This window comes from Streptomyces sp. NBC_00090, from assembly GCF_045160815.1.
GTDB lineage: Bacteria > Actinomycetota > Actinomycetes > Streptomycetales > Streptomycetaceae > Streptomyces.
Window position 1 is genome coordinate 7,991,830 of sequence record NZ_CP108224.1, and the last position, 57,671, is coordinate 8,049,500.

A 57,671-nucleotide genomic window follows, 5' to 3' on the forward strand; every position below is an offset into this window, starting at 1 on the left:
GCGCTCTTCCACCCGCGCGGCACCACCGACGAGGACCTCGACGCGTTCGAGGCGGCGGCAGCGGAGTTCGCGGACGACCGGCTGCGCGTCGGCCCGCTCAAGCTGTACATCGACGACGTCGTCGAACCCCGCACGGCCGCCCTCCTGGAGCCGTACGCCGGCTGCTCCCACCACCGCGGGGACACCTTCTACCCGGCCGAGGAGTTCGCCGGGCTGCTCACCCGCCTCGACGCGCGCGGCTTCCAGTGCTTCGTCCACGCCACCGGCGACCGGGGCATCCGCACCGTCCTCGACGCCGTCGCCGTCGCCCGCGCCGCCAACGGGCCGCGCGACGCCCGCCACCAGGTCGTCCACGTCGAGTGCCTCGACCCGGCCGACACGCCCCGCTTCGCCGAGCTCGGCGTCGTCGCCTGCATGCAGCCCCGGCACGCCGCCCCCGACATCGCGGGCCCCGGCAAGGACTGGGCCGAGAACGTCGGCCCCGAACGCTGGCACAAGGCCTGGCCCCTGCGCAGCCTGCGCGCGGCGGGGGCGGTCCTCGCGCTCTCCAGCGACTGGAACGTCGCGGAGATGGATCCCATGGTGGGCATCCACGCGGCCGTCACCCGCCGCCCGCTCGGCGGCGGGGAGCCCTGGACGGCGGGCGAGACGATCGACGTCGTCGCCGCCGTCGAGGGCTACACGATGGGCTCCGCCTACGCCAGCTTCCTGGAGGACGAACGGGGTTCGCTGACGGTCGGCAAGCTCGCCGACTTCGTCGTCCTCTCCCGCGACATCCTCCGCATCGCGCCCGAGGAGATCCCGGGCACGGTGGCGGAGGCGGTCGTGGTCGGCGGCGAGGTGGTGGTGGAGCGCCGCCAGGGGTGAGGCCGTGCGGGCGCCGGCGGGCCGGCGGGTAGGCGGACGCCGGTGGGTAGGCGGGGCGCCCGGTGGGCCGGTGGGTAGGCGGGCGCCGTGGGCCGGCTCAGTGGCCGTCGGACCCGGAGGTCACCGTGACCCGCCGTTCGAAGGTCCGCCCGCCGTCCCGCGACTCGTACACCCCGTCCTGGGTGGCGGCGAGCAGCCGGCGGGCGTCCACGACCGTGAGCGCCTGCGGCGCCCCGCCGGGGACCACGGAGACCCGGGCCCAGCGGATGCCCGCGCCCGGCCCCGTATCCGTACCGCGGAAGAGGACGCCGCTCGGATCGACGCCGAACAGGGCGTCGGGAGCGCCCCAGGAGACGTACGAGAGGAGCCGGCCATCGGCGGCGGCGAAGGTCCTGCCGCCGTCCGTGCTGCGGGCCACCCCGGTCTCGGTGGTGGCGAGGACCGTACCCGGGGCGGCGGGCGAGACGGCGATGTCGAGGGCGCGCAGCGCGGCGCGGTCCTCCCAGGTGACGCCGTCGGGGCTGACCCGCAGGAGGCCGTTCGCGCTGTCGTATCCGTAGACCGTGGAATCGGGGGCGGTGTCGAGGGAGTGGAAGTCCACCTCGCCGCCGAGGGACTTCTCGCGCCAGGTCAGGCCGGAGTCCGTCGACTCGACGAGGCCGAGGTCGGCCGGTCCGCCGGCGCCGGGAGCCGGGTGTCCGCTCGCGAGGAAGGTGCCCGTGGCGGTGATCGTGAAGCCCATGAAGTCGTCCCGCCGGTCGCCGACCCGCACCGGTCGGCCGGTGGCGTCCGGGGTATGGACGCCGTCGTGGGTGGCGACGTAGAGCGTGTCGCCGCGCGCGCCGAGGCCGTGGATGTGGCTGAGGGCGCCGCCGGGGGAGCCGTCGCGGGAGTCGTCGGCGGGTGCCTCCTGGGAGCAGGCGGTCAGGGTGAGGGCGAGGGAGAGGGCGGTGACGGCGGCGGTGGCCGCGGGCCCGGGGAAGTACTTCTTCATCGTTCTTTCGCCGGAGGGTGGAAGGGTACGGGTCGGCCGGCCGGCCCCGGGAAGGGCCGGCCGGCCGCGGTGCGCGGGGAAGGAACCGGGATCAGAGCCGGTCGAGGATCTTCCGCAGCTCGGCGATCTCGGTGGACTGGGTCCGGACGACGTCGTCGGCGAGCTGCTTCGCCGTGGCGTTGCGGCCGTTCTTCTGCTCTTCCTTCGCCATGGCGACGGCGCCGTCGTGGTGGGCGATCATCAGCTCGGCGAACTTCCGGTCGAAGGCCTTGCCCTTGGTGGCGGCCAGCTCCTTCATGTCCTGCTCGGACATCATCCCGGCCATGCCGTGGCCGCCCCCGCCGCCGGCACCGTGACCGGCGGACTCGGGCCTGCCCCAGCCCTTGAGCCAGGACTTCATCTTCCGGATCTCCGGGTCCTGGGCCTGCTCGATCGCGGCGACGAGCTTCTTGACCCCGGGGTCCTCGGCCCGGCCGTCGGCGAGCTCCGCCATCTCCAGGGCCTGCTCGTGGTGGGGAATCATCATCTGGGCGAACATGACGTCCGCGTCGTTGAAGGCGCCGGGGGCGGCGGCGGGCGCGGGGGCCGACGGGGAGGTGGAGCCGTCGGCGGGCGCGGAGGCCGAGGCCGTGGCGGGAGCCGAGGCCGAGGCGGAGGTGCCGCCGTGGCCCATGCCGCTCATGCCGTCGTCCGTCCCGCAGGCGGAGAGCAGGAGCCCGGTGGCGGCGACGGCGCCGACGAGGGCGAACTTCTTGGCGGTGCGGTGCGTGAAGGTGCGCATAGGGGAGATACCTCGTGTGCTGTCCGTACGGTACGGGTGTTCGTACGTACGGGTGGAAGCGGAAAATGACGGGTCGAAGGCGTTCACGGGCAGCGCGAGGCGCCCGCGGTGGCGATTCGGCCTAGATCCGCAGCACGGACAGCAGGGTGAGGTCGGGGGGCCGGCGCGGCGGCGCGTGCGGTCCCAGCGCGGGGACGAGCCGCGCGAGGAGGACGGCCAGCCAGTCGGGGCGCCGGGCCAGGGCGGCGCGGACGAGCCCGGCGAGCAGCCAGGCGCCGAGGACGGCCACGCAGAGTGTCGTCATGTCCATCCCGGCGCCGGGATCGTGCCGGGCGTCGGAGCCGTCGGTGTCGGCGGAGCCGTGGGCGCCGTGGGCGTCAGGGGAACCCTGGGCGCCGGGGGAGTCCTGGGGAGCATTCGAGTGCGCGCCCGTGGTCGTGTGTCCCGCGGCCGAGGCCGTGCCCGTCGTCGTCCCGCCCGAGCCCTCCGGGTGGCCGACGGCATGCATCAGGAACACCCCGAGCGCGAGTACGACGACGAGCAGAAGGTGCGCCAGGGCACCTCCTGCTCGCATTCCGCGTACCGCTCGGCGTGTGCGCAAGGCCAGGACCTCCTGGCCCCGACCATACCGTGCAGGGGTATCAGAGCGGCGTCAGGACAGGGTCTCGCCCGTCATCGCGGCGGCCATCCGGAGGTGCGGCGCGGCCTCGTCCGCGCGCCCCTGGCGCTCCAGCGTGCGCCCGAGCATCAACCGGGCGTAGTGCTCGACCGGGTCGCGCTCCAGGATGGCCCGCAACTCGGTCTCGGCCCGGGAGAGCTGGGCGGAGTGGTAGTAGGCGCGCGCCAGGAGGAGCCGCTGCGCCGTCTGCTCCGGGTGCTCGGCGACGAGGCCGCCGAGGATGCGGATGGCGGTCCGGTACTCCTTCGCGTCGAAGAACAGCCGAGCGCGGTCCCAGCGCTCCCCGGCCGTTCCGAACTCGTAGTACGTGTCGCTCACTTGCTCTTCCTCTCCGGGGTCCCGGATCTGCCACTCTGGGTGACGGTCGACCAGGTCAACAAGCCTGGATGGTTGAACATTCCACAATGATAGGTTGAGCGTCATGAGCAATCTTGATCGTCAGGCCGCGCTCACGGTGTGCGGCGGCCGGGGCTTCGTCGTCGCCGAGCCCGTACGGGAGCTCCTCAGCCCCCGGCACGTCCGGCTCGGCGAGTCGACCGAGGTCCGCCGACTGCTCCCGAACCTGGGCCGCCGGATGGTCGGCGCCTGGGCCTTCGTCGACCACTACGGCCCCGACGACATCGCCGACGAGCCGGGCATGCAGGTCCCGCCCCACCCGCACATGGGGCTCCAGACCGTGAGCTGGCTCCACGAGGGCGAGGTCCTGCACCGCGACTCCACCGGCAGTCTCCAGACGATCCGCCCGCGCGAGCTGGGCCTCATGACCTCCGGCCGGGCGATCTCCCACTCGGAGGAGAGCCCCCGGCCGCACGCCCGTTTCCTCCACGGAGCGCAGCTCTGGGTCGCGCTCCCCGAAGCGCACCGGCACGTGGAGCCCCACTTCCAGCACCACGCGGACCTCCCCCGGGTCACGGCTCCGGGCCTCACCGCCACGGTGATCCTCGGCGCCCTCGACGGAGCCGCCTCGCCCGGCACCACGTACACCCCCCTCGTCGGTGCCGACCTGGCCCTGACGGCCGGCGCCGAGACGAGCCTCCCGCTGGAGCCCGACTTCGAGTACGCGGTCCTCTCCATGTCGGGCGAGGCTCAGGTCGACGGCGTCACCGTCCTGCCCGGCTCCATGCTGTACCTCGGCTGCGGCCGCACCGAACTCCCCCTCCGCGCCCTCTCGGACGCGGGCCTGATGCTCCTCGGCGGCGAGCCCTTCGAGGAGGAGATCGTGATGTGGTGGAACTTCGTGGGCCGCACGGACGAGGAGATCCGCCAGGCGAGGGAGGACTGGATGACCACCACCCGCTTCGGCGAGGTCAAGGGCTACGACGGAGGCCGACTGTCCGCCCCGGAGCTCCCCGCCACCCCGCTGAAGCCGCGCGGGCGAGTGCGCTGACCTTGGGAAACGTGTGACGGGACGGGTCGCGCTCGACTGGTGGCCGCTGTGCGGAACCCTTGATCGACTGCCGTCCTTTCGGCCGTGGGTCAAGGGTCCGCTGGGCTCGGGAGGGGTTGAGTGGATTCTCAGGTTCAGATGCGTACGGCAGGGCCTACTCGGACCGATGCCGACCTTTTGCTGACCTTTTCTGGCGCATAATCAACACACGGTTCCGGGTGCTGTCGTTGCAGGCAGGGATTCGACGCTTGTGGCTGGGGGCGAACGGTTTCACGGTCCGGGCTGGTCCCCGTGGTCGCCGACGGTACGGGGCCAGGTCCAGGCGTACCGCACGATGAGGGCGAGAAGGATCAATTCCAGTGCGATGCCAAGGCCGTAGAAGTACAGCCAGGACGCGCCCACCGCGTTGAACGCCGTGACGGGGACGTAGAGCGAGGCCACGATGAGGTTCGTGATGCGGTTCGCCCGGGCGGGCAGCGTCGTCGACAGGACGACCATAAAGATTGGGATGGCCATGAGGGCCAGCGCCGTGGTCGAAAAGGTCTGGGAGAGGTCGAACTCGAAGACCTTGCCGTCGAGGATGTCCTTGATGACGCCGGGCGTGAAGAAGTTGAGAATGTCCACGTAGGCGTAGAGGAACATGAAGGCTGTCCACGTCGCGGCGAGCTTGGCTCTCAGCGGGATCCGCTGGTCTTCCAGTGTGGCGCTGGTGGGTTGACGTGTTCTCATGGTGGGCTCCGTTGTTGCGGTGAGGATCGGTAGGTCCACGATCGCTGAGCCCGGCGGCGGGCGCCTCGGCCCGGGGGCTTGGGTTCGCCTGGCCGATGGCATGGTCTCTCTCTCGTTCTTTCGGCGGATACGCCGAGTCGCGACGATGCCTAGGCTGGAGCCATGGTCACTTTTCGGCGCTCCGTCTGGCATGAGCCGCGGCCTGCTGACGCCCCACCCATCGGTCGTCTGGACTGGCTGCTGGTGGGCGTGTTCACGGCCGCCGCCTTGGTCGAGGGCATCGTTCGGCCGGGCTTGGCCTGGCGACCACTTGTGACGGTGCTCGCCCTGGCGCTGATGCCTGCCCTGCTCTGGCGGCGGGGCCGCCCCCTCATGGCCGTCCTGGTCGGGTGGGGGGTCGCCGGGCTGCTCTCGGTCCTCCAGCTGACTGCGCACGCCGGGGACCTCGGCCTCTACTCCATGATGGCCGCCGTGATCCTGCTCTACTCCCTGGTGCGGTGGGGCTCGGGACGGGAGATCGTCTTGGGGACGGCGTTCGTGACAGTCGTTGTCGCGCTGGGGATGTACGCCACCTCCGCGGGCTGGGCCGACGTTTTCGGCGGGAGCGTCCTCTTGCTGTTGTTCGTCGCCCTCGCGGTGGTGTTCCGCTACCGCGCGGACCTCTGGCATCGCCAACAGCGCGAGATCCGCAATCAGGAGCGGGTGGCGCTGGCGCGAGAGCTGCACGACACCGTGGCCCACCACGTCTCGGCCATCGCGGTGCAGGCGCAGGCCGGTGGCGTGGTCGCCGGCATCCAGCCCGAGAAGGCTGCCGAGGTCCTGGCCGCGATCGAGTCTGAAGCGTCGCGAACCCTGGAGGAGATGAGATCCATGGTTCGGGTGCTGCGTGAGGAGGAAGCCGTCGCCTACTCACCGCAGCTGGGTGTCGCGGACCTGCCCGCTCTGGCGCGCGCCCACACGACGCCTACCGTCGAGGTCTCGCTGGACGGTTCGTTTGCCCGGCTGGCGCGCCCCGTGGACGCCGCGCTCTACCGGCTCGCGCAGGAGTCGCTGACCAACGCCGTACGGCACGCCCGGAGCGCGACCCGCGTCGCGATCGACGTACGCCGGGAGGGCGACGCCGTCAGGCTGCGTGTCAGCGACGATGGACAGACCGATCCGGGGCCGGCCCCGGAGCCTGGGTTCGGCCTGCTGGGCATGGCCGAACGCGCCCAGCTCCTCGGCGGATCGCTCTCCGCGGGGCCGGGGCCCGAGGGTGGCTGGGTGGTCGAGGCCGTGCTGCCGATGGCGGCGTTGGCATGAGCATCCGTGTTGTCGTAGCCGACGACCAGGACTTGGTCCGGACCGGGCTGGTGATGATCCTCGGCGCGCAACCCGACCTCGAGGTCGTGGGGGAGGCGGCAGACGGGCTCGCAGCGCTCGACCTGGCGACCCGGCTGCGTCCCGATGTCCTCCTCGTCGACATCCGGATGCCCGGGCTCGACGGCGTCGAGGTGACGCGGCGCCTGGCCGGGCCAGACGTGACGGACCCGATGGCGGTCGTCGTGATCACCACCTTCGACCTCGATGAGTACGTCCTCGGCGCCCTACGCGCCGGCGCCCGCGGCTTCCTGCTCAAGAACGCCGGGCCGGAGCTCCTCGTGCAGGCCATCCACGCGGCGGCCAACGGGGACGCGCTGATCGCCCCCAACGTCACCCGCCGGCTGCTGGCGACCTTCGCCGACCAGGCGCCGGTGGTACCGGTCCAGCCGAGCAACCCGCTCACCGAGCGCGAGGAGGAGGTGCTCGCGCTGGTGGCACGAGGCCGGACCAACGCCGAGATCGCCACCGAGCTCTTCGTCAGCCTGAGCACGGTCAAGACCCACGTCGCATCGTTGATGACCAAGCTCGGCGCACGCAACCGCGTCGAGATCGCGATGTGGGCACACGACACCAGACGCGTGAGAGGCGATTAGCGCGGATCGCAGCGTAGGCACCTGGGGTTCGAGCCCAGCGATGAGCGCGGCCGGTCGTGGTCGTACTCCTCCTTCCAGTCGCCGATGGTGACCCTGGCGTGGGTCAGGGACCAGAACAGGTGGACGTTGAGGCATTCGTCGCGCAGGCGACCGTTGAAGGACTCGATGAACTCGATGAAGGGGTTGCGCCACGGCTCCCCGGGTGGGATGAACAGGCAGCCGCGCACGCTCTCCGGCCTCCTGTCGGACCGCACCGCGCTGCGCGCGCGGTTCGAGCTCGTCAGATTGCAGACGCAGACGCAGACGCAGACGCAGACCCGCGACACGTTCACCGTGGTGCGGTCGTCCCCGAGGCTGACCGAGACCGGACGGTTCCTCGTGGACATGAGGGGCGACACGATCGCGGAGTGGACCGACGACGAGAACGTCCACGACGCCGTGGCCGCCCTGGCGACGGAGGCGGCCGTGGCCCACCGCCTGCGCTGGCGGCTGCGCCATCTGCGGCGCTGCCGCTGTGGCTGTGGTCCTCCGCCACCGACATGACCGCCGCCGGCGTCGATCCGCGCTGGCGGGCGTTCCTGCGACGCTTCGACTCGTCGCGCACGCCCACCTGCGGCTCGCCAGGCCGCTTGCCGAGGACATTCGCCGGCCTTGGGACCGACCGCTGGAACCGAGCAGGCTCACCCCGGCCCGGGTCCGCCGAGGTGGTGGCCATGTTGGTTGACTCCCGGGCGTCTTGCTGACCCTTTGCTGACCTCGGATGGTGGATCGGGCCTCTGAGCTGGGATGAAACGGCAATCCCGTGCTATGTGGTGGAACTTCGTGGGCCGCACGGACGAGGAGATCCACACGGCCCGCGAGGAGTGGATGACCAGCGACCGCTTCGGCGAGGTCAAGGGCTACGACGGCGACCGCCTCGCGGCCCCGGATGTCCCGGCGACTCAGCTGAAGGCCCGGGGGCGGGTGCGCTGAACCGGGGTTTCGCGTGACGCCCTAGGTCAGGGAGCCGCGTGGTAGTAGCGCACACAGGTGCGGACCATCCCGTCCGGGGCGATGGTGAACACGTCGACGAAGCGGTGGTCCGCCGTGTCCGGCACGGCCGCCGCCGGCGCCGGGACCCGGCGGCCCGTGGCGATCACCGTACGGTCCCGCGCCACCAGCTGATCGACCTCGTGACGGGCCGCCGGCAGCACGTGCCCCACGTGCGCCCGTACCGCCTCGCTGCGGCCCCGGGCGGGCGGCAGACCCGGCAGCTCGAAGATCACGGTGTCGTGCAGCAGGGACGCGCAGCCGTCCAGATCGCCCGCGTCGAGGTAGTCGTAGACCAGCCGTACGTGGTCGATCCCCGCGGCGGTCACCAGATCCACCGCCCCCGTCCCGTCGGCCCACACGGTCCTCTGGTCGTCATGGTTGTTCAACGGTGCCAACCCCCTTCACTCTCGCTCCAGGATTCTGCGGCGCCTCCCCAACTCCGCGTTATCGCCTCCCTATCCCCGACCGGGATCTTCACGGCATGGACAGGGCGGGAAGAGATGTGGAGACTGTCCTCACTTGAACCTGACATCTTGGCGTGGTCCGGTCTGGTCCTGGCGTGTCGACTCTTCTTGTTGGGTGGGGGATCAGTGGCTGCTGCTGCCGCCGGTGGGTTAGCGGACGAGGACGTCCAGGGCGGGCCGCGCCTGACCTTCCGGGTGCTGGGGCCACTCCAGGTTCAGGGAGCCACCGGGCCGCTGCGCGTCCCGCCGGGCCGGCAGGAGGTGATCCTCGCCGCGCTGCTCCTGGAGAGCAACCGGGTGGTGAGCACCAGTCAGCTCGTGGACCTCATCTGGGAGGACAACCCGCCGGAGACCGCCCGTACCCAGGTGCAGATCTGCGTGTCCCGGCTGCGCAAGCTGCTCGCCGGCGCCGAGGGTGAGGTCACCCTGGTGACCCGGCCCCCGGGCTACGTGCTGCACACCAACGCCGGGAACGTCGACGCCGCCCTCTTCACCAGCCTCGTCCAGCGCGCCCGCGCGCTGCGCGAGAGCGGTGACGCCGAGGAGGCCGTCGGCCTCCTCAGGTCCGCCGTCACCCTCTGGCAGGGCGAATGCCTCACCGGACTCGACAGCGGCCCGCTCGCCAACAAGGCCCGCCAGCTCAACGAGGAACGCCTCGCCGCCGTCGAGCTCCGCATCCGCATCGAGCTCGAACTCGGCCGCCACGACCGGCTCGTGGGCGAACTCCAGCGCCTCACCCACGAACACCCGCTCCGCGAGAAGCTCCACGGGCAGCTCATCCAGGCCCTCTACTGGTCCGGACGCCAGGCCGAGGCCCTCGAAGCCTTCCGCACCGCCCGCCGCTACCTCGCCGACGAGCTCGGACTTGAACCCAGCCGCGAACTCCGCGACCTCGAAGCCGCCATCCTCGCGGGCGAACTCCCTCCGCCGAACGCCGCCGCGCCTTCCGCCGTGCCCGCCGCGAGACCCGCCGAACCGGCCCCCGAGGCACGCGCGGAGCAGACCTCGACATCCGCCGAGACCCCCGCGACGCCCGCTGCTGAAACGGTTCGCCAGGACACCATCCCGCACCAACTGCCCGCCGACATCGCCGACTTCGTCGCCGACGGACAGCGCCTCGCCGCCCTGGAGAAGGCCCTCGCCGGTGGCGACGGACGCGGCACCGTCCCGCTCGCCGCGATCACCGGCAAGCCCGGCACCGGCAAGTCCACCCTCGCCGTGCACGTCGCCCACGCCCTCGCCGAGACCGGCTTCCCCGACGGACAGCTCTACTGCGACCTGCGCGGCACCACCGGCGCCCCCGCCACCCCCGTCGAGGTCCTCGGGCGCTTCCTGCGCGCCCTCGGCATCCCGGGCCAGCTCATCCCCGAATCCCTCGACGAGCGCGCCGAGATGTACCGCACCAGGCTCGCCTCCCGCCGCGTCCTCGTCGTCCTCGACGACGCCGCCGGAGAGGGCCAGGTCCTGCCGCTGCTCCCCGGCAGCCGGGGCTGCGCCGTCCTCGTCACCAGCCGCGCCCGCCTCACCGCGCTGCCCGGCGCCCACCGCGTCGAGCTCGACGTGCTCGACGAGGACCGCGCGCTGGAGCTGCTCTCCCGCATCATCGGGGAGGACCGCGTCACCGGCGAGGCCGTCGCCGCCGAAGCCCTCGTCCGCACCGTCGGGCAGCTCCCGCTCGCCCTGCGCATCGTCGCCGCCCGCCTCGCCGCCCGACCCCACTGGACCCTCGCGTCCATGGTCCACCGGCTCGCCAACGAACGGCACCGGCTCGACGAACTCGCCCACGGCGAGATGACCATGCGCGCCAGCCTCTCTCTCACCTACGAGGGACTCGCACCCGGCGACCGGGGCCTGCTGCGGCTCCTCAGCATGGCCCAGGCGCCCACCCTGCCGAGCTGGCTCGCCGGCGCCCTCCTCGACGACCACCGGCCCTTCCCCTCGGACCTCCTCGAACCCCTCGTCGACGTGCAGATGCTCGACGTCGCCGGCATGGAGACCGGAGGCTTCCGCTACCGCTTCCACGAGATCATCCGCGTCTACGCCCGCGAGCAGCTCGCCGTCCAGCACCCGCCCGAGGAGCGGAAGGCCGCCTTCGCCCGCATGGCCGGCGGCTGGATGCACCTCGCCCAGCAGGCCCACCGCAAGGTGTACGGGGGTGACTTCACCGTCCTGCACGGCGACGCACCCCGCTGGGAACCCCCGGCCGCCTACACCGACGAGGCGCTCGCCGACCCGCTCGCCTGGCTCGACGCCGAACAGGGCGCCCTCTGCGGCATGGTCGAGCACGCCGCCGACGAGGGCCTCCACGACCTCAGCTGGGACCTCGCCACCTCACTCGTCACCCTCTTCGAGGTGCGCGGCCACTACGACCTCTGGGAGCGGACCCACCGCATCGCTCTCGCCGCCGTCCGCAAGGCCGGAAACCTGCGCGGCACCGCCGCGATCCGCGCCTCGCTCGGCTCGCTCTACATGAGCCGCAACCAGTACGACACCGCCCGCCAGGCCCTGTACTCGGCCCTCGACGTCTTCCAGGCCCTCGACGACCCCATGGGCGAGGCCCTCTGCCGCCGCGACATGGCGCTCATCGCGCGCACCGGCGGCGACGACACCACCGCACTGGAGCTCTACGGGCGCTCCCTCGTCGACTTCGACCGCGCCGGCGACGTCGTCGGCCGCGCGATCGTCCTCACCCAGAGCGCCCACATCCGCATGCGTCAGGGCGAGATCGACACCGCACAGCGACAGCTCGACGAGGCGCTCGACATCTACGAGGGCATCGGCTACACCGGCGGCCGCGCACGCACCCTGCGGCGCGTCGGCCAGCTCCTCCTCGAACAGGGCCGGAGCGAGCTGGCGGTCCTCACCTTCACCGAAGTGCTCGAACTCTGCCGGGACTCCGGCGACGTCATCGGGGAAGGGCACCTGCTGCGGGACCTCGGCCACGCCTTCACCGTCATGGGACGGCCGGACCGGGCCAGGGACTTCTTCGACCGCGCCGTGTCGGCGCGGGAGCAGATCATGGATTTTAGCGGGGGCGCGCTCGCGCGCCTTGACCTCGCACGGCTCCTGACGACGGAGCCGGGACGCTCACGGGAGCTGCTCACTCCGGCGGTCGAGGTCTTCCGGGACCGTCGCATGGCCCGGGAACTCACGGAGGCGGAGCGGCTGCTCGGCGCCTGCTGAGGGGCGACGCCCCTCGTCGTACGGGGTCAGTCCCAGGGGTTGTTCTCGGTGCAGGTGGGGGTGCCGGTGGTGCCCGTGCCGGTGGTGCCCGTGCCCGTGGTGCCGGTCGGGTCGCAGTCCTCGGGGGTGGTGCCGGTGGTGCCCGCCGTGGCGGAGGTGCCCGGGGTGCCCGTCGCCGGGACCGGCTCGTCGGCCCAGCTGGTCTGGAGGCCGGCGCCCGTCACCAGGACGATCAGCGCGGAAGTGACGGCGGCGCGGAGGGCGGTACGGGTGGCGGCGGCGGTCTTCGACATCGGTCTCTCCGTCTCGTTCGGGGCTGGCGTTTCCTTGTGAACACCAACTTAGGAACGAGCGGATTCACCGCACCGGCCGCAGCCTTATCACCCCGCTATCACCGGACCGCAACCCCTATCACGCCCCCGCCGCGCTATCACGGGCACCTCCCGGACGCCCGACCCGCCCCCGATGCCGGTTAGCGGCGGGATGCCCCACGGATAGGCGGATTCGGAGGATGGTTCCCAGCAGCCGGCGAGACACCGCCGGAAGCTGCCCTGACCAGGCAGCTTCCCGGCACTCGCCCCCATCTGACCCGCGGGAGCTCTCCATGACGACCGGTCTTTCCCCCGAGGGTACGCCGACGGCCACCGCCGCTCCGGGCACCCTCATCCGCGGACACCGCCTCCGCATCGGCCTCACCCAGCGCGAACTGGCCGACCTCTCCACCATCAGCGTCCGCGCCATCCGCGACCTGGAGAAGGGGAAGGCCCTGCGGCCCCGCGCCGACACGATTCGGCTGATAGCCGACGGACTCCGCCTCGGCCCGCGGGCCCGCGCCGCCCTGGAGGAGTCCGTCTCCCGGGGCCACCAGGGCGGCGCCGGCCGGCACCTTCTTCCGGAGCGCTGCGCCCCGCCCGTCCCGTTGCACCCGCTGATCGGCCGGGAGGCCGAGGCCGCGATCCTCGCCGAGGAGCTGCGCTCCGGTGCCGAGCGGCTCGTCACCATCGTGGGCCTGAGCGGCGTCGGCAAGACCCGCCTCGCCCTGGAGACCGCCGCCCGCCTGCACGAGAGCGGCTTCCCCGTCCTCTGGCACACCGCCCCCGGCGCCGTCACCGACTGCCTCCCGGCGGCCGACGAGGACCCGCTCGCCGACCTCGTCGCGGACTGCGCGGCCTATCTCCAGGGAGCCGGAGCGTCTGCCGCGTACGCCGCCACCGACCCGTACGGCCCCGCCCACGGGCACAGACCCGGCGGCGCCTCCTCCTCCGCCTCCCCCTCCTCCTCCGGCGAGCTGCCGCCCGTCGCCCTCGCCGCCGCGCTCGGCGACCGCGAGGCGCTGCTGGTCCTGGACGGCGTCGACACCGCCCGGTTCGACTTCGGCCGCCTCACCCGGCTCCGCCGCGAACTCCCCGGCCTGCGCCTCCTCCTCACCGCCGACACCCCCTGGAACGTCCCCGGCGAGCGCCTCTTCCTCCTCGCCCCCCTGGACGCCCCCCTCCCGGCGGGCCCCGCGGCCCCCGGTGCCGGTGCGGACGCGCCCGCCGTACGCTTCCTCCTCGCCCGGCTCCGCCGGATGCGGCCCGAACTCCTCCCCGACGAGCAGACCCTGGCCCACACCGCCTGGATCGCCCACCGCCTCGACGGGCACCCCCTCGCGCTCGCCGCCGCGGCCTCCTGGCTCAGCGTCTGCGACCTGCCCACCCTGCGCGGCATCGTCGAGACCGACCCCGCCGCCGTCCTCGACCACCTCGCCGACGGGCACAGCGGCTCCCGCCTCCGCGACCGCGTCGCCCGCACCCTCAGCGCCCTCCCGCCGGAGCAGCGGAACCTCCTCACCGCCCTCTGCGCCGCCCAGGACACCCCCGCCCCGGACTTCGGGCTCGACGACGTCGTCCGGCTCACCGGCAGGCCCCTCCCGGACGGCGGCCGCATGGTCCGCGCCCTGCTCATCGGCGGTGTCATCCGCCCCAGCACCGACCACGGCCGCTCCGGCTTCCGGGTGCTGTGCGTCGTCCGCGCCGCCCTGGCCCCTGCCGACGGGACCGGCGCCACGGCGGCGGAGGCCCCCGCCGCCGCTGCCCCCGCCCTTGCCGCCTGACTGCCGCAGCGCCGCCGATCCGCTGCCGTACCGCCGGATCAACTGCCGCTCGCGGGGCCCGCGCACGGGTTGTATGGCCACTGCCCGGCCGCCGAACGAGGCGGCCGACCGCACAGCGTCCCCGCCGTTCCCACCGTTTCCGGCCGTCGACCCGGCCACCGACCCCGGTCACTCACCAGGAGCCCCCATGCCGTTCGACAAGCCCGTCGCCTCCGCACCGGCCGCCGTCCGGTTGCCGCTCTCGGTCGCCCAGCGGGACATCTGGACGGCCCACCTCCTCGACCCCACCGGCATCAAGTACAACGTCGGCGAATGCCGGGAGATCCAGGGGCCGGTCGACCCGGAGCTGATGGCGGCCGCCTGGCGGCGTCTGGTCGACGAGGCAGACTTCCTCAGGGTGCAGGGCTTCGAGGACGACGGCGAGCAGGTCTGGCAGCTCCTCGACGCCGACGCCGGGGAACGCACGCTGGCCTTCACCGACCTCAGCGGGGCCGTCGACCCCGAGGGCGCGGCCTGGGACCTGATCGACGCGCTGATCGGCACGCCCTTCGACCTCACCGGCGAGGCCCCGGTCAGGTGCGTGCTGATCAAGCTCGCGGAGGATCGTTTCTTCTACTTCTACGGCTTCCACCACCTGGTCGTCGACGGCGTCGGCGTCTCCATGGCCCTGGCCCGGCTGGTCGAGCTGTACGAGCGGGCCGTCGCGGGCGAGCCGTGGGGCGACACCCCGTTCGGCACCCTCGCCGAACTGCTTGCCGAGGACGCCGCCTACCGCGCCTCCGAGGACGCCGCCGCCGACCGGGCCGCCTGGCGCGCCCACTTGGCCGATGCCCCCGACGCGCCCGCCGGCCTCGTCCGGGGCCGCGACCGGGCACCGTCCGCACACGGCGGACTGCCCTTCGCCCGCCGCAGCGTCCCCGTCTCCCCGGCCGACGCCGAACGCCTGCGCACCGTCGCCCGCGCCGCCCGCGTCTCCTGGTCCGTGCTGCTCGTGGCGCTCTTCGCCGCCTACCTCCAGCGCGTCACCGGCCGCCAGGAGCTGATGATCGCCCTGCCCGTCACCGGCCGCACCACCCGCGCCGCCCGCAGCACCCCCGGCATGATGTCGAACGTCGTGCCGCTGCGCCTCCGGGTCCGCCCGGAGGACCGCCTCGCCGACCTGGTGCGCACGGTGTCCGCCGAGGTGAAGCACGGCCTGCGCCACCAGCGGACCCGGTACGAGGACCTCAGCCGCGAGGCCGGTGTCATCGACGGCACCCGCCGCCTTGCCACGCCGGTCCTCAACATCATGGGCTTCCACGCCGAACTGACCGTCGGCGGCCACCCGACCGTCAACCACAACGTCAGCAACGGCCCCGTCGACGACCTCAGCGTCGCCGTCCTCGACCTCGGCCCCGCCCACGGCCTCCGCATCGACTTCGACACCCCGGTCCAGGAGGTCGACCCCGCCCTGGTCACCGCCCACCAGGACCGCTTCACCGCCTTCGTCACCCGGTTCCTGGCGGAGAACGCGGAGAACGCGGACGCGCACCGGAGCGCCACCGTGGCCGACCTCGCGCTCCTCGACGACGACGAGCGCGCGCTCCTCACCGGCGCCTGGGCCGGACCCGTCGCACAGCCGGTGGAGACCACGCTCGTCGCCCGCTTCGAGGAGCAGGTACGGCTCCACGCCGACCGCCCCGCCCTGATCGACGCCGCCGGCGCCGTCACGTACGCCGAACTCAACTCCTCCGCCAACCACCTCGCCCGCGAGCTGCGCGACGGCGGCCTCGGGCGCGGCGCCATGGCCGGCATCCTGCTGGAGCGCGGCATCCCCTTCGCCACCGCCCTCCTCGCCGTCCTCAAGACCGGCGCGGGCCACGTCCTCCTCGACCCCGACTTCCCCGAGGAGCGGCTCCGCTCGGCCGCTGGCGACGCGGGGATCACCCACCTCGTCACCACCCCGGCCCTCGCCGCCCGCGCCGACGGCCCCTGGACCGTCACCCACGCCCGACGACGCCCCGGGCCGGACACCGTCGCCGACGACCTCGGCGTACCGATCAGCCCCGACGACCCCGCCTGCCTCATGTTCACCTCGGGCTCGACCGGCCGCCCCAAGGCCATCCTGTCGTCGCACCGGAACCTCGTCGCCACCCTCATCGGCCAGCCCTACCTCCCCACCGGCCCCGACGAGGTCTACCTCCAGTGCTCGCCGGTCTCCTGGGACGCCTTCAGCCTGGAATTCTGGGGCCCGCTCCTGCACGGCGGCTCCGCCGTCCTCCAGCCCGGCCAGAAGCCCGAACCGACCCTCGTCACCGAGCTGTCCCGCCGCCACGGCGTCACCACGCTCCTGCTCTCCGCGACGCTCTTCAACTTCCTCGTCGACGAGCACCCCGAGGCGTTCGAGACCGTCACCACCGCCTTCACCGTCGGCGAGGCCGCCTCCCCGGCCCACGTCCACAAGCTCCAGCGGCTCAAGCCCGGCATCACCGTCCTGAACGGCTACGGCCCCGCCGAGGTCATGATCTTCGCCACGACCCACACGGTCGAGCCCGGCGAGCACCCGCACCCGGCGATCCCCGTCGGCACCCCCCTCGTCAACAAGCCCGCCTACGTCCTCGACGCCCGCCTCGACCTCTGCCCGCCGGGCGTCACGGGCGAGCTGTACGTCGCGGGCGACGGCCTCGCCCACGGTTACCTCGGCCGCCCCGACCTCACCGCCGCCCGCTTCGTCCCGGACCCGATCGGCACCACCCCCGGCGGCCGGCTCTACCGCACGGGCGACCTCGCCCGCTTCGACGCCACCGGACGGATCGTCTACGAGGGCCGGGCCGACGACCAGATCAAGATCCGGGGCTTCCGCATCGAGCCCGGCGAGACCGAGGCCGTCCTCCTCTCCCACCCGCGGGTCACCCAGGCCGTCGTCACCGTCCACGAACATCGCCTGGCCGCCTACCTCGTGACCGACGGCGAGGACGCCCCCGACCCGGAGGACATCCGCGGGCACGTCGCCGAGCGGCTCCCCGAACACCTCGTCCCCACCCACGTCACCGTCCTCGACCGTCTCCCCGTCACCCCCAACGGCAAGATCGACAAGCGCGCCCTGCCCGCTCCCGCCGCCCTCCTGACCGCCCGCCGCGCCCCGCGCAACCAGACCGAGGAGGTCCTCGCCGCCCTCTACGGGCTGACCCTCGACATGGACCCGGACACGATCGGGATCGACGACAGCTTCTTCCACCACGGCGGCCACTCCCTGCTGGCGGCCCGTCTGACGAACCGCGTCGCGGAGGCCCTGGGCGTGCGGCTCACGATCCAGGACGTCTTCGGGCGGCCGACGCCGGCCGGGCTGGCGGAGCTGATCGCGGAGCGCGGAGGTGAGGCCCCGGGCACCGCTGCTCTTCCGGTGCTGGTGCCGGGGGAGGGTGACGGGGAGTTGGTCCCGGCGTCGTACGCGCAGCGGCGGTTGTGGTTGCTGGCGCAGTTGGACGGCGGGAGCGCGGCCTACAACGTGCCGACGGTGGTGCGTTTCGACGGTGCCGGTCTCGATGTCGGCGTGCTGGAGGCGGCGTTGAACGACGTGGTGGAGCGGCATGCTCCGCTGCGGACGGTGTTCGAGGCGGTGGACGGGGAGCCGTTCCAGCGGGTCCTGGCCCCGGAGCGGGCGCGGCTCGCGGTCGAGCGGCGGTATGTGGATGCCGACGGTCTGGACGTCGGGCTCGCCGAGGCGGCCGGGCGGGTCTTCGACCTGGCGTCGGAGGTCCCCGTCCGGGCCACGCTCTTCCGGCTCGACGACGACTCGGCGGTGCTGGCGCTGGTGCTGCACCACGTCGCGACGGACGGTCTGTCGACCGGGGTGTTCTTCGCCGATCTGGAGCGGGCTTACGCGGCCCGTGCGGCGGGCGAGGGGTCGGTCCTTGAGCCGCTCGCGGTCCGGTACGCCGACTACGCGGCCTGGCAGCGCCGCGTCCTCGGCTCGGCCGAGGAGCCCGAGAGCCTCCTCGGCCGCGAACTGGACTTCTGGCGGCAGAACCTGGCCGGCCTCCCCGAGGGGCACGGGCTCACGCTCGACCGCACCCGGCCGGTACGTGCCTCGCACCGGGGCGGCCAGGTCGAACTCGACCTGGGCGCCGACCTCTTCCAGCGGGCGAAGCTGCTCGCCAAGGAGGAGGGCTGCACGCCCTTCATGGTGGTGCACGCGGCGCTGGTGGCGGCCCTGTCCCGGCTGGGGGCGGGTGCGGACCTGGCGATCGGTTCGCCGGTCGCGGGCCGGAGCGACGAGGTGCTGAACGGTCTGGTCGGGTTCTTCGTGAACACGCTGGTGCTGCGCACGGACAGCTCGGGCGACCCGACCTTCCGCGAGCTCCTCGGCCGCGTCTGTACGGCCGACCTGGACGCCTTCGCCCACCAGGAGGCCCCCTTCGACCTGGTCCTCGAGGCCCTCAACTCGACCCGGACCCTGTCCCGGCACCCTCTCTTCCAGATCTGCCTGACCCTGGAGAGCGGTGCCGACGCCGCCAAGCCGCTCGCGCTCCCCGGAGTCGCGCCGGCGCCCATGGAGAAGATCACCAGCGGCTCCGCCAAGTTCGACCTGGAGTTCTTCCTCCGTTCCGACGACGAGCACGGCCTGCGCGCCACCGTCCTCTTCGCCGCCGACCTCTTCGACGAGGAGTCGGTCCGGCGCATGGCATCGGTCCTCGGACAGGTCCTCCGCCACGCCCTCGCCGAGCCCGGAGCCCCCCTCTCCGCCCTGGAGGTCCTGGCGCCCGAGGAGCGGGAGCTGTTGACCGGCCCGTGGGCCGGGGCCAAGGTCCCCGGAGTGGCGGAGGGTTCGCTGGTCGGACGCTTCGAGGCGCAGGCGGCGCGGGTTCCCGAGCGTACGGCGCTGGTCGACGGTGAGCGGAGGATCTCGTACGCCGAACTCAACGTCTCCGCCAACCGCCTGGCCCGTCACCTGGCCGAACAGGGCCTGGGACGCGGTGACATGGCGGGCGTACTGCTCGACCGGGGCGCCGACTTCGCGGTCGCGGTCCTCGCGGTCACGAAGACCGGCGCCGGGTACACCCTCCTCGACCCGGAGTTCCCGGACGAGCGGCTGCGCGCCGCCGCCGTCGACGCGGGCATCGGCCTGCTCGTCACGGACGGCGGCCACGCCGCCGCCGGGCGGGTGGACGGGCCGTGGGAGACCGTCGTCTGCGCACCCGACGAGCCGGCCGACCTCCCGGGAGAGAACCTGGGCACGGCGCCGACCGGCGACGACGTGGCCTGCGTGATGTTCACGTCGGGGTCGACGGGCCGGCCGAAGGGGATCCTGTCGTCGCACCGGAATCTGGTGTCGACGGTGAGTGGTCAGTCGTACGGGCGGTTCGGTGAGGGGGAGGTGTTCCTGCAGTGCTCGCCGGTGTCGTGGGACGCGTTCAGTCTGGAGTTCTGGGGTGCGCTGCTGCACGGCGGGACGACGGTGCTCCAGCGGGGGCAGCGTCCGGAGCCGGTGCTGATCGACGAGTTGTCGCGCCGTCACGGGGTGACGATGCTCCAGCTGTCGGCGAGCCTGTTCAACTTCCTGGTCGACGAGCACCCCGGCGCCTTCGACACCGTCACCGTCGCCTACACCGGCGGTGAGGCCGCCTCCCCGGCCCATGTGCGCAAGCTCCAGCGGCTCAAGCCCGGCATCGAGGTCGTCAACGGCTACGGCCCGGCCGAGTCGATGGGCTTCACCACCACGCACGCGCTCGATGACGGGGACGCTGAGGAGACGGCCGTCCCGATCGGAACACCCCTGGTCAACAAGGGTGCCTACGTCCTGGACCCGTACCTGAACCTCTGCCCGCCCGGCGTGACCGGCGAGCTGTACCTGACCGGTGACGGCCTGGCCCACGGTTACCTCGGCCGGCCCGACCTGACCGCCACCCGCTTCGTCCCCGACCCGTTCGGCCGCACCGGGACCCGCCTGTACCGCACCGGCGACCTGGCGCGCTTCGACCGCGAGGGGCGGCTGGTGTACGAGGGCCGCGTCGACGACCAGATCAAGATCCGGGGCTTCCGGGTCGAGCCGGGGGAGACCGAGGCCGCGCTCCTCGCCCACCCGCAGGTCACCCAGGCGGTGGTGACGGTTCATCAGGAGCGGCTCGCCGCGTACCTGGTGGTGGAGGGCGAGGCCGTCGCGCCGGAGGACCTCCGTCGCCACGTCGCCGACCGGCTGCCGGAGCACCTCGTGCCCAGTCATGTGACCGTGCTCGACCGGCTGCCGCTGACCCCCAACGGAAAGATCGACAAGCGGGCGCTGCCCGCCCCGGCCGCGCTCTCCAGCGGCGGGCGCGCACCCCGCACCCCCCTGGAAGAGACCGTCCTCGACCTCTTCACCCGCGCCCTCGGCACCGACACCGCCCTGACCATCGACGACGACTTCTTCCACCACGGCGGCCACTCCCTCCTCGCCGCCCGTCTGACGAACCGCGTCGCCGAGGCCCTGGGTGTCCGGCTGACCATCCGCGACGTCTTCGGGCGGCCGACGCCGGCCGGGCTGGCGGAACTGATCGCGGAGAGCGGCGGCGGGGCGACCGGTTCGGGTCTCCTCCCGGCGCTGGTGCCGGGGGAGGGTGACGGGGAGTTGGTCCCGGCGTCGTACGCGCAGCGGCGGTTGTGGTTGCTGGCGCAGTTGGACGGCGGGAGCGCGGCCTACAACGTGCCGACGGTGGTGCGTTTCGACGGTGCCGGTCTCGATGTCGGCGTGCTGGAGGCGGCGTTGAACGACGTGGTGGAGCGGCATGCTCCGCTGCGGACGGTGTTCGAGGCGGTGGACGGGGAGCCGTTCCAGCGGGTCCTGGCCCCGGAGCGGGCGCGGCTCGCGGTCGAGCGGCGGCGTGTGGATGCCGACGGTCTGGACGCCGGGCTCGCCGAGGCGGCCGGGCGGGTCTTCGACCTGGCGTCGGAGGTCCCCGTCCGGGCCACGCTCTTCCGGCTCGACGACGACTCGGCGGTGCTGGCGCTGGTGCTGCACCACGTCGCGACGGACGGTCTGTCGACCGGGGTGTTCTTCGCCGATCTGGAGCGGGCTTACGCGGCCCGTGCGGCGGGCGAGGGATCGGTGCTTGAGCCGCTGACGGTGCGGTACGCCGACTACGCGGCCTGGCAGCGCCGCGTCCTGGGCCCGGCCGAGGAGCCCGAGAGCCTCCTCGGCCGCGAACTGGACTTCTGGCGGCAGAACCTGGCCGGCCTCCCCGAGGACCACGGGCTCACGCTCGACCACCCGCGTCCGCTCACCGCCTCCCACCGGGGCGGGGAGATCGCGCTCGACCTCGGGCCGCGTGCCTTCGAGGGGATCACCGCCCTGGCCCGGGAGGAGGGCTGCACGCCCTTCATGGTGGTGCACGCGGCGCTGGTGGCGGCCCTGTCCCGGCTGGGGGCGGGTGCGGACCTGGCGATCGGTTCGCCGGTGGCGGGCCGGAGCGACGAGGTGCTGAACGGTCTGGTCGGGTTCTTCGTGAACACGCTGGTGCTGCGCACGGACAGCTCGGGCGACCCGAGCTTCCGCGAGCTCCTGGACCGTGTCCGTACGGCCGATCTCGACGCCTTCGCCCACCAGGAGGCCCCCTTCGACCTGGTCCTCGAGGCCCTCAACCCGACCCGGACCCTGTCCCGGCACCCCCTCTTCCAGATCTGCCTCGGACTCGACCTCGGCGCCGTGCCCGAGCTGGACCTCCCCGGCGTCACCGCCGCCGTCTCCGGAGCGGGCAACGGCTCCGCCAAGTTCGACCTGGAGTTCCTGCTCCGCTCCGACGACCGGCGCGGGCTGCACGGCGCGGTGCTCTACGCCGCCGACCTGTTCGACGCCGACACGGTACGGCGCATGGGCGCCGTCCTCGGCCGCGTACTGGAGCAGGTCCTCGCCGACCCGGGCCGCCGGCTCTCCGCCCTGGAGGTCCTGGCCCCGGAGGAGCGGGAGCTGCTGACCGGCTCCTGGGCCGGGGCCAAGGTGCCCGGTGCGGGGGAGGGTTCGCTGGTCGGGCGGTTCGAGGCGCAGGTGGCGCGGGTTCCGGAGCGTACGGCGCTGGTGGACGGCGAGTCGAGGATCTCGTACGCCGAACTCAACGTCTCCGCCAACCGCCTGGCCCGTCACCTGGCCGAACAGGGCCTGGGACGCGGTGACATGGCGGGCGTGCTGCTCGACCGGGGCGCCGACTTCGCGGTCGCGGTCCTCGCGGTCACCAAGACCGGCGCGGCCTACACCCTCCTCGACCCCGACTTCCCCGACGAGCGGCTCCGCTCGGCCGCGGCCGACGCGGCCATCGGCCACCTCGTCACCTCCCCGGCCCTGGCCGGGCGGGTCTCCGGCCCCTGGACCGTCACCCACGCCGCCGACCTCCCGGCCGACGCGCCCGCCGACGACCTGGGCGTCCCGCTCGGCCCAGACGACCCCGCGTGCCTCATGTTCACGTCGGGGTCGACGGGCCGGCCGAAGGGGATCCTGTCGTCGCACCGGAATCTGGTGTCGACGGTGAGTGGTCAGTCGTACGGGCGGTTCGGTGAGGGGGAGGTGTTCCTGCAGTGCTCGCCGGTGTCGTGGGACGCGTTCAGTCTGGAGTTCTGGGGTGCGCTGCTGCACGGCGGGACGACGGTGCTCCAGCGGGGGCAGCGTCCGGAGCCGGTGCTGATCGACGAGTTGTCGCGCCGTCACGGGGTGACGATGCTCCAGCTGTCGGCGAGCCTGTTCAACTTCCTGGTCGACGAGCACCCCGGCGCCTTCGACACCGTCACCGTCGCCTACACCGGCGGCGAGGCCGCCTCCCCGGCCCACGTCCACAAGCTGCACCTGCTGCGGCCCGGCATCGAGATCGCCAACGGCTACGGCCCCGCCGAGTCCATGGGCTTCACCACCACCCACCTCATCCGGCCCGCCGACCAGCCCCACACCCTCGTCCCCATCGGCGTCCCGCTCTTCAACAAGGGCGCCTACGTCCTGGACCCCTCCCTCAACCTCTGCCCGCCCGGCGTGACCGGCGAGCTGTACCTCACGGGTGACGGCCTCGCCCACGGATACCTCGGCCGGCCCGACCTGACCGCCACCCGCTTCGTCCCCGACCCCTACGGCCCGCCCGGGACCCGCCTCTACCGCACCGGCGACCTCGTCCGCTTCGACCGGGACGGACGGCTGGTGTACGAGGGCCGGGCCGACGACCAGATCAAGATCCGGGGCTTCCGGGTCGAGCCGGGGGAGACCGAGGCCGCGCTCCTCTCCCACCCGCAGGTCACCCAGGCGGTGGTGACGGTTCATCAGGAGCGGCTCGCCGCGTACCTGGTGGTGGAGGGCGAGGCCGTCGCGCCGGAGGACCTCCGTCGCCACGTCGCCGACCGGCTGCCCGAGCACCTCGTGCCCAGCCATGTGACCGTGCTCGACCGGCTGCCGCTGACCCCCAACGGAAAGATCGACAAGCGGGCGCTGCCCGCCCCGGCCGCGCTCTCCAGCGGCGGACGCGCACCCCGGAACCCCCTCGAAGAGACCGTCCTCGACCTCTTCACCCGCGCCCTCGGCACCGACACCGCCCTGACCATCGACGACGACTTCTTCCACCACGGCGGCCACTCCCTCCTCGGGGCCCGCCTCACCAACCACATCGCCGGAGCTCTCGACGTGCGGCTCACCGTCCGCGACGTCTTCCAGCACCCCACCCCGGCCCGGCTCGCCGCGCACATCGACTCCCTCAGGACCGCTCCGGCCCGGAAGGCGCGCCCCGCCCTCCGCCGCCGGACCGAAACGGATCGGATCAGCTCATGAGCACCCACTCCACCCCCGCCTTCACCCCCGCGCCCGAGGACGTCGTCTGGGACCTGCCCGGCGACGCCCCGCACCGCCTGTCTCTGCTGGTGCTGCCGCACGCCGGCGGCAACGCCCACGCCTACAGCGTCTGGCGCGAGCACCTCCCGGCCGACGTCCGGCTGCTCGTCGGCCAGTACCCGGGCCGCGGCGCCCGCTACTGCGAGGACCTGCCCGGCTCCGTCGACGACCTCGCCCTCCCCGTCGTGGACGCCCTCCCCGGCGACACCGGCCCGCTGGTCGTCCTCGGGCACAGCATGGGCTCGCTCGTCGCCTTCGAGGTGGTCCGGGCGCTCCAGGCCGCCGGCCGCACCCCGCTCGGCCTCGTCGCCTCCGCCTGCCGGGCGCCCGTCCTGCCCAACCAGGCCCCCGTCCACCCCGAGCGGCTCGACGACGACGAGCTGGTCGCCTCCATCAAGGAGCGCGGCGGCACCGACGACGGCATCCTCGACGACCCGGAGCTCCGCGAGATCGTCCTGCCGTCCATCCGCGCCGACTTCGCCATCGACGACGCCTACCGGTGCACCGCCCCCGACGTGCGGCTCGACTGCCCGGTGGCCGTCTTCGGCGGCGACGTCGACCCGATCGTGCCGGTCGACCTGCTCGACGGCTGGGCGCTCGTCGCCGGGAACGACGTCGCCCCCGAGGTGCTGCCCGGCGACCACTTCTACTTCCAGCAGGACCTGGCCGGCTTCTTCGCCCGCCTCAACCCGGTCCTGAAGTCCCTCCAGGGCGCGCCCGCCACCGCCGCCTGACCCGGCGCCGCCGGTCCGTACCCGCCCGCCCCGTACGCCCGTGCCCCGTACGCCCGTGCCCCGCACCGCCCGTACGTCCGCACCGCCCGTACGTCTCCGCCACCGCCCGTACGTCCGCACCCACCCGTACCCCGTGAAGCAGAGGAACCCCGCCATGACCACCTTCGCCCCGAACCCGGCCACCGCCGAGGACGGCATCACCGTCGTCCGTGAGCCCGGCAAGCCCGTCCTCGTCCAGGTCCCCCGCCACGAGACGATGGCCGAGGCCACCGCCTGGCTCACCGCCCGGCGCGCCGACATCCAGGCCGAGCTGCACCGCTCCGGTGCCGTCATGCTCCGCGGCCTCCCCGTCACCGACGCGGTGAGTTTCGCCGAGGCCCGTGACGCGTTGATCGCCACCCGCGCCGGATACAAGGAGAAGGCCACCCCGCGCACCGACTTCGGCGAGGGCGTCTTCTCCTCCACCGATCTGCCGGCCATCCAGCCGATCCGCCTCCACAACGAGAACAGCTACACCCTGGACTTCCCGGGCGTCCTGCTCTTCGGCTGCGTCACCGCCCCCGAGACGGGCGGCGCCACCACCGTCGGTGACATGCGGCGCGCCCTCGCGCTCCTCCCGGAGGAGCTCGTCGCCCGCTTCGCCGAGGCCGGCTGGCTCCTCGTCCGCAACTACTCCGACCTCGCGGGCATGCCCTGGCGCAAGGCCTTCTCCTCGGAGGAGCCGGCCGGTGCCGAGGAGTACTGCGACGAGCACGCCATCGGCTACGAGTGGCTCGACGAGGACACCCTGCGCACCCGCCAGCTCCGCTCCGCCGTCATCACCCACCCGGTGACCGGCGAGCGCGCATGGTTCAACCACTTCGCCTTCTGGAACGCCCGCAGCCTTGACGAGGACGTCCGCGAGGTCCTCACCGAGACCTTCGGCGCCGATGGCCTCCCCTTCGACACCCGCCTCGGCGACGGCACCACCCTCACCGACGCCGAGGTCGACGCCATCAACGACGCCTACCAGGCCGTCACCGTCCGCGAGACCTGGCAGGACGGTGACCTGATGCTCGTCGACAACATCCTCTGCGCGCACGGCCGCGAGGCGTACACCGGCGCCCGCAAGATCCTCGTCGCCATGGGCGAGCCGGTGCCGCTCGCCGACTGCGCCCCGACCGTCGCCCCCTCCGCCACCCCGTACGGAATGTGAGCCCCGCCATGACCGCCGTCCTCACCGAGCCCGCCACCCTCGCCGCGCCCTCCGCCGCCGTGACGCCCGCCCCGGCCGTCGGACCCGCCGACTGCTCCTGCGCCGCCTGCGCCACGGGCACCGGCCACGCCGACCTCCTCGCCCGGCTCGCCACCGCCCCCGGCGGCCGTACGGCGGTGGTCGCCGCCGACCGCAGCCTCACCTTCGACGAGCTGCGCGCCGAGGCCGCCGCCGTCGCCGCCCGCCTCACCGCCCTCGGCGCCGGACCCGAGAGCGTCGTCGCGCTCTGCCTGCCGCGCGGCGCCGGGCTCGTCACCGCCCTCATCGGCACGCTCACCGCCGGCGCCGCCTACCTGCCGGTCGACCCGGCGCTCCCGGCCGACCGCCGCCGCTACCTCCTGGAGGACTCCGGGGCCGACCTGGTGGTCCTCGACGCCCCGGGTGAGTCCCCGGCGCGGGGCGCCCGCTCCGTCACCCTCGCCGAGCTGACGGCGACCCCCGACGCCGACGCCCCCTACCGCCCGGCGCCCGTGACCGCCGGCACCCTCGCCTACGTCATCTACACCTCCGGCTCCACCGGCCGCCCCAAGGGCGTCGAGATCGGCCGGGGCGCCGCCTCGCTGCTCCTGGCCGAGCTGGAGGGCGTCGGCGCCGCCACCGGCGAGGCCCGCCGCGTCGGCTGGAACGCCTCCCCGTCCTTCGACGCCTCCGTGCAGCAGTGGGTACGGCTCTGCCGGGGCGACACCCTCGTCATGATCGACGAGGAGACCCGCCGCGACCCGTCCCTCCTGGCCGCCTTCATCGACGCGCAGGGCCTCACCGACCTCGACATCACCCCCTCCCACGCCGACCCGCTGCTCGACCTGCTCACCCCCGACGGCGGCCCCCGTCCGCTGACCCTGCTCGTCGGCGGCGAGGCCATCAGCCCGGCCCTGTGGGACCGCCTGGCCGCCGCCCACGCCTCCGGCCTGCTGCGCGCCCTCAACGTGTACGGCCCGACCGAGACCACCGTCGACGCCACCGCCGGCTGGATCGACCGGCCCGGCGAGCCGCACATCGGCACCGTCCTGCCCGGCCTGCGGACGCGCCTCCTCGACGAGAGGCTGACCCCGGTCGCCCCCGGCGAGGCGGGCGAGCTGTACCTCGCCGGACCGCGCGTGGCCCGCGGCTACCGCAACCGGCCCGTCCTCACGGCCGAGCGCTTCCTCGCCGACTCCGGCGACGGCGGCGGCCGCATGTACCGCACCGGCGACCGCTGCCGCCTCCTCCCGGACGGCCGGCTCGTCTACCTCGGCCGCGCCGACGGCCAGATCAAGCTGCGCGGCCACCGCATCGAACTCCCCGAGATCGAGGCGGCCCTCACCCGCCAGGACGGCGTCGCCGAAGCCGCCGTCGTCCTCGGCGAGGACGCCTCGGGCAGCCCGGCCCTGATCGCCTACCACCGGGGCGGCGACCCCGAGGCCCTCCGCACCGGCCTCGCGGCCACCCTCCCCGCGTACATGCTGCCCGCGGCCCTCGTCCCGGTGGAGCGCTTCGCCACCACCCCCAGCGGCAAGCTCGACCGCTCCGTCCTGCCGACCCGCGTCGAGGTGACCGCCGCCGCCCCGGAGGACACCGCCCCGGGCACGGGCCTGGAAGGCCGCGCCGAGGAGCTCATCGGCCGCGTGTGGAAGCAGGTCCTCGGCGCCGCCTCCATCGGCCCCGACGACAACTTCTTCAAGCTCGGCGGCCACTCCCTGCTCGCCATCAAGCTGGTCTCCCGGGTCCGCGCCGAACTCTCCGTCGCCCTGCCGGTCAAGGCCGTCTACGCCAACCCCCGGCTGCGGGACCTCGCCGCCCACATCGAGGAACTGACGGCCGCGCGGGACGCCTGATCGCCGGCCTGACCGGCCTGACCGGCTCGACCGGCTCGACCGGCCCGACCGGCGCGCTCGGCGCGCTCGGCGCGCTCGGCGAACCCCGCCCTCCGCCACCGGCCCACCCCACCCGTTCCGCCATCGACGAGGAGCAGCAACCGTGATCCCCCTGTCCTATGCCCAGCGTCGGCTGTGGTTCCTGAACCGCCTGGAGGGTTCCTCGGCGGCCTACAACGCCCCCGTGATCCTCCGGCTCGCCGGACGGCCCGTGGCCTCGGTGGTCGAGGCGGCGCTGCGGGACGTGGTGGAGCGGCACGAGGTGCTGCGGACGGTGTACCCGGCCGTGGACGGGGAGCCGTACCAGGAGATCACGGCGGATCCGGTGGTGCCGGTGGAGGTCGTCTCCCTCGCGGCGGACGACATCGACGCCCGGGTGACCGAGTTCGCCCGCCTCCCCCTCGACATCACCCGCGAACTTCCCCTGTGCGTCCGCCTCTTCGAAGTGGACGGCAACACCGACGGCGAGGCCGAAAGCGCGGTGGGCGACGGAGGCGCCGTCCTGGTGCTGTCCGTGCACCACATCGCCACCGACGGCTGGTCCGTGGGCTGCCTCCTCCGCGACCTCGACACCGCCTACACGGCCCGCGCCGAGGGCCGGGCACCCCAGTGGGAGCCGCTGCCGGTCCAGTACGCCGACTACGCCCTCTGGCAGCACGACATGCTCGGCGACCCCGCCGACCCCGACAGCACCGCCCACGAGCAGCTCGCCCACTGGCGGGACGCGTTGGCCGGCATCCCCGCCGAGACCCGGCTTCCCGCCGATCGGCCCCGCACCGCCGAACCGACCCACACGGGCGCCGTGGTGACGGCGGAGCTCGACGCCACCGTCCACCGGGCGCTGGCCGGTGTCGCAAAGGAGCGGCGGGCCACCTCCTTCATGGTCGTCCGGGCCGCGCTGGCGCTCGCGCTCCGGGCCGCCGGAGCCGGATCCGACCTCGTCGTCGGCACGCCCGTCGCGGGCCGCCCCGAGGAGGACCTGCACGACCTCGTCGGCTTCTTCGTCAACACGCTCGCCCTGCGCACCGACCTGTCCGGCGACCCCACCCTCGGCGAGCTGCTCGACCGGGTCCGGGACGCCGACCTCGCCGCCCTCGCCCACGAGGACCTGCCCTTCGACCTCCTGGTCGAGGACCTCAACCCCGAGCGTTCCCTCGGCCGTCACCCCTTCTTCCAGGTCATGGTCAGTGCCCAGACCCAGCGGGAGAAGGACCTGAGACTCGGCGGCATCCCCGCCACCCTCGTGGAAGCCGACCTGGCCACCGCCAAGTTCGACCTCAGCTTCCACTGCCTGGAGCGGAGTGACGCCACCGGAGACCCCGGCGGGCTCACGCTCGTGCTCCAGTACGCCACCGAGCGGTACGACGAGCCCACCGCCCACCTCCTCCTCGGCCTCTTCGGGCGCGCGCTCACCACGCTCGCCGAGCGGCCGGAGCACACCCGGCTGAGCGACGTCGCCCTGCCGACGGAGGACGAGCGCACGGGACTCGACCGCCGCCACCAGGCCCTGGCCGACGCCGCCACCGCGGCTCAGGCCAGGGCGGAGGCCGAAGCGGAGGCCGAGGCCCGCCGCCCGCGGGGCGACGCCGGCCGGGCGAAGAGCTCCGGTCCCCGGGCCGCCGATCCCCGGGAGGAGATCCTGCGAGGTCTGTTCGCCGAGGCCCTGGGGCGGGACGAGGTCCTGGAGGGGGACAACTTCTTCAAGCTGGGCGGGCATTCGCTGCTCGCGGGGAAGCTGTCCAACCGGATCCGGGGTGCACTCGGGCTGCAGGCCGCGATCAAGGACGTATTCCTCGCGCCGACGCCGGGGCAGTTGCTGCGGCGGCTCGACGAGCTGGGCGGCGGTCCCGCCCGGCCCGCGCTCCGCCCCGTCCCGGAGGCCCTGCGTCCCGCCCGGATCCCGCTCTCCTACGCCCAGCGCCGCCTGTGGTTCCTGAACCGCCTGGAGGGTTCTTCGGCGGCCTACAACGCGCCCGTCGTCCTCCGGCTCGCCGGGCGTCCGGTCGCCTCGGTGGTCGAGGCGGCGCTGAGGGACGTGGTGGAGCGGCACGAGGTGCTGCGGACGGTGTATCCGGCCGTGGACGGGGAGCCGTACCAGGAGATCACGGCGGATCCGGTGGTGCCGGTGGAGGTCGTCGCCCTCGCGGCGGACGACATCGACGCCCGGGTGACCGAGTTCGCGCGGACCCCGATCGACATCACCCGCGAACTTCCCCTGCGTGTACGTCTCTTCGAGAGCGCAGACGTGAGCGCAGACGAGAGCGCAGAGGAGAGCGCCGACGTGAGCGCAGACGAGGGTGCCGGCAGCACCGTCCTCGTGCTCTCCGTCCACCACATCGCCACCGACGGATGGTCCATCGCCGGCCTCCTCGGCGACCTCGACACCGCGTACACGGCCCGCGCCGAGGGCCGGGCGCCGCAGTGGGAGCCGCTGCCGGTCCAGTACACCGACTACACCCTCTGGCAGCGCGACCTCCTCGACGGCGAACACGGCCTCAAAGCAGCGCAGTTGGCGCACTGGCGGAAGGTGCTGGACGGCATCCCCGGCGAGACCCGGCTCCCCGCCGACCGGCCCAGGCCCACCGAGCCGAGCAACCGGGGCGCCGTCGTCACGGGCGAGCTCGACGCCACCGTCCACCGGGCGCTGGCCGGTGTCGCGAAGGAGCAGCGGGCCACCTTCTTCATGGTCGTCCGGGCCGCGCTGGCGCTCGCCCTGCGGGCCGCCGGAGCCGGATCCGACCTCGTCGTCGGCACGCCCGTCGCCGGGCGGTCGGAGGAGGCGCTCCACGACCTCGTCGGCTTCTTCGTCAACACGCTCGCCCTGCGCACCGACCTGTCCGGCGACCCCACCCTCGCCGAGCTGGTCCGTAGGGTCCGGGACGCCGACCTCGCCGCCTTCGCCCACGACGACCTGCCCTTCGACCTCCTCGTCGAGGACCTCAACCCCGAGCGTACGCTCGGACGTCACCCCTTCTTCCAGGTCATGGTCAGCGCCCAGGACGCCGAGGGCGACAGCGCGGTCACCCTCGGCCGGATCCCGGGCACGCTCGACGGCGCCGACCTCGGCAGCGCCAAGTTCGACCTCGCCTTCCACTGCGCCGGCACCCAGGGGGCCGACGGCGAAGCCGGACCGCTGCTCATCGGGCTCCAGTACGCCACCGACCTCTACGACGAGGCCACCGCCCGGCTCCTGCTCGGGCTCTTCCACCGCGCCCTCGCCGCCCTCGCCCGGGAGGACGGTGACACGCCGCTGAGCGCGGTGCCGTGGGCGACCGACGAGGAGCGGCGGGCCCTCGACGCCCGCCACGAGACCCTCGCCCGGACGACCGCGACCGCGCCCCCGGTGGGCGACCGGCAGCGGGGGAGCGGTGCCGGGACGACGGCCGCCGACCCCCGGGAGGAGATCCTGCGAGGTCTGTTCGCCGAGGTCCTGGGGCGGGACGAGGTCCTGGAGGGGGACAACTTCTTCAAGCTGGGCGGGCATTCGCTGCTCGCGGGGAAGCTGTCCAACCGGATCCGGGGTGCGCTCGGGCTGCAGGCCGCGATCAAGGACGTGTTCCTCGCGCCGACGCCGGGGCAGTTGCTGCGGCGGCTCGACGAGCTGGGTGGCGGTCCCGTCCGGCCCGCGCTCCGCCCCGTCCCGGAGGCCCTGCGTCCCGCCCGGATCCCGCTCTCCTACGCCCAGCGCCGCCTGTGGTTCGTCAACCGGCTCGAAGGGCCCTCCGCCACCTACAACATTCCCGTCGTCACCCGGCTGCGGCGCCCCGTCGAGCCCGCCCGACTCGCCGCCGCCCTCGTCGACGTCGCCGCGCGCCACGAGGTGCTCCGCACCGTCTACCGGGCGGCGGACGGCGAGCCGTACCAGCTGGTGCTCGACGACGCCCGTCCCGTACTCGACCGGATCCCGGCCACCGGAGACGCGGAGGTGCGGTCGGCCGTCGACACCGCCGTCGGGCACGTCTTCGACCTCGCCGCCGAACTCCCCTTCCGCGCCACGCTCGTCACCGGCGACGACGGGCAGCAGACCCTGGTGCTGCTGACCCACCACATCGCCGGGGACGGCTGGTCCACGCCCTGCCTGCTCGCCGACCTCGACACCGCCTACCGCGCCCGCGCCGAGGGCCGGGCGCCGCAGTGGGAGCCGCTGCCCGTCCAGTACACCGACTACACCCTCTGGCAGCGCGACCTCCTCGACGGCGCACACGGCCTCGCCGAGGCCCAGCTCGCGCACTGGCGCACCGCCCTCGCCGGGCTGCCGCCGCTCATCGCCCTCCCCACCGACCGGCCCCGTCCCCTGGAGAGCGACGGATCCGGCGCCCTCACCGGCTTCGAGGTCTCCGCCGCCACCCACCGGGCCCTGCTCCGCTGCGCCCGTGCCCAGGGCGCCACCCTCTTCATGGTGGTCCAGGCCGCTCTCGCCGTGCTCCTCGGCCGCCACGGCGCCGGGACCGACGTGGCCCTCGGCACCACCGTCGCCGGACGCGCCGACGACGCCCTCCACCCGCTCGTCGGCTTCTTCGTCAACACGCTGGTGCTGCGTACCGACACCTCCGGCGATCCCGCCTTCGCCGAGCTGGTCCGGCGGGTCCGCGAGGCCGGGCTCGCCGCCTACAGCAACCAGGACCTGCCCTTCGACCGGCTCGTCGAGGACCTGAGCCCGCAGCGGTCCGCCGCGCACGCGCCGCTGGTGCAGGTCATGCTCCAGGTCCACGCCGCCGCCACCCCCGCGGGTCCGTCAGGGGCGTCGGGTGCGTCCCGCCCGTCGGCGCTGGAAGGCGAGCCGGTCGGTTTCCGGGGGACCGGCGCCAAGAGCGACCTCACCTTCGCGCTGACCGAGCGCGCCGACGCCGAGGGCACGCCCGCCGGACTCGCCGGCGCCCTGGAGTACGCCACCGCCCTCTACGACGAGGAGACCGCCCGGCTCCTGGCCCGGCGCCTCGTCGAGACACTCGACGCTTTCGCCGCCGACCCCGGACTCGCGCTCTCCGCGCCGGAGTACGACACGCCGGAGCACGGCACGTCGGAGTACGGCATGGGGGAGCACGGTACGCCGCAGCACGGCACGCCCGCGCCGCTCGGTGCCGGGACCGTCCTCGACGAGCGCGGCCGCCGGGCGCCGGTGCGGGTGCCGGGCGAGGTGTACGAGCCGCTCCCCGGCGGGGGGCTGCGAGCCACCGGCCGGAGGGCGTACGCCACCGCCGACGGCTCCCTCCGTACTGTCGCCACCCTCACCGTCGCCGGATATCCGGTCGAGCCCGGCCGCGTGGAGGACGTCCTCCTCGGCCACCCGGCCGTGGCAGGCGCCGTCGTGGAGGTCCGCGACGACCGCCTGTACGCCACCGTCACCCGGGCCGCCGGTGCGCGCGCCGCCGAGGAGGAGCTGCGCGACTGGGCCGCCGAGCGGCTGCCCGAGTACCTCGCACCGGCCCGGATCGCGATCGCCGGCCTCCCGTCCTCCGGCCTCCCGTCCTCCGGCCTCCCGTCCTCCGGCCTCCCGTCCTCCGAGCGCCCGGGATCCGGCGCCGAGGGCCCGGCAGCCGCCGCACCGGAGGCCGCCCCCGGCGCGGCTGCCTCCTCCGACGGGCGGGAGGAGAGGCTGCTCGGGCTCTTCCGGGACGTGCTCGGCGGGCGGCCGCTCGACAGCCACGACAACTTCTTCAAGAACGGCGGGCACTCGCTCCTCGCGGTCCGCCTCCTCAACCGCATCCGCCGCGAGTTCGGGCAGGACCTCACCCTCAGGGACGTCTTCCGCAACCCCACGGCCGCCTCCCTCGCCCGCCGCCTCGCCGCCACCGCGACCGACGCGACCCCGTCCCGCCCGGACCCGAAGGCCCCCACGTCCCCGAAGCCCCCCGTGCCGACCCCGGGCCGTCCCGTCCCGGCCGCCCCCGCCCTCAAGCGCCGCACCCGAGCCGGCAGCCGCCAGGGCCGCTGACCCCAGGGCCCACGAGGCCCGCCGTCCACCGCCGGCCGCACCAGGCCACTCACCCGTCCCGGACCCCACAAGGCCCCGGCGACACCGGGGCCCACCCACCCGTGACATCCCCGCGCACCGGCAGCTCCGGGCGGCACTCCTGCCGCCCGGAGCTGCCGCGTCTACTGCCCCGGGACCGCCCCGGGCGCACCTAGCGTGGACGGCACGGAGGCGAGAGGAACCGTTCGCCCCGGTCTCTCGGCCCCAGTCACCGGAGGAAGCCAGCATGGCCCCCAGCAGAGCGGAAGACCTGCTCGACGGCGGACCCTCTCCCGCCCCCGCCCCGCCCGTGCTCGACCTGATCGCCCGGCAGGAGCGCACCCGCCCCGACGCGGTCGCCCTCGTCCACGCCGACGCGCGGCTGACGTACGCCGAGCTCGGCGCCGCCGTCCGCGAGCGGGCCGCCCGGCTCACCGCCGACGGGGCCGGTCCCGGCCGGCTCGTCGCCCTGCACCGGCCGCGCGGCATCGACGCGATCGTCGGCCTGCTCGCCGTCCTCGCCACCGGCGCCGCCTACCTGCCGCTCGACGTCCAGGCGCCCGACGCCCGCAACGCGGCCATCCTCGACGACGCCTGCGGCGCGGCCGCGCCCGCCCCGTCCGAGGTGGCCCGCCACGGCGAACTGGTCCTCGGCGGACCCGGCGCCGACGCGGGCGCCGCCTACGTCATCTACACGTCCGGCTCCACCGGCGTCCCCAACGGCGTCGTCGTCGCCCACGACTCCCTCGCCCACTTCATCGCCGGCGCCGTCCCCGCCTACGGCATCGACGCCGACTCGGTCGTCCTCCAGTTCAGTCCGCTGCACTTCGACGCCAGCGTCCAGGAGGTCTTCGCGACCCTCGGCGCGGGCGGCACCCTCGTCCTGCGCACCGACGACATGCTCGACGTCGCCGAGCTCCTCGCCGGATGCGCCCGGCACGGGGTCACCCTGCTCGACCTGCCCGCCGCCTACTGGCACGAGCTGGTCTACGTCCTCACCACCGGTTCCGTCCGCCTCCCGGACTGCCTGCGGACCGTCATCATCTACGGCGAGGCCGCCCTGCCCGAGCGGATCGGCCAGTGGCGCGGTCTCGTCGGCGACTCCGTACGGCTGCTCAACGCATACGGGCCGACCGAGACGACCGTCGTCGCCACCGTCGCCGACCTCACCCGGCACGAGGCCGGGCCGGTGCCGATCGGGCGCCCGCTGCCCGGCGTGCGGGCCGCGATCGTCGGCGGCGAGCTGTGGCTCCTCGGCGGCGGCCTCACCCGGGGCTATCTGCACCGGCCCGAGCTGAACGCCCGCCGCTTCACCGAGCTCGACGGCGAACGCGCCTACCGCACCGGCGACCTCGTCACCCTCGGCGAGGACCGGCAGATCCTCTACCACGGGCGACTCGACGACGAGGTGAAGATCGGCGGCCAGCGCATCGACCCCGCCGCCGTCGACTCCGTTCTCGCCGGACACCCCGCCGTCCGGGAGGCCGCCGTCGTCGCCCAGCAGGACACCGACGGCGTCAAGCGGCTCGTCGCCTTCGTCGTCACCGACGGCGGCACCGGCGCCGAGGAACTGCGCACCCACGTGCGGGACCGGATGCCCGCCGCGGCCGTCCCCACCGTCTCCGTCGTCGTCGCCCTGCCCCGCACCAGCTCCGGCAAGATCAACCGCAAGGTGCTGCGGACCACCGACCCCCGGCTGCCCGTCGTCCACGAGGAGCCGCTGCCTGCCGAGGACCGGGTCCCGCTCTCGCACGCCCAGCGGCGCCTGTGGCTGCTCGACCAGTTCGACGGGCCGTCCGGCGCCTACAACATGCCGATCGTCCTGCACCTGGACACGGCTCCCGACCGGGCCGCGCTCGCCGCCGCCGTCGCGGACCTCACCGAACGGCACGAGGTGCTCCGCACCGTCTTCCTCGCCCCCGAGGACGAGCCGTACCAGCACATCCTCGCCCCTGCCGCCGTCCGGCTCCGCACGGTCGACGCTCCCTCGGCGGAACTCCCGGACCTGATCGCCCGGTTCACCGCAGAGACCTTCGACCTCTCCCGCGAACTGCCGCTGCGCGTCGCCCTGTTCCTCCCCGAGGGCGGAGCCGCCGGGGCCACCCTCGCGGTGCTGCTCCACCACGTGGCCGGGGACGGCTGGTCCCTCACCCCGCTGATGACCGACCTCGCCCGCGCCTACACGGCCCGCGCCGAGGGCCGTGCCCCCGAGTGGGAGCCGCTGCCCGTCCAGTACGCCGACTACACCCTCTGGCAGCACGACGTCCTCGGCGACGCAGACGACCCGGACTCCGTCCTCGCCCAGGGCCTCGCCCACTGGCGCGTCGCCCTCGCCGGACAGCCCGCCGTCACCGCCCTGCCGCTCGACCGGCCCCGGCCCGCCGTCCGCGACCACGCGGGCGCCATGCTGGAGACCGCCCTCGACGCGGACGTCCACGCCCGCCTCGTCCACCTCGCCGAACAGCACGACGCCAGCCTCCTCATGGTCCTCCAGGCCGCCCTGGGACTTGCCCTGCGCGCCACCGGCGCGGGCGACGCCGTCGCCCTCGGCACCCCCGTCGCCGGCCGGGACGACGAGGCCCTCGACGAGCTCGTCGGCTTCTTCGTCAACACCCTCGTCCTGCCCACCGACACCTCGGGCGACCCCGCCTTCACCACGCTCCTCGACCGCGTCCGCGACACCGACCTGGGAGCCTTCGCCCACCAGCGGATCCCCTTCGACCTGCTCGTCGAACACCTCAACCCGCCCCGGCAGCCCGGCGTCCACCCCCTCTTCCAGGTGATGCTCACCCTGCGCGCCACCGGACCCGACCAGGGCGCCTTCCCGTTCGGCCCGGTCACCGGCCGGTTCGTCGAGGAGGAAGCCCCCGCCACCACCAAGTTCGACCTCACCGCCGCCTGCGTCGACACCCGCGACGCCGACGGAGCCCCCGCCGGCCTCCGGCTCGGCCTGGAGTACGCCAGGGACGTCTTCGCCGACGAGCAGGTGCCCCGGCTCCTCCTCACCGCCCTCGAACGCGCCCTGCGCACCGCCGCCGCCGACCCCGGCACCGCGGTACGGGACGAGGTCCTCGTCCCCGCCGACGACCGCCGCGCCCTCGACGAGCGCCGCGCCCGCGCGGGCGACACCGAGACGCCCGCCGATACCGCCGATACCGGCGAGGGCGCCGACGGCGAGCTCGTCGACACCCTGTGCGCGATGTTCGCCGAGGTCCTCGGGCTCGACCAGGTCGGCCCGCACGAGGACTTCTTCACCATCGGCGGGCACTCCATGAGCGGCGTCCGTCTCGCCAACCGCGTCCGCGCCCGCCTCGGCGCCGACATCCAGGTCCGAGACCTGCTCCTCGCCCCCACCCCCGAGGCCCTCGCCCGCCGCATCGCCGCCGCCACCGACGGCACCGCCGACGCGGCCGACGGCGCCCCGGCCGCCCCCGCCCGGCCCCGGCCCGCCCCGCGCGCCGACCGGCCCGACCGCGTCCCCCTCTCCTACGCCCAGCGCAGGCTCTGGTTCATCGACACCCTCGAAGGCCCCAGCGCCTCCTACAACATCCCGCTCGTCCTGCACCCCGCCGAGCCCCTCGACCCCGCCGTGCTCGCCGACGCCCTCGCCGACGTCTCCGACCGGCACGAGGTGCTCCGCACCCGCTACCGCGCCGTCGACGGCGAACCCCACCAGCAGATCCTGACCGGCGTCCGGCCCGCCCTCGACCACCGCACCGTCCCCGCCGACCGGCTCGCCGACGCCGTCGCCGAGGCCGCAGGACACGTCTTCGACCTCGCCGAGGAGACCCCGCTGCGGGCCGCGCTCCTCAGCCCCGGGGACGGTGCCGCCGACGGACACGGGCAGGTGGTCGTCCTGCTCGTCCACCACATCGCCGCCGACGGCTGGTCCACCGGACCGCTCCTCGCCGACCTCGCCGGCGCCTACCGGGCCCGCGCCGAGGGCCGCGCCCCCGGCTGGGAGCCGCTGCCCGTCCAGTACGCCGACTACACCCTCTGGCAGCACGACCTCCTCGAGGGCCCCGGGGCCGACGCCCACCGCGACCACTGGCGCACCACCCTCGCCGGAGCCCCCGCCGCCCTCGAACTGCCCGCCGCCCGCCCCCGGCCCGCCGAGGCGAGCCACCGGGGCGACCGCGCCCCCGTCACCCTCGACGCCGCCACCCACGAGGCGCTGGAGAACCTCGCCCGCGACAGCGGCGCCACCCTCTTCATGGTCCTCCAGGCCGCCCTCGCCGCCGTCCTCACCCGGCACGGCGCAGGCACCGACCTGCCGCTCGCCACCATGACCGCCGGCCGCGACGACGAACTCCTCGGCGGACTCGTCGGCTTCTTCGTCAACACCCTCGTGCTGCGCACCGACACCTCCGGCGACCCCGCCTTCACCGAGCTCCTCGACCGCGTCCGGCGCACCGACCTGGCCGCCTACGCCCACCAGGAACTCCCCTTCGACCGGGTCGTCGAGGACCTCAACCCGGTCCGCACCACCGCCCACCACCCGCTCGCGCAGATCGTCGTCCAGCTCCACCACGACTACACGCGGGGCGTCCCCGGCGCGGACACCGCCGCGCGCCTCTTCCGCGAGGACGGGCCCGGACTCCTCACCACCGTCACCACCAAGTTCGACCTCACCTTCGCCCTCGACGAGCGGCGCGACGCAGACGGCCGCCCCGCCGGCCTCGTCGGCGGACTGGAGTACGCCACCGACCTGTTCGACGCCTCCACCGCCGCCCTGCTCGCCGCCCACCTGGAGCGGACCCTGCGCGCCGCCGCCGCCGACCCCGGCGTACGGATCGGGGAACTGCCCCTGCTCACCGACGCCGACCGCTTCCGGCTCGTCGCCGACTACAACGACACCGCCACCGTCCTGCCCGAACGCGGCACCGTCCACGGGCTGATCGCCCGCCGTGCCGCCCGCACCCCCGACGCGCCCGCCCTCCTCACCGACGACGAGACCCTCACCTACGCCGGTCTCGACGCCCGCGCCGACGCGCTCGCCGCCCGGCTGCGTGCCGCCGGAGTCCGGCGCGGCGACACCGTCGGCGTCCTGCTGGGCCGGGGCGTCCCGCTGGTCGTGACCGCCCTCGCCGCCCTCAAGACCGGCGCCGCCTACCTGCCGCTCGACCCCCGGCTGCCCGAGGCGCGGATCCGGCTGATGCTGGAGGACGCCGGGGCCCGCCTCGTCGCCACCGACCGCGACCACACCCCGCCGGAGGGCACGCCCGTGCTGCGCGTCGACGCGGCGGTCGGGGAGAGCGTCCCGGAGGGCGGCGCGGACACCGCGGACACCGAGGCATCCGAGGACGACCTCATGTACGTGATGTTCACCTCCGGGTCCACCGGCCGGCCCAAGGGCGTCGGCGTCACCCACCGCAACGTCGTCGAACTCGCCGCCGACCGCGACCTCTCCCTCGGCCGGGACCGGCGCATGCTCGTCCACTCCGCGACCGGCTTCGACGCCTCCGTCTTCGAGATCTGGGCCCCGCTCCTCGGCGGCGGCAGCCTCGTCCTGCTGACCGGCGACGGCACCGACCTCGACGAGACCGCCCGCGCCGTCCGCCGCCACGGCGTCACCACCGCCTACTTCACCGTCGGCCTCTTCCACGTCATGGCCGACGAGGGACTCGACACCCTCCGCCTGCTGCGCGAGGTGTGGACCGGCGGCGACGTGGCCTCCCCGGCCGCCGTCCAGCGGGTCCTCACGCACTGCCCGGACACCGTCCTCGTGCACTCCTACGGCCCCACCGAGACCACCTTCGCCTCCCACAACCAGTGGTTCACCGCGAAGCCCGGCGAGCGGCGCGTCCTGCGCGGGGCCGGACTCCACCTCGGGCGGCCCATGGACAACACCCGCAGCCACGTCCTCGACGAGCACCTCCGCCCCGTCCCGCCCGGCGTCCCCGGCGAGCTGTACGTCGCGGGCGGACACGTCGCGCGGGGCTACGTCGGACGTTCCGGCCTCACCGCCGAACGGTTCGTCCCCGACCCCTTCGAGGGCGACGGCAGCCGCATGTACCGCACCGGCGACCGCGTGCTGTGGACCCCCGACGGCGAACTCCGCTTCCTCGGACGGGCCGACGGACAGATCAAGCTCCGGGGCGTGCGCATCGAGCCCGGCGAGGTCGAGCGGGTGCTCGCCGCCCACCCGGCGGTCGGCCAGGCCCTCGCCGTCGTCCGCGAGGACCGGCCCGGCGACAAGAGCCTCGTCGGATACGTGGTCCCCCGCGCGGGCGACGCCGTCACCGAGGCCGAACTCCTCGCCGAGACCCGCGCCCTGCTCCCCGAACACCTGGTGCCGTCCGCGGTCGTCGTCCTCGATGCCCTGCCGCTCACCGTCAACGGCAAGCCCGACCGGGCCGCCCTGCCCGCCCCGCACCGGCCCGCCGCCGACCCCGGCGGCCGCGCCCCGCGCAACGCCCGCGAGGAGGTCCTCTGCGCGCTCTTCGCCGAGATCCTCGACGTCCCCGAAGTCGGCATCGACGACAACTTCTTCACCCTCGGCGGGCACTCCCTGCTCGGCGTCCGCCTCGTCAACCGGATGCGCGGCGTCCTCGGCGTCGAGCGCACGGTCCGCGACCTCTTCCGCTCGCCCACCCCGGCCGGGCTCCTCGGCTCGCACGAGGAGTCGGGCGCGGCCGGCGGCGACGCGTCCGCCCTCGGGGTGCTGCTCCCGCTCAGTACCCGGGGCACCCGCCGCCCGCTCTTCTGCGTCCACCCCGGCACCGGCGTCGGCTGGGCCTACGCCGGCCTCGCCCGGCACCTCGGCGACGACCAGCCGCTCTACGCCCTCCAGGCCCGCTCCCTCAGCGACCCCGGCCACCGGCCCGGCAGCATCGAGGAGATGGCCGACGCCTACCTGGAGCGGATCCGCCGCATCCAGCCCTGGGGCCCCTACCGGCTGCTCGGCTGGTCCTTCGGCGGCCTCGTAGCGCACACCGTCGCCGTACGGCTCCGGGAGGCGGGGGAGCGGGTCGAACTCCTCGCGCTCATGGACGTCCACCAGATCGGACCCGGCAGCGTCTCCGTGCTGCCGCCCGAGGAGCGCGCCGCCGCCGAGCCGCCCGCCGACCTCGCCGAGGCGATGGAGCGGATCCGCCGCGAGGATCCCGTCCTCGCCGGCTTCACCGCCTCCGAACTCCGCGCCGTGCTCCGCGCCTCCGAGACCCACGCCGGTCTCATGGCCCGGCACGTCCCCGGCGTCGCCGACACCGACCTCCTGTTCCTCACCGCCCGCAGGCCGGCCGAGCCGGAAGGCGCCCTCGCCGCCACCTGGATTCCCTTCACCGAAGGAATCATCGAGAACCACACCATCGAATGCGGACATCTCCAGATGGCCGAACCGGAACCACTCGCACACATCGGAAGCATTCTCGCGGAGAAGCTCTCCGCCCTCCAGAAGAAGGAAATGAGGACCCAGTCATGAGCGATTCCATCAACCCGTTCGACAACGCCGAGGGCACCTTCCACGTCGTCGTCAACGACGAGGGCCAGCACTCCCTGTGGCCGTCCTTCGCCGCCGTACCGGCCGGCTGGACCAGCCTCTGGGGCCCCGGTGAGCGGGGTGAAGCCCTGGAGTTCATCACCGTGAACTGGACCGACATCCGCCCGCGCAGCCTCGTCGCCCAGTACGCCTGACCCCGCCCGAGCACGCCCCCGAAGGCGCCGCGCCCCGCATCCACAGCGGGGCGCGGCGCCTTTTCCATGCCTTTCTCCCGCACCTTTCCCGTTCCTTTCCCGAAGCGAAAGTGCCGGTCGTTGCTGCCGCTTGGACTTCCCCTTCCCGAGCCGCCGGAAAATTACTCTTCAGGCATGAAGATTCTCTTGAGCGGAACCGCCTCGGATTCCCATACGTGGAATCTCGTGTACCTCCGGCTCTTCCTGGAGGAGCGCGGCCACGAGGTCGTCGGCCTCGGCCCCTGCGTCGACGCCGAACTGCTCACCGACGCCTGCCTGCGGCACGCCCCCGACGCGGTGGTGCTCAGCAGCGTCAACGGGCACGGCTACCGCGACGGCCTGGACGCCGTCCGCGCGCTCCGTGCCGAACCCGCCCTCGCCGCACTGCCCGTGGTGCTCGGCGGCAAGCTCGGCGTCGTCGGACGCCGACAGGACGAGGAGGTCCGGCGCCTCCTGGACGCCGGCTGCGACGCCGTCCTCGGCGACGACCTCGACGCCCTGGGCGCCTTCCTCGCCGCCAGAGCCCGCAGGGAGGTCCCGGCGTGACCGCCGCCTCCGCCACCGGCCCCTCCGGCGCCGGCTTCGGGGCCTTCGTCGCCGCCGCCTCCGCCGCCGGCCGGCTCGTCGTCCAGCCCCGCATGGGCTTCGGCGACCCGGACCTCATGCGGACCGGCCTCGCCCGCACCCGCGCGGCCACCGCCCACACCGTCGGCACCCTCACCGTCGACAGCTACACCCGCGTCGGCGCCCTCGACGCCGCCCGCGCCGCCGTCGCCGACGGCGCCCGCCTCAACGGCTACCCCATCGCCGCCCACTCCCCGGACACCACCCGCGCCGTCCTCGCCGGGCTGCGCGGACCCGACTTCCCCGTCCAGGTCCGGCACGGCTCCGCCCGCCCCGAGGCCATCGTCCGCGCCCTCACCGCCGTCGGCCTCGACGCCACCGAGGGCGGCCCCGTCTCGTACTGCCTGCCCTACGGCCGTACCCCGCTGCGGGAGTCCGTCGCCGCCTGGGTCCGCGCCTGCGAACTCCTCGCCGAACGCAGCGCGGCCACCCCGCACCTGGAGAGTTTCGGCGGCTGCCTCCTCGGCCAGCTCTGCCCGCCCGGCCTGCTCGTCGCCATGAGCGTCCTGGAGTGCCTCTTCTTCGTCCAGCACGGGCTGCGCAGCGTCTCTCTCAGCTACGCCCAGCAGACCGACGCCACCCAGGACGAGGAGGCGCTGCGGGCCCTGCACCGGCTCGCCGCCGAGTTCCTCCCCGTCGGCGTCGAGCACCACGTCGTCCTCTACACGTACATGGGCGTCTACCCCCGCACCGAGAGCGGAGCCCTCCGGCTCCTGGAGGCGTCCGCCCGCCTCGCCGTCCGCTCCGGAGCCGGGCGCCTCATCGTCAAGACCGCCGCCGAGGCCCACCGGATCCCCACCGTCGACGAGAACGTCCGCGCCCTGGAGATCGCGGCCGCCGCCGCCGCGCTCGCGGGCGCCCCCGCCCCGGACATCGCTCCCGAGGACGGCGAGATCTACCAGGAGGCCCGCACCCTCGTCGAGACCGTCCTCGGCCTCCACCCCGACCTCGCCCGCGCCCTCCCCGCCGCCTTCGCCCGGGGCCTCCTCGACGTGCCCTTCTGCCTCCACCCCGACAACGCCGGACGCTCCCTCGGCTTCATCGACCCCGCGGGGCGCCTCCGCTGGGCGCGCACCGGCGCCATGCCCCTGCGCCCCGACAGCGGCGCCGACGCGAGCCCGTTCACCTCGGCCGGACTGCTCACCGCTCTCCAGTACGTCGCCGACCGGTACGACCACGACCCCGCCGACCGCCGCGACCGCGGCGGTGGCCACGGCAGTCCGGCCGCGACCCCGCTGACCGTCTGACCCGCCCGATCGCCCGATCACCCGATCGTTCGACCCGCCCCGACTCCGCCCGACCGTGCGGCCCGACCGCCCGCACCCCGCCCCTCCCGTACGAGATCAGGAGCCCCGCCATGGACCAGCCCGCACCCTCCTCCGCCGCCCCGGCCACCCCGCCCCCGCTCGGCGAGCACCTGCGCTCGCCCGAGCTGCGGGCCGCGATGCTCGTTCAGCAGGAGGCCCTCCAGGGCGCCCGCGACTACCTGCGCGGCCAGGGCTTCACCGAGCTGCTCCCGCCGCTCGTCGGACCCGTCACCGACCCGGGCGGCCGCGGCGCCAAGGCCCTGGACGTCGACTACTACGGGCACCCGTACAAGCTCATGACCAGCGCCATCCTCTACAAGCAGGCGTCCTTGCGCGGCTTCCCCCGGCTCTTCTACATCGCCCCCAACGTCCGCGTGGAGCCCGAGGAGACCGCCACCACCGGCCGGCACCTGGTCGAGTTCCACCAGATCGACGTCGAGATCGCCGACGCGGGCCGTGAGGAGGCCCAGGAGATCGCCGCCGGGCTCCTCACCCACGTCACCGAGCACGTCTGGACCACCGTCCCCGAGATCCTCACCGGACTCGGCCGCATGGAGGCCGACTTCGCGGACGTCCGCGCCGGGAAGTACGACGTGCGCACGCACGACGAGGCCGTGGCCCGGCTGCTGTCCCTCGGCCACCCGCAGAACCCCGACGGCGAGATCGACTGGACCGGCGAGCGCATACTCTCCCTGGAGAGCGACCGCCCCTTCTTCGTCGACGACTACCCCAAGGGCTCGCGCGGCTTCTACGACCGCGAGGACCCCGACCGCCCCGGCGTGCTCCGCAACTTCGACCTGATCGCCCCGCACGGCTACGGCGAGCTGGTCTCCGGCAGCGAGCGCGAGGCCGACTACGCCACCCTCGTCACCCGGATGCGGGAGAGCGGCGAGAACCCCGCCAAGTACGCCTGGTACCTGAAGGAGGCCCGCGAGGGCATCCCGTCCAGCGCCGGCTTCGGCATGGGCCTCCAGCGACTGGTCCGCTTCCTCACCGGCTTCGACGCCCTCTGGCAGGTCAGCGCCTACCCGAAGCTCCCCGGGGTGGTGACCCCGTGACGATCACGATGCCCGCTGCCCCCGCCGTGGAGCCGATGAACGGCTCCGCCTCGTCCGTCCCGCTCTCCTCGCCGGTCCCGCTCACGGCCTCGATTCCGTCCGCCCCGTCCGCCCCGTCCGCCCCGTCCGCCCCGTCCGGGCTCTCCGCCCCCGGCTTCCCCGAGGAGCAGGTGCGGGCGCGGGCCAGGACCGGATCCGCCGCCGTCTTCCCGGACCCCGCCACCTACGGCGCTCACCTCTTCGGCCCGGCCGCCGCCCACGGCGGGGACGCCCTGGACCGCACGCGGATCGTCCCGCCCGTCTTCATGCCGGAGCGCCTGGAGAAGCTCATCGACCTCGCCCGCGAGCCCGAGTTCGGCGACGTCGACCTCACCGCCCGCGTCGGAGGCTTCACGGCCCGGCTGCCCCTCTACCTCTCCGCCTTCGGCTCCACCCGGGCCGGCAGCGGCGACCTCGCCGTCCACGCGAGCCGCCAGGCAGCCCGCCTCGGCATCCCCATGGTCATCGGCGAGAACATGGTCCCCGTCCACGGCTACCGCAAGGCCGGCGACGCGACCCGCTCCGCCCTGCGCGCCCGCGTCGAGGCCTACCTGGAGGCCGCGCCCGACGGGGCCGGCGGCATCGTCGTCCAGCAGTCCACCGAGGACGCCGACTCCGAGGTGTGGAACCTCCTCTACAGCGACCCCGCCTTCCGCCCCCTCCTGGAGACCGGCCGCCTCGCCTTCGAGCTGAAGACCGGCCAGGGCGCCAAGCCCGGCCTCGGCGGCATGACCGTCGTCGGCCGCGCCGAGGCCGAGCAGCTCGCCCGCCGCTTCACGGTCCGAGAGGTCTTCGGCGAGGACGCCCCGCGGCTGCTCCGCTGCGCGACCCCCGGCACCTTCACCGAGGAGATCCTCCGCCAGCAGCTCCGCTTCATGCGCAACAACTTCCCCAAGGCCCGCACCTGGGTGAAGTTCCACCCCGGCCGCGACATCGACCGGGCCGCCCGCACCGCCTGGGCCGCCGGAGCCGACGCCGTCACCGTCGACGGCGCCGAGGGCGGCACCGGCTGGGCACCCGGAGTCTTCCTGGACCAGGTCGGACTGCCCCTCGCCGAGTGCCTGCGCCGGATCGGCCGTCCCGAGGGCTGCCTCCTCGCCACCGGCGGCGTCTGGGAGGGCGGCAGGGCCGTCCGAGCCCTCGCGCTCGGGGCCACCGCTGTCGGCCTCGGCCGCGCCGCCCTCGTCGCCGTCGACGAGGACCCCGAGCACGGCCTGGAGCGCCTCGTCGAGGCCCTCGCCCTCGAACTCCGGCTGCTCATCAGCGCCCTCGGCAAGTACGCGCCCGCCGCCCTGGCCCCGGACGACCTCTGGGACCCGGCCCAGGGAGCGGTCCCGTGTTGAGGCCGCCCCGGAGCGGAGCCTCCCGCACCGTGCACGCCCGCTTCTCGGTGCGCGAGGCCCCCGGCGTCACCGTCGGCGCCCCCGGCCCGCTGCCGTACGGCGTCGACGGCGTCGCCCGCCGTACCGCGCAGCGCGCCCTCAGCGAGGCCGGCCGCGGCTACCTCGGGGGCCACGTCGAACTCCGCGCCCCCCGGGGCCTCGCCCCCCGCGTCCTGCGCCGGGCCATCGACCGCGCCGTGGCCCTCGCGGTGGCCGCCACGCTCCACGGCGCGCCCCCGACCACCCGCATCCGCCTCCGCACCTGACCCGCCCGCATCCGCCTCCGCACCTGCCCTCCCCGCATCCCCCTCCGCACCTGACCCGCCCCACCCGCCCCACCCGCCACGACAGCGACCCCGCCCACCCGAAGGCAGCAGTCCTCCCCGCCCACAGAAAGCCGACCCCATGGCCACGCCCCTCGCCGATCCGCCCGCCCCCACCGTCGACTGGCGCCGCATCAGCAGCCTCGTCGTCGGCCAGGCCGCCGTCCAGGCGGGCAGTTTCGCGCTCCTCATCGCCATGAGCTGGACCGCCGTCCAGCTCGGCGGCCGAGGCGCCGTCACCGCCGTGACCCTCGCCGCCACCCTGCCCCGCGCCCTGCTGCTCCTCTTCGGCGGCGCCCTGACCGACATCCTCGGCCCGCGCGCCCTCCTGCTGCGTGCCACCAGCGTCCGCGTCCTCGTCCTGGTCGCGGGTACCGTCGTCACCGCCACCACCCACACCCTGTGGCCGCTGATCGTCATCGCCCTCGTCGACGGCGTCCTGCTCGGCCTCACCGGCCCGGCCTCCGGCGTCCTCCTGCCCCACCTGGCACCCCGGGAGCACCTCGGCCGTGCCAACTCCCTCTTCTCCATGGTGCTGCGCCTCGCCCCCATCGCGGGATCCCCGCTCGGCGCCTGGCTCGTGGTGGTCGGCGGACTGCCCGGCGCGATGACGGCCGCCGCCGTCGGCTGTGCCCTCTGGCTCGGCTGCGCCGCGCACGTCACGCACGGCATGAAGCGGCCCGAGGCCGCCGCGCAGGGCGGCCCGTCGCTGCTGCGCCGTTCGGGTGATGGCTTCCGACTGCTCGCCGTGCACCCGCGACTGCGCTGGATGTTCGTGGCGTGCTTCGCGATGGACCTGGCCTTCCTGTGGCCGGCCGAGGTCGCGCTGCCGCTGCGCGCCGCCGACCAGGGCTGGGGCGTGGGCGCGGTCGCGTTGGTCCTCGCCGCCTTCAGCGTGGGGGCGCTCGCCTCGGCCGCGCTCGGCGCCGCGCTCGCCCACCGCATCCCGACCCACCTCAAGCTGGTGGTGACGGGCACCGGCCTGGCCCTCGGCATGGGCGCGATGGCCCTCGTCCCCTCGCCCGGGCTGCTCGCCGGGGCGGCCGCCGCCGTCGGCCTGCTCTCGGGCCTCAACGGCCCGGCGCTGGTCACGGCCTATCAGCAGGCGGTGCCCGAAGGCCGGATGGGCACCGCGATGTCGACCTTCGCCCTGTCCGGGATCGGCGCGGCGCCGCTCTCGCTCGCCGTCTTCACCCCGGTCTCGCTGCACCTCGGGGTGACCGGCACCTGGCTGCTGTGCGCCGGCCTCGCCCTGGTCTCCCCGATCGCCGCCGCCGTCGCGCTGCGCGCCGGTGCCACGGAGAAGGCCGCCGAGCGGCGCACCGAGGACCGCATCCGTACGGCACCGGAGACCACCGCCACGTCCGTGTGAGGCAGACATGACCCCGCAGACCCCCGTACCCCCGCCCACCCTGTCCGCACCCCCGCCCACCCCGTACGCACCCGGGCCCGACCTCTACGTCCCTCCGCCCGACCTGTCCGTTCCCTCTCCCGACCCGTCCGTCCCTCCGGCCGGGCCGTACCTCCGGCCCGGTGCCGTCCTCCTCCGTCCGTCCCCGCTCCCGCCACTGCCCTCGGCGCCGGTGCTGCCGCCAGGTCCCCGGGCGGCCCGCCCGCAGCTCTGGCTGGTCGCCACCGAGGTGCACGAGGACAGCGCCGCCCGGTACGCCTCCCTCGTCCTCGACGCGGAGGAGCTGGCGCGGGCCGGGGAGTTCCGGCGGCCGGGCGACCGCGCCACGTACCTGTGCGCGCACGTCGGCCTGCGCCGGCTGCTCGGCGCCCACCTCGGTGTCGCACCGCGCGGCGTCACGGTGGAGCGGGCGCCCTGCCCCTGCTGCGGCGAGCCGCACGGGCGGCCGGTGCTCCCGGACGGGCGGCTGCACTTCTCGCTCTCCCACTGCGAGGGGATGAGCCTGATCGCCGTCGCGACCACCCCGGTGGGCGTGGACATCGAGCGGATCCCGGCCCCGCACCTCGTCGCCGAGCTCGCCGAGGTGCTCCATCCCGCCGAGTCCGCCGAACTGGCGGCGCTCGCCCGGGACCGGCGCCCGGCCGCCTTCGCCCGGGTGTGGACGCGCAAGGAGGCGTACCTGAAGGGGACCGGGGTCGGGCTCGGAGCCGACCCCTCGGCCGAGTACGTCGGCTCGGGCCCCGTCCCGACCGCCCCGCCCGGCTGGCTCCTGGCCGATGTGGCCGTACCGTCCGGCCACCAGGCGGCGGTGGCGGTGCGCCGGTGACGCCCCCGGCGCGCCGGTGACGCCCCCGGCCCAACCCACCGGCCCCGCCCCGCCCCGCCCACCGGCGGGGCGGGGCCGGAGCTCTGGGGGGCTGCTTGACCGGGGGCCGGCGGCTTCATCGCCTGCTGGCGCCCACCGGGGTCTACACCTGCTCTGCCTTGGCGGCGGTGTCGTCGAGGAAGCCGCCCGACTGGTGCTGCCACAGCTTCGCGTAGGCACCCTCCGAGGCGAGCAGCTCGTGATGCGTGCCCTGCTCGACGATGCGTCCGCTGTCGAGGACGACGAGCTGGTCCATGGTGGCGACCGTGCTGAGCCGATGAGCCACGACGAGCGCCGTCCGCCCGTCCATGAGGCGCCAGAGCGCGTCCTGTACGAGGATCTCGCTCTCGGAGTCCAGGGCGCTGGTCGCCTCGTCGAGCAGCAGGATCGGCGCGTCGCGCAGAATCGCCCGCGCGAGGGCGACCCGCTGGCGCTGGCCGCCGGACAGCTTCACTCCGCGCTCTCCCACCATCGTGTCGAAGCCTTCGGGCAGCGTGTCGACGAACTCCGTGACGTGCGCCGCCTCGGCCGCACGGCGGATCTCGGCGTCGGTGGCGTCCGGCCGGGCGAACGCGATGTTCTCCCGCAGCGTGCGGTGGAACATCGCCGGGTCTTGCGGCACATAGGCGATCAGACTGCGCAGTTCGGCCTGTCGCAGCCTGCTGATGTCCTGTCCGCCGATCGTGATCCGGCCGCCGTCGATGTCCGTCATCCGCAGCAGCAACCGGGTGAGCGTGGTCTTGCCGCCGCCGGACCGGCCGACGAACCCCACCTTCGCCCCGCTGGGCACGGCCAGTTCGAGGCCCTCGAAGAGCGGCTTCGCGCCCGCGTGGGAGAAGGTCACCTGCTCGAAGCGGACATCGGCGCCCTCGGAGAGGAGCGGTTCCGGCGTCTCCGGGTCCCGTACGGTCGGCGGGGTCAGCAGCAGTTCGGTGAACTGCGCGGCCTCGATCATCGAGCTTTCCAGGCGGCGGTAGATCTGGTTGAACTCGAACATGATCCGTGTGGCGTTGGAGTAGTAGGTGAAGGCGACGACGACGGCCTCGACGCCGTGTTCCCCCGCGCCGAGCGAGAGGGCGAGCAACAGGCCGAGGACGTTGGTCAGCACGGACATCGGTGCGATCAGCGTGTCGATGCGCAGGTTGCCGTAGTCCCACGAACGCAGCGTGAGGCGTCGCGATTCGGCCACACGGGAGCGGTGTTCGGCTGCCTCACGTTCCTCAGCGGCGAACGACCGGACCGTGTCCATGTTCATCAGGCTGTCGGCGACGTGGCCCGACACGCGGGCGATCGCCTCCTCCCGCTGGTCGACGAGCGCCTGGCGGCGGCGGATCAGGGGCCGCACGCACAGCGTCGTGACCGCGATCATCGTCAGGAGGCCGACCACGAGCAGGGGTTCGTACGTCCACAGCACCACCGACGCGAACACCAGGGGCACGAACTTGCCCATCACCGAGAAGGTGAGCGTGTCGACGAACTCCTCGAACCGCGAGGCGAAGCTGAGTACCCGCTTGGTCAGCGAGCCGGCGAAGTTGTCGTGGAAGAAGGCGGCGTCCTTGGCGAACAGTGCGTCCATCCCGATCACGTACAGGTGCTCGATGCCGAGGGCGTCCAGACGGTTCAGACAGTGCAGCCCGACGCGCCACAGCGCCTCGGCGAACAGCAGCACGCCGGCGAAGCCGAGGACGTAGGGCAGCATCGGGCCGACGCCACCGCCGGTGTCCCCCGCGATGCGGCCGACGATCTTGGCGACGATCAGCGGCACGATGTAGAAGATTCCGATGTTGCCCAGTGCCGGTAGTAGCATCGCGGGCACCGCCCATCGTTTGAGCCGGGTCAGCTCCCTTCCGTAGAAACGAAGTGCGAGGAGCACCGAGCCCCTGCCTGGCGAACTCTTGCGCGATTCAGGCGTTCCCATCCAATCCTGCCTTTCGGATCAAAGTGGACAGGATTGGCAGTTTTCCGTGTGGGGACTCGCGCCGTCCATGGGTTATTTCCGGCCTGTCATCCAGCGGCGCCCATCGAGGCTCACAGGTACAACTGGACCGAATTGTCGCCCCAGTTGACAGGTTGTCATTTCAGAGGCCAATAATCCCGGCCGTAACGCCGAGTCGGAAGGGAAGTCTCCCCGACCGACCTCATCGGCGTCCCGGTCTCCCCTGCACGGGAGAGCGGGTCAACGAAAGGGATGGGCATGAAAGGTGCCTTCAGTTTCTTCGATCGGAGTGTGGAAGAAATGTGGGTCGAGCGCATCGCCGAGACCACGAACTGGGAGCCGCTTCGGCTGGAACTCCCCTGGAACAGCATGGAGGAAGACCTCGGCACCGCACTGCCCGCGGACTACAAGAAACTCGCCGAGACATTCGGCACGGGGGAATTCTCGGAGTTCATGAGGGTTCTGAGCGTCGATGCCACGCGCCAGTTCGACCTGACCCATATCTGGCACACGTACCTCGACACCAGCCCTGAGGAAGGGCCCGATCCCGTCCTCAAGCCGTACCAGGTGTACCGGCCCGGTCGTCGAGGGCTGATTCCCTGGGCCTTCGCGGAGATGGAGTGCAGCTACTTCTGGCTGGCGTCCGCGGAGGAGGACCCGGCGACCTGGCCGATCGTCACACGGGGCAACCCGTACCCCTGGCACGAGGTGAGCATGTCCACCTCCGAGTTCGTCTACCGCGTCCTGGCAGACCCGGAGTTCGAACCCTTCTCCATCGCGCGGCTGATGCCGGAACCGGACTTCTACCCGATCGGCCCGGTGTCATGACGGGCCGGCGCCGATCGCGGCTCGCCGGACGGATATTGGGTGCAGCGGGGCTGACTGCGGCCATGGGCGCGATCGCGCTTCTCGGCACCGGATACACGACAGCCACCGTCAACGGCGATTCCATGGATCCGACATACCCACGCGGCGACCGCGTCTTCTTCGAGCGAATCGATGCGGACGAGGTCAGGCGGGGCGATGTGGTGCTCCACCGGACGGAGGACCGCTACGAGAACAGGCCCGTGCTGCGTCGTGTGATCGGCACAGGCGGCGACCACGTCCGTCAGAGCCCCGGCGGGCCGGTGACGGTGAACGGCAGTCCGCTGACGGAGCCGTACGTGAAGGACGGTGATCCGTCCGGCGCGGCCCCCGCGTACGACGTGGTGGTGCCGGAGGGGAGGCTGTTCCTGCTCGGCGACCACCGCGCGAACTCCAACGACTCCCGCTTCTCGCTCAGCGCGCAGTCGGGCACCGTCGCGGCCACCACGGTCCAGGCCCGGGCCCTCGACGACCACACGGGACTGCTCCTGCTGGTACTGACAGCGCTGTTCGGGCTGCTCGGCACCGCCGGCGGGCTCGCGATGGAGATCGCCTCCCAGGTCACGCGGCGGGCGAGCCGGTCCCCCCACCCGCCTGCCCCGTCGGGCCGAGTCCGATGACGGTCCCGGCCGTCAGCGGGTGAGGGGCGCGGAGGTTTCGCTCAGCCCGGCGCGGGCCAGGCCGTACTCCCGTGGATGCTCGCCGGCGCCCGGCAGGGCGAGGGCGGTGCGGAACTGGTGCCGCGCCTCCGTGTGACGGCCCGCCGCCGCGTACGTGCTGCCCAGACGGATCCGGACGCCCATCTCCAGCCAGGTGCTCGGGTGCCGGGTCAGCACGGAGAGGGCCTCGTGGTGGGTGTCGACCGCCGAGCGCAGGTCGCCCCGTAGGTGCTCCACGGCGGCGAGCCGGGACAGGCAGGCCGCGCGGAGCGGCAGGTCCTCGGCCTCGCGGGCCAGCTCGCCCGCCCGCCGCAGCAGATGCCTGGCCTCCGCGTGCCGGCCGAGGGCCAGATGGGCGTCGGCGGCGAAGCACAGGGTGCCGGCGAGGGTCCGGGGGCGGCCGTTCCGCTCCGCGAGGGCGAGGGCCGTGGCGTAGTGGCCGAGCGCCTCCTCCTGCCGCCCCTGCTGGGAGTGGATCCCTCCCAGGTTGCAGTGCGCCGTGACGGTCAGCCAGTCGTCGTCGAGCCGGGCCGCCAGCTCCACCGCCTCGGACAGGTGGGCCACCGCCTCCTCGGTGCGGCCCAGCGGCCACTTCGCGGCGCCCAACCCGGCGGTCGCCCGGGCCCGGTCGCGCAGGTCGCCCCGACCGCCGGCGTACCGCAGCGCCTCGGTGAACCAGGACAGGGCCTGCCGGAAGCGCCCCTGATGGATGTCGACGATCCCCAGGGCGTTGCGCAGCGAGGACGGCATCCGTCGGTCGGTCGCCGTGTCCGCGCAGGGGAGAGCTCGCTCCAGGGCGGCACGGCACTCGTGGTGATGCCCCTGGCGGGTCAGGGGGTCGACCAGGGCTTCCGCGATCCGGCAGGCGTGGTCGGACTCGCCGGCGGCGACCGCGTGGGCCACCACGCCGACCAGCTCACCGCCCGCCGCGCTCAGCCACGCGGAGGCTTCCCGGCGCCCGGGGAAAGGCGAATCCGTGACGTCGTGGCCGTCCGGGAAGCCCTCGGGCCCCCAGTCCCCGGCGATCCGGCCGGCGGCCGTGTAGAGGCGCAGGACGGCGGCGCGGTCCGCGGCCGCCTCCCCGGCCGCCTCGGCGGCGAGCCGCCGCGCGTGCGCCCGTACGAGATCGTGCATCCGGTAGCGGCCGGGATGCGGCTGCTGAAGGAGGCTCGCGTCGACCAGGTCCTCCAGGAGACCTTCGGCGTCCTCACGGGAACGGCCCAGCGCGGCGGCGAGCGTGAGCCCGTCGAAGCGGGTGGTCGGCGCCGTGCCCGAAGCGCGGAAGCCGCGCCGCTGTTCGGGCGTGAGCTGGTCGTACGACATCCGGAAGGCGGCCTCCACGCTCCGGTCCTCGGCCCGCAGCTCGCCGAGGCTCCGCACGTCGTCGGACATCCGGCCGGCGAGGAAGGCCAGCGTCCAGGACGGGCGGTTCTGCAGCCGCGCGCTCGCGATGCGCAGCGCCAGGGGAAGGCCGCCGCAGCGCAGCGCCAGCTCGCGCGCGGCCTCGGGCTCGCGGTCCGCCCGGGACTCCCCGAGGAGCTCGCGGAACAGGCCGACCGCGTCGCCCGTGCCCAGCGGCTCCACGGTGAGTCGCAGATCGGCGTCGAGCCCGGTCAGGCGCTGTCGGCCCGCCACCAGGACCCGGCTGCCCGGCCCGGCGGGGAGCAGCGGACGCACCTGCTCGGCGCTGCGGGCGTTGTCGACGACCAGGAGCAGCCGGAGCGTACTCGTGGCCGCACGCCAGGAGGTGACCAGATCCGCCAGGTCGTCGGTGGCGTCCGTCGGTTCGTCGCCGGGGCCGCGGACCGCACGCAGCATCCGGCGCAGGGCGCGCTGCGGACCGACGCGCTCGTGCGCGGCGCCGTACGCGTGCAGGTCCACGAACAGGCAGCCGTCGGGGTGCGCCCCGTCCAGTGCCCAGGCGGCGCGCACCACCAGGGCGGTCTTGCCGACGCCCGCCGTGCCGTCGACCGTCATCACGGACACCGCGCCGGGGGCCACCGGGGCGGTCAGGAGGGCGAGTTCCCTCTCGCGGCCGACCAGGCAGGCGGTGTCGCCGGGGAGTTCGTTGCGACGGGGGCGAGATTCGGGTCGCCGTCGGAGCTGGGGTCGGGGGTGTGGGTCCGGCATGGGACGAGCACTCTCGCGGAGGTCGGATGGGGGGTCTGACGGGTGATCCGGTCCGGCTCCGGGACCTCCCGGCCGGTGCCCGGCCGGGAGGTCCCGGAGCGTGGCGGCGCCCCGAAGCGGGGCGACCTGGCGAGCGGCGGTGCTCCCGTCGGCGTGGACCCGCGCCGCGCCGCCGGGCCCTCCGCCGAGCAGGACCCGGTCGTCCTGGCGAAGGACCGCCCGGTGTACGCGGTGCAGTTCCTCGCCGGGCTCCACACCCAGCTCGTCGAGGAGCCCCCGCCGCGTCTCCCGGTAGACGGCCAGTGCCTCGGCCTGTCGCCCGCCGCCGTACAGCGCGCGCATCCGCAGGGCGGCGAGCGGCTCGTCGTGGGGCTGGGCCAGGGGCGCCGCCATGAGGGCGTCCAGGGCGTCCGCGTAGCGCCCGAGCAGGACCAGGCACTCGGCCAGGTCCTGGTGCAGGGCGCGCCGCTGCCCGGCGAGGCGCTGCCGCTCGGTGTCGGCGAGCGGCCCCGGCAGACCGGGCAGCGGTTCGCCGCGCAGCAGCTCCAGCGCCCGGCCGCCGTGGTCCAGAGCGGTGTCGAGGTCGCCCAGGGCTTTCGCGCGCTGGGCGCCGGCCGCGTGCTCGGCCAGGTCGTCGAGGTCGGTCCTCGCTCCGTCGGCGACGAAGCGGTAGCCGCCGCGCCCACCGTGGATCACCGACAGGTCAGGGCCGGCGCCGGCCGGGTCCAGCGCTTTGCGCAGTGCGTACACGTAACTCGGCAGGACCCGGTGGCCCGTACCCGGCGGTTCGGTTCCCCAGACGTCGTCGAGGAGCTGCCGGTACGTCACGAAGGCCGGAGCGCGCAGGATCAGGGCGGTGAGAACCGCCTGCCGTCGTACGGGGCCGAGCGCGAGCGGCGCATCGCCGTGACGGGCCCGGACCGGCCCGAGCAGCTCGATCCGCAGCCGGCCCCTCGTACCGGATGGCCCCGTCCCGCCCGAACCCACTGAATCCACGTCCATTTCGCCGTCCCCGTGTCCCCGTGTCCCCGTGTTCCGGTGACCCCGTGTTCCGGTGTCCCCGCCCGCCCTTTGTCGAACGGTCCGCGCCCGCGCAGCATGTCAAGGGCCCTGCTTCAGCAGGATTTCATCGGCACCGCAGAGCCACCTCGACAGACTGTGCCACGTCGTGTCGGTTGCCGACGAGCCGGACGGGCGCCGGGAACAGGGACGGCCCGGGCCGGGCCCGGGCCGAGGGCCGACGGGTGCGGCGGGGTCCCCGGGACACCGCCTCCCGGCAGGCGGCGACCGGCCAACACATCGTCAAGAGGGGACACATCGCCATGTCGCAGGTCAATCGCGCGTCCGGCACACAGCCCACCCGCCGCGGTGGGCGGTGGGAGCGGTACCGGGTCGCCCACCCGTTCTCCGCGAAGGACCAGGCGGGCCTGTGGGGGGCGATCGCGGGCGTCGTGGCTCTGGCCGCACTGCTCGGCTGGGCGCTCGACATGAAGGGTGGCGTGGTCATCGTCGCGGCGATCCCCTTCATCATCTCGTGGTTCGAGAACCGACGCACCGCGTTCCAGTTCGACGCGGCCGGCGCCCGGTTCGGCACCGTGCTGCTGCCGTGGTCCGACGTCACCCACTTCGTGGTGGTCACACCGCCGGACGGCCCGTGGGCGCTGATCGGCGCGCGGCTCCGTCCCGGCGCGACGCTGCCGGCCGGTGCGAACGCCGTACCGCGGGATCCGGCCATGCCCGCGCCGATCCACGCCGCCGTTCCGCGCGCGAAGTTCGATCTGGCGAAGATGGTCCACAAGGCGCGCAAGTACGCCCCGCCGCACATCCGGATCGTGGTCGCCGACCCGTCCGGGGAACGCGCCGCGGCCTAGGTGCGGAGGAGAGCGATGTCGGACCCGCACCAGCCCTGGCACACGCCGCAGCCGCCGCAGCAGCCCGGGTACACGCCACAGCAACCGCAGCAACCGCAGCAGCCGGGGTACACGCCTCAACAACCGCAACAGCCCGCGCACCCGCCGCAGCAGCCGGGGTACTCGCCTCAGCAACCGCAGCAGCCGGCGTACACGCAGCCGCCGCAGCAGCACCCCTGGTACACGCCACACGCGCCCCAGCAGCCGGTCGCTGTCAATCCGTATGCCCCGGAGGGCTACACGCCCATCGCCCCGCCGCCCCGCCGCGGACGCTTCGGCGGGAAGCGGAAGCCGCTGATCGCCACGGTCGTCGCGCTGCTCGTGCTGGTGGCGGGCGGAGTGGTGTACGCCGTCACCGACGGCTTTCGGGGCGGGTCGGTCACGCCCGTGGCGACGAACACGCCCAGCCCCTCCGGGACGCCGACTCCTTCCCGTACCGCCGCGGTCCCCACGCCGCAACCGAAGCGGATCCCGACGACGGAGGAGATCAACGCCGCGCGTACGCCGGGCGACGCCACGGCGTGGATCGTCGACGACCGGACCGATCTGCCCCGGCGCAACATCAAGCTCTACGACCTGTGGATCGTCGGGGACACCGTCGTCCAGGCCGTGTACAAGCGGGTCGTCGCCCACCGCCTCTCGGACGGGGCCGAGGTGTGGAGCGTGCCGCTGCCCACACCCGTCTGCGAGACACCGGTCAACCCGACCCCCGACGGCAAGATCGTCGTGGTCCACAAGAGCAGCGAGGCCCAGAACGGGAACAAGTGCAACCGGCTGCAGATGATCGACCTGAAGTCCGGGAAGGCCGGGTGGCGGAAGCAGCTCACCGAGACCGGTTCCATGGACGGCACGATCACGGTGCAGAGCGCGGTCGGCGGCGGCACCCTCGCGATCGTCCAGAGCATGAAGGCCGCCGCGTACCGGGTCGGTGACGGCGCCAAGCTCTTCGACATCCCCATGGAGAACCCCGGGAAGTGCTACCCCGCCAACGTGGCGGGCGGCGCCAGGCTCCTGGTGAGCTCCGACTGCGCGATCGGCGTCGACCGGGACAAGGGCTACTCCCAGCTCCGCGAGATCGACCCGCGGACCGGCAAGGTGCTCTGGCGCTACCGCACCCAGCCCGGCTGGAAGGTCGGCAAGATGCTCTCCGTCGCCCCCGTCGTGTTCACGACCTATCGCGCGGTGGAGTCCACCGAGAACTGGCGCGTCGTCGCCCTGGGGCCGGGCGGGAAGCTCCGTACCACCATCGACGCGCGGCCGAAGGGCTTCAAGTACTGCGCCGATGCGGGGGACTCGGGAGGAAACATGCAGCACTGCAAGGGCACCGCCGTCGGCAAGGACACCGTCTACCTGGGGGGCACCGACCGGGTCGGTGGCTACGACCTCACCACCGGGAAGCTCGTCTGGGGCGTGAAGTCCGGGGACAGCACCCTCTATCCCCTGCGCGCGGAGGGCGGCGCGTTCGCCCTCGTCTACGAGGCGGCCTCGTCGAAGCGGCCGGGCGGGGTCATCCGGTTCGGCCCGGGCGGCGCGGACACGAAGAAGCAGGTGCTCCAGCATCCCGGGTCGGCCCGGGCCACGGAGTCCGGAATGTTCGTCGGGAACCTCGCCTACGCGAACGGGCGGATCGTCATCACGCCGTGGGGCGTGAACGGCGACGACGCGCAGCACGAGGCCCGCATGCTGTCCTTCGCGCCCGAGGCCCGGTGACCGGGCC

General features: G+C 74.0%; 33 protein-coding genes and 4 pseudogenes (1 of these 37 running past the window's edge). 27 read left to right on the forward strand and 10 right to left on the reverse strand.

The features are described 5' to 3' along the window. Positions 1–867, forward strand: the 3' end of a protein-coding gene (locus tag OG361_RS35585; RefSeq protein WP_405860235.1) for an amidohydrolase. The gene continues 879 nt to the left of window position 1, outside the view; 867 of the gene's 1,746 nt are visible here — the last part of the coding sequence; its start codon lies beyond the left edge, outside the window; the stop codon is at positions 865–867. Between the two features lie 97 nt (positions 868–964). Here OG361_RS35585 and OG361_RS35590 read toward each other — a convergent pair whose 3' ends face one another. The 4 genes from OG361_RS35590 to OG361_RS35605 all read right to left on the reverse strand — a co-directional run bounded on the left by OG361_RS35590 (position 965) and on the right by OG361_RS35605 (position 3,639). Further along, positions 965–1,861 carry a F510_1955 family glycosylhydrolase gene (locus tag OG361_RS35590; RefSeq protein ID WP_405860237.1) on the reverse strand — a complete coding sequence of 299 codons (897 nt, stop codon included), beginning with the start codon at positions 1,859–1,861 and terminating at the stop codon, positions 965–967. A gap of 91 nt (positions 1,862–1,952) precedes the next feature. Beyond that, a complete protein-coding gene (locus OG361_RS35595) occupies positions 1,953–2,642 on the reverse strand; it encodes a DUF305 domain-containing protein (protein ID WP_405860239.1) in 690 nt (229 codons plus the stop codon). A gap of 121 nt (positions 2,643–2,763) precedes the next feature. Beyond that, positions 2,764–3,216, reverse strand: coding sequence for a DUF6153 family protein (locus tag OG361_RS35600; RefSeq protein ID WP_405860241.1), 453 nt, complete (start codon positions 3,214–3,216; stop codon positions 2,764–2,766). A 78-nt stretch (positions 3,217–3,294) separates the two neighbouring features. Further along, complete coding sequence (locus OG361_RS35605; RefSeq protein ID WP_405860243.1) at positions 3,295–3,639, reverse strand: tetratricopeptide repeat protein; 345 nt, start codon at positions 3,637–3,639, stop codon at positions 3,295–3,297. A gap of 103 nt (positions 3,640–3,742) precedes the next feature. Here OG361_RS35605 and OG361_RS35610 point away from each other — a divergent pair, with 103 nt between their 5' ends. Next, positions 3,743–4,708 carry a pirin family protein gene (locus OG361_RS35610; protein WP_405860245.1) on the forward strand — a complete coding sequence of 322 codons (966 nt, stop codon included), beginning with the start codon at positions 3,743–3,745 and terminating at the stop codon, positions 4,706–4,708. A 270-nt stretch (positions 4,709–4,978) separates the two neighbouring features. Here OG361_RS35610 and OG361_RS35615 read toward each other — a convergent pair whose 3' ends face one another. After that, complete coding sequence (locus OG361_RS35615; RefSeq protein ID WP_405860247.1) at positions 4,979–5,437, reverse strand: DUF6326 family protein; 459 nt, start codon at positions 5,435–5,437, stop codon at positions 4,979–4,981. Between the two features lie 162 nt (positions 5,438–5,599). Between OG361_RS35615 and OG361_RS35620 the strand changes: the two genes are divergently transcribed. Continuing rightward, positions 5,600–6,739, forward strand: coding sequence for a sensor histidine kinase (locus OG361_RS35620; RefSeq protein ID WP_405860249.1), 1,140 nt, complete (start codon positions 5,600–5,602; stop codon positions 6,737–6,739). Then, a complete protein-coding gene (locus OG361_RS35625) occupies positions 6,736–7,392 on the forward strand; it encodes a response regulator (RefSeq protein ID WP_405860251.1) in 657 nt (218 codons plus the stop codon). Before OG361_RS35620 ends, OG361_RS35625 begins: the two co-directional genes overlap by 4 nt. Here the strand turns inward: OG361_RS35625 and OG361_RS35630 are convergent. Next, positions 7,389–7,613, reverse strand: a pseudogene (locus tag OG361_RS35630) (transposase); the annotation flags it as partial. The gene OG361_RS35625 and the pseudogene OG361_RS35630 overlap by 4 nt on opposite strands. Between OG361_RS35630 and OG361_RS35635 the strand changes: the two are divergent. The 3 genes and pseudogenes from OG361_RS35635 to OG361_RS35645 form a co-directional block, all read left to right on the forward strand. Continuing rightward, the gene (locus OG361_RS35635) at positions 7,600–7,935 is read left to right on the forward strand and encodes a hypothetical protein (protein ID WP_405862747.1); all 336 of its coding nucleotides are present in this window, start codon (positions 7,600–7,602) and stop codon (positions 7,933–7,935) included. The pseudogene OG361_RS35630 and the gene OG361_RS35635 overlap by 14 nt on opposite strands. Further along, positions 7,896–8,098, forward strand: a pseudogene (locus tag OG361_RS35640) (transposase); the annotation flags it as partial. The gene OG361_RS35635 and the pseudogene OG361_RS35640, both read left to right, overlap by 40 nt. 101 nt (positions 8,099–8,199) lie before the next feature. Further along, positions 8,200–8,364, forward strand: a pseudogene (locus tag OG361_RS35645) (pirin family protein); the annotation flags it as partial. 26 nt (positions 8,365–8,390) lie between these two features. On the opposite strand, the gene OG361_RS35650 reads toward OG361_RS35645, so the two are convergent. After that, a complete protein-coding gene (locus OG361_RS35650; protein WP_405860253.1) occupies positions 8,391–8,810 on the reverse strand; it encodes a nuclear transport factor 2 family protein in 420 nt (139 codons plus the stop codon). A 273-nt stretch (positions 8,811–9,083) separates the two neighbouring features. On the opposite strand from OG361_RS35650, the gene OG361_RS35655 reads away from it, so the two are divergent. Next, complete coding sequence (locus OG361_RS35655; RefSeq protein WP_405862626.1) at positions 9,084–12,071, forward strand: AfsR/SARP family transcriptional regulator; 2,988 nt, start codon at positions 9,084–9,086, stop codon at positions 12,069–12,071. Between the two features lie 26 nt (positions 12,072–12,097). Here the strand turns inward: OG361_RS35655 and OG361_RS35660 are convergent, their stop codons facing one another. After that, the gene (locus OG361_RS35660; RefSeq protein ID WP_405860255.1) at positions 12,098–12,364 is read right to left on the reverse strand and encodes a hypothetical protein; all 267 of its coding nucleotides are present in this window, start codon (positions 12,362–12,364) and stop codon (positions 12,098–12,100) included. A gap of 311 nt (positions 12,365–12,675) precedes the next feature. Between OG361_RS35660 and OG361_RS35665 the strand changes: the two genes are divergently transcribed. From OG361_RS35665 to OG361_RS35735, 15 genes and pseudogenes are all read left to right on the forward strand, one after another. Further along, positions 12,676–14,166: a helix-turn-helix domain-containing protein gene (locus OG361_RS35665; protein ID WP_405860257.1), complete on the forward strand. Its 1,491-nt coding sequence runs from the start codon at positions 12,676–12,678 to the stop codon at positions 14,164–14,166. A gap of 187 nt (positions 14,167–14,353) precedes the next feature. Then, entirely contained in the window at positions 14,354–23,917 is a 9,564-nt protein-coding gene (locus tag OG361_RS35670; protein WP_405860259.1) for an amino acid adenylation domain-containing protein, read from the forward strand. Beyond that, positions 23,914–24,711 (forward strand): thioesterase II family protein, encoded by a 798-nt coding sequence (locus OG361_RS35675; RefSeq protein WP_405860261.1) that lies wholly within the window; start codon positions 23,914–23,916, stop codon positions 24,709–24,711. The genes OG361_RS35670 and OG361_RS35675 overlap by 4 nt, the downstream gene beginning before the upstream one ends. 154 nt (positions 24,712–24,865) lie before the next feature. Further along, the gene (locus OG361_RS35680; protein WP_405860263.1) at positions 24,866–25,906 is read left to right on the forward strand and encodes a TauD/TfdA family dioxygenase; all 1,041 of its coding nucleotides are present in this window, start codon (positions 24,866–24,868) and stop codon (positions 25,904–25,906) included. An 8-nt stretch (positions 25,907–25,914) separates the two neighbouring features. Continuing rightward, positions 25,915–27,780 (forward strand): non-ribosomal peptide synthetase, encoded by a 1,866-nt coding sequence (locus OG361_RS35685; protein ID WP_405860265.1) that lies wholly within the window; start codon positions 25,915–25,917, stop codon positions 27,778–27,780. A gap of 142 nt (positions 27,781–27,922) precedes the next feature. Then, positions 27,923–33,754 (forward strand): annotated as a pseudogene (locus OG361_RS35690) (condensation domain-containing protein); the annotation flags it as partial. A 265-nt stretch (positions 33,755–34,019) separates the two neighbouring features. Further along, a complete protein-coding gene (locus OG361_RS35695; RefSeq protein ID WP_405860267.1) occupies positions 34,020–41,195 on the forward strand; it encodes an amino acid adenylation domain-containing protein in 7,176 nt (2,391 codons plus the stop codon). Next, positions 41,192–41,407 (forward strand): MbtH family protein, encoded by a 216-nt coding sequence (locus OG361_RS35700; RefSeq protein WP_405860269.1) that lies wholly within the window; start codon positions 41,192–41,194, stop codon positions 41,405–41,407. Before OG361_RS35695 ends, OG361_RS35700 begins: the two co-directional genes overlap by 4 nt. Positions 41,408–41,581: 174 nt before the next feature. Continuing rightward, entirely contained in the window at positions 41,582–41,992 is a 411-nt protein-coding gene (locus OG361_RS35705; protein ID WP_405860271.1) for a cobalamin B12-binding domain-containing protein, read from the forward strand. Further along, a complete protein-coding gene (locus OG361_RS35710) occupies positions 41,989–43,317 on the forward strand; it encodes a methylaspartate mutase (RefSeq protein WP_405860273.1) in 1,329 nt (442 codons plus the stop codon). The genes OG361_RS35705 and OG361_RS35710 overlap by 4 nt, the downstream gene beginning before the upstream one ends. 110 nt (positions 43,318–43,427) lie before the next feature. After that, on the forward strand, positions 43,428–44,435 hold the full coding sequence (locus tag OG361_RS35715; protein WP_384562712.1) for an asparagine synthetase A: 1,008 nt from the start codon (positions 43,428–43,430) through the stop codon (positions 44,433–44,435). Further along, positions 44,432–45,817, forward strand: a complete 1,386-nt coding sequence (locus OG361_RS35720; RefSeq protein WP_405860275.1) for a glutamate synthase-related protein — start codon at positions 44,432–44,434, stop codon at positions 45,815–45,817. The genes OG361_RS35715 and OG361_RS35720 overlap by 4 nt, the downstream gene beginning before the upstream one ends. Continuing rightward, positions 45,811–46,122 carry a hypothetical protein gene (locus tag OG361_RS35725; RefSeq protein ID WP_405860277.1) on the forward strand — a complete coding sequence of 104 codons (312 nt, stop codon included), beginning with the start codon at positions 45,811–45,813 and terminating at the stop codon, positions 46,120–46,122. Before OG361_RS35720 ends, OG361_RS35725 begins: the two co-directional genes overlap by 7 nt. Before the next feature lie 139 nt (positions 46,123–46,261). Next, complete coding sequence (locus OG361_RS35730; protein WP_384562705.1) at positions 46,262–47,551, forward strand: MFS transporter; 1,290 nt, start codon at positions 46,262–46,264, stop codon at positions 47,549–47,551. A 7-nt stretch (positions 47,552–47,558) separates the two neighbouring features. Further along, positions 47,559–48,416 (forward strand): 4'-phosphopantetheinyl transferase family protein, encoded by an 858-nt coding sequence (locus tag OG361_RS35735; RefSeq protein WP_405860279.1) that lies wholly within the window; start codon positions 47,559–47,561, stop codon positions 48,414–48,416. A gap of 142 nt (positions 48,417–48,558) precedes the next feature. Here OG361_RS35735 and OG361_RS35740 read toward each other — a convergent pair whose 3' ends face one another. Further along, positions 48,559–50,373, reverse strand: coding sequence for an ABC transporter ATP-binding protein (locus OG361_RS35740; protein WP_405860281.1), 1,815 nt, complete (start codon positions 50,371–50,373; stop codon positions 48,559–48,561). Positions 50,374–50,682: 309 nt separating this feature from the next. Here OG361_RS35740 and OG361_RS35745 point away from each other — a divergent pair, with 309 nt between their 5' ends. Then, positions 50,683–51,219 carry a hypothetical protein gene (locus OG361_RS35745; protein WP_405860283.1) on the forward strand — a complete coding sequence of 179 codons (537 nt, stop codon included), beginning with the start codon at positions 50,683–50,685 and terminating at the stop codon, positions 51,217–51,219. After that, positions 51,216–51,875: a signal peptidase I gene (lepB, locus tag OG361_RS35750; RefSeq protein WP_405860285.1), complete on the forward strand. Its 660-nt coding sequence runs from the start codon at positions 51,216–51,218 to the stop codon at positions 51,873–51,875. The genes OG361_RS35745 and lepB overlap by 4 nt, the downstream gene beginning before the upstream one ends. 12 nt (positions 51,876–51,887) lie before the next feature. Here lepB and OG361_RS35755 read toward each other — a convergent pair whose 3' ends face one another. After that, positions 51,888–55,046 carry an AfsR/SARP family transcriptional regulator gene (locus OG361_RS35755; protein ID WP_405860286.1) on the reverse strand — a complete coding sequence of 1,053 codons (3,159 nt, stop codon included), beginning with the start codon at positions 55,044–55,046 and terminating at the stop codon, positions 51,888–51,890. Positions 55,047–55,366: 320 nt separating this feature from the next. Between OG361_RS35755 and OG361_RS35760 the strand changes: the two genes are divergently transcribed. Together OG361_RS35760 and OG361_RS35765 are read left to right on the forward strand one after the other, a co-directional pair. After that, the gene (locus OG361_RS35760; RefSeq protein WP_405860288.1) at positions 55,367–55,915 is read left to right on the forward strand and encodes a hypothetical protein; all 549 of its coding nucleotides are present in this window, start codon (positions 55,367–55,369) and stop codon (positions 55,913–55,915) included. 15 nt (positions 55,916–55,930) lie between these two features. Then, a complete protein-coding gene (locus tag OG361_RS35765) occupies positions 55,931–57,664 on the forward strand; it encodes a PQQ-binding-like beta-propeller repeat protein (RefSeq protein ID WP_405860290.1) in 1,734 nt (577 codons plus the stop codon). The last annotated feature ends 7 nt before the right edge of the window (positions 57,665–57,671 follow it).

What these genes read in the sequence shown, in the direction of transcription:
- OG361_RS35590 (WP_405860237.1), bottom strand. Translation starts at nt 1,861, where the DNA reads ATGAAGAAGTACTTCCCCGGGCCCGCGGCCACCGCCGCCGTCACCGCC.
- OG361_RS35595 (WP_405860239.1), bottom strand. Translation starts at nt 2,642, where the DNA reads ATGCGCACCTTCACGCACCGCACCGCCAAGAAGTTCGCCCTCGTCGGC.
- OG361_RS35600 (WP_405860241.1), bottom strand. Translation starts at nt 3,216, where the DNA reads ATGCGAGCAGGAGGTGCCCTGGCGCACCTTCTGCTCGTCGTCGTACTC.
- OG361_RS35610 (WP_405860245.1), top strand. Translation starts at nt 3,743, where the DNA reads ATGAGCAATCTTGATCGTCAGGCCGCGCTCACGGTGTGCGGCGGCCGG.
- OG361_RS35615 (WP_405860247.1), bottom strand. Translation starts at nt 5,437, where the DNA reads ATGAGAACACGTCAACCCACCAGCGCCACACTGGAAGACCAGCGGATC.
- OG361_RS35620 (WP_405860249.1), top strand. Translation starts at nt 5,600, where the DNA reads ATGGTCACTTTTCGGCGCTCCGTCTGGCATGAGCCGCGGCCTGCTGAC.
- OG361_RS35625 (WP_405860251.1), top strand. Translation starts at nt 6,736, where the DNA reads ATGAGCATCCGTGTTGTCGTAGCCGACGACCAGGACTTGGTCCGGACC.
- OG361_RS35635 (WP_405862747.1), top strand. Translation starts at nt 7,600, where the DNA reads ATGAACAGGCAGCCGCGCACGCTCTCCGGCCTCCTGTCGGACCGCACC.
- OG361_RS35660 (WP_405860255.1), bottom strand. Translation starts at nt 12,364, where the DNA reads ATGTCGAAGACCGCCGCCGCCACCCGTACCGCCCTCCGCGCCGCCGTC.
- OG361_RS35665 (WP_405860257.1), top strand. Translation starts at nt 12,676, where the DNA reads ATGACGACCGGTCTTTCCCCCGAGGGTACGCCGACGGCCACCGCCGCT.
- OG361_RS35670 (WP_405860259.1), top strand. Translation starts at nt 14,354, where the DNA reads ATGCCGTTCGACAAGCCCGTCGCCTCCGCACCGGCCGCCGTCCGGTTG.
- OG361_RS35675 (WP_405860261.1), top strand. Translation starts at nt 23,914, where the DNA reads ATGAGCACCCACTCCACCCCCGCCTTCACCCCCGCGCCCGAGGACGTC.
- OG361_RS35680 (WP_405860263.1), top strand. Translation starts at nt 24,866, where the DNA reads ATGACCACCTTCGCCCCGAACCCGGCCACCGCCGAGGACGGCATCACC.
- OG361_RS35685 (WP_405860265.1), top strand. Translation starts at nt 25,915, where the DNA reads ATGACCGCCGTCCTCACCGAGCCCGCCACCCTCGCCGCGCCCTCCGCC.
- OG361_RS35695 (WP_405860267.1), top strand. Translation starts at nt 34,020, where the DNA reads ATGGCCCCCAGCAGAGCGGAAGACCTGCTCGACGGCGGACCCTCTCCC.
- OG361_RS35700 (WP_405860269.1), top strand. Translation starts at nt 41,192, where the DNA reads ATGAGCGATTCCATCAACCCGTTCGACAACGCCGAGGGCACCTTCCAC.
- OG361_RS35705 (WP_405860271.1), top strand. Translation starts at nt 41,582, where the DNA reads ATGAAGATTCTCTTGAGCGGAACCGCCTCGGATTCCCATACGTGGAAT.
- OG361_RS35715 (WP_384562712.1), top strand. Translation starts at nt 43,428, where the DNA reads ATGGACCAGCCCGCACCCTCCTCCGCCGCCCCGGCCACCCCGCCCCCG.
- OG361_RS35730 (WP_384562705.1), top strand. Translation starts at nt 46,262, where the DNA reads ATGGCCACGCCCCTCGCCGATCCGCCCGCCCCCACCGTCGACTGGCGC.
- OG361_RS35735 (WP_405860279.1), top strand. Translation starts at nt 47,559, where the DNA reads ATGACCCCGCAGACCCCCGTACCCCCGCCCACCCTGTCCGCACCCCCG.
- OG361_RS35740 (WP_405860281.1), bottom strand. Translation starts at nt 50,373, where the DNA reads ATGGGAACGCCTGAATCGCGCAAGAGTTCGCCAGGCAGGGGCTCGGTG.
- lepB (WP_405860285.1), top strand. Translation starts at nt 51,216, where the DNA reads ATGACGGGCCGGCGCCGATCGCGGCTCGCCGGACGGATATTGGGTGCA.
- OG361_RS35755 (WP_405860286.1), bottom strand. Translation starts at nt 55,046, where the DNA reads ATGGACGTGGATTCAGTGGGTTCGGGCGGGACGGGGCCATCCGGTACG.
- OG361_RS35760 (WP_405860288.1), top strand. Translation starts at nt 55,367, where the DNA reads ATGTCGCAGGTCAATCGCGCGTCCGGCACACAGCCCACCCGCCGCGGT.
- OG361_RS35765 (WP_405860290.1), top strand. Translation starts at nt 55,931, where the DNA reads ATGTCGGACCCGCACCAGCCCTGGCACACGCCGCAGCCGCCGCAGCAG.